Consider the following 57,671-nt stretch of genomic DNA (forward strand, 5'->3'; position numbering starts at 1 on the left):
CGTTTATTGCGAATTATTCAGGTCAATTTATTTGAAAGGAAACTTTTAAGGTCACTCTTTGTGCCTGATAAAAAATGGCGAAAACAAGAAGAACCCCAATTGAGGTTCTTCTTGTGATATTTGTGGGACAGCAGTGGGCTTCCCCCTCTTTGGTAAAGAGGGGGTTAGGGGGAGATTCAAATCGTCATCGAAAAAATCCGATTTTCCGGAACACGGCGTTTTAAACGCAAATCAAAAGCCATACAGATATTACGCACAAAAGGCTTGCCCTGTTCAGTCACGGTAATGCCCTGCTCATCAATCTGTAACAGCTGATCCTGCTGCATTTCTGCAAGTTGCAGCAAGACCTCGGGCAATTCAGGAAATTGCATCTCTTTCGATGCCCAGGATGTCGTAAAAGTACACATCAAATTCAAGATATGCTTGCGGATAATCAAATCTTCGGCACTCAGCACATGGCCTTTGACCACTGGAATTTCATCCAGCTCCAGACGTGCATAATAATCTTCCAGTTTCTTTTCATTTTGCGCAAAGCTGTACCAGCTGTCGCTAATGGAAGAAATTCCCAGGCCAATCATCACTTGGGTTTTGGATGCGGTATAGCCCATAAAGTTGCGATGTAAAGCCCCCTGTTTAAAGGACTGGTACATGCCGTCTTTTTCTAGGGCAAAATGATCCATACCAATTTCATGATAACCATGCGCCAGCAGTTGTTTTTTGCCTTCTTCATAGCACTGGCGTTTCAATTCATCTTTCGGTACATCGGCATCTTTAAAACCACGCTGGCCATTGCCCTTAATCCACGGCACATGAGCGTAGCTATAAAATGCCAAACGGTCTGGCATTAAACTCTTGGTTTGATCAATGGTATTCAGCACATCTTCCAGGTTTTGAAAAGGCAAACCAAAAACCAGATCATGGGAAATGGAGGTATAACCGATTTCACGTGCCCACTCCGTGACACGCTGTACATGTTCAAAAGGCTGAATCCGGTGGATGGCTTTTTGTACCGTTTCATTGTAGTCCTGCACACCATAGCTGACCCGACGAAACCCCAGATCATACAAGGCTTGCAGATGTTCACTGGTGGTATTGTTGGGATGCCCTTCAAAGCTGAATTCATACTCGGCAGCCACCTCTGCCTTTGCCAGAATGCCCCGAATTAACTGTTGTAAATGCTCAACCGAAAAGAAGGTCGGTGTGCCGCCGCCCAAATGAATTTCTTTAATTTTCGGCGTTGTTACCAGCAACTGGCAATACAAGTCCCACTCCTTGAGCACGGCCTGAATATAAGGCTGTTCCATCTCATGCTTTTTCGTGACACGTTTATGGCAACCACAGAAGGTACACAGGCTTTCACAGAAAGGCAGATGGATATACAGACTGATGCCTTCAGTTGAGTTGGATTCATCAAAGGAACGCTTTAAGCTCTGTTTCCACTGCTCAAGTGAAAATGGCTCGGTTTCCCAGTACGGCACCGTTGGATAACTGGTATAACGGGGTCCCGGCACATTATATTTTTGAATTAAAGAACGCGTCATCGCTGCTATCCATTCTCTACTGCAACAGCCGGTTATACCTATAACCGAACCTATATTTTGCATACATATTCAACTCATTTTGCTGGGCTTGTTCATAGAATTCAACCTAGCGATCTAGTCGGAATATTTTTCAGCGACCACTTTGCATCAAAGTCTGCATAAAATGGAGGGTATCTGTTTCAATAAAAAAGCGTGCTGCATAAAAATCCTTACTCTTTTATACAATTTATGCTTTGATGTATCTCAGTTTTCTTTTCCGCTATGAGGGCTTTGATGCAGCATCCTACATCTGCCGATATTCAACGCGTTCGCGAATTCCTGCTTGACCTGCAAAGCCGTATTTGCTCGGCACTTGAACAACAAGGTGGCGGCACAGCTCAATTTGAAATTGATGACTGGCAGTGCCCTGAAGGCGGTGGCGGCCGTTCACGTGTGTTGCAAAACGGCAGCGTGATTGAAAAAGGCGGGGTCATGTTCTCGCACATCAACATTTCCAGACTTCCCGCTTCTGCCACAGAGCGCCATCCGCAAATTGCCGGTGCCAAAGCCCAGGCCATGGGCGTGTCTTTAGTGATTCATCCCAAAAACCCCAATGTGCCGACTTCACATGCCAACGTACGCCTATTCGTGGCCGAAAAAGAAGGCCAGGATCCGGTATGGTGGTTTGGTGGCGGTTTCGACCTGACACCATTTTATCCCAATGATGAAGATGTTTTGGCGTGGCATCAAAAAGCCCATGAGCTATGTGCACCATTTGGTGATACGGTGTATGCCGAACATAAAAAATGGTGTGATGATTATTTCTATTTAAAGCATCGTGATGAACAGCGCGGGATTGGCGGCTTATTTTTTGATGATTTGAACCAGTGGGATTTTGAAACCTGCTTTCAGTATATGCAGGCGGTCGGCAATGGTTATCTGCAAGCGATTGTTCCGGTCTTTCAACGCAACCAGGATAAACCTTATAGCGAAGCCCAGCGTGACTTCCAGCTTTACCGTCGTGGCCGCTATGTAGAATATAACCTGGTCTATGACCGTGGCACTTTATTCGGTCTGCAAACTGGCGGCCGGATTGAATCGATTCTAGTCAGTATGCCGCCATTGGCCGCCTGGTCGTATCGTCCCGAGTGGGAGGAAAATTCGCCTGAAAAACGCCTGACCGACTATTATCTCAAACCGCATGACTGGTTGACTGAACTTAAGAAATAAAAAAGTTTTGATCCCTTTTTTCCGCGCAGAAAAAGGGATTTTTCCACTGAAATACATTTTAAAACCAAATCACCACTTCAATATTTAAATAATTAAAATCAATACATTAAAATAATCAAGATATTTAACCAGTGCATTAATACAAGAAAACGGACATATTTCCTTACAGCACTAGACACGAGTGTGTCACAAAAATCGTTTAGACTGATTGACTACATTCATGACCTATACAGATTTAATCAGCATGGATAAATACAAAAAAGCATGCTGGAGGGAGAAAATGATGCTCAACACAATCTTAAATCATAAGGTGATTTTATTTTGGTCGATTGTAACCATGATCATCTGTTCAATCACCATTACCCTGCTTTCACACAATACCCTTGCGGACAGCCTGTCAATCAGCTTTACCGTATTTGCAGGTCTGGCTTTATTTTTTACTGCAGCCATGTGGCTTGAAGACCAGGTCCACGACATCTGCAATCCTTGATGCCAGATAAACGGCTCTCCTCTTCCAGTTAGATTTGAAAAAGCCGGGGCCAAACGATTTCAGCTTCTGCTGCTCTTTTTTAACTTTCCCCGTGGTGCTGGCTTTAGCCAGGGCACAAAATCACGTATATTGAATGCCATTTCCGCACACGGACCTTGTGAAATGAGCAAACAATTCGCAGTGGTTGGCAATCCAATCGAACAATCACGCTCTCCAGAACTGCATCATGCCTTTGCAGAAAAAACCGGTATTGATCTCGTCTATAGCAAACGCCTTGCTCCACTGGATGGTTTTGAAGCCAATATCCAGGCGTTCTTTGCTCAGGACGGTATGGGCCTGAACGTGACGGTGCCTTTCAAAGAGCAGGCTTTCGCAGCCTGTGCAGTATTAACCGAACGTGCCAAAATTGCTAAGGCAGTCAACACCCTCTGGATGCAAGATGGCAAGCTGCATGGCGACAATACTGATGGCCAGGGTCTGGTCAATGCCATCAAGGCCCTAGACTGGAAACTGGAAGATACTGAGCTGTTGATTATTGGTGCAGGCGGTGCAACCCGTGGGGTCGTCTATCCCCTGGTACAGGCAGGTGCGAAAAAGATCGTCATCGCCAACCGGACTTTAGCCCGTGCAGAACAACTGGTGGCCGATTTGAAACCCGCTGTGCCGCAAGCCACCCTTGAAGCCATTTCATTAAATGATCTGGCAGGCGACTTCGACATTGTCATTAATGCAACTTCGGCAAGCTTGACCGGCGATGCCCTGGTTTTACCTGAAGCTTTACAGTTTAAGCATGCCTATGAAATGGCTTATGGCAAGCCGTCCAGCTTCTTAGATCAGGCCAAAGCTCGCGGTGTTCCGACTTCCGAAGGTTATGGCATGCTGGTGGGACAGGCAATCGAATCTTTTTCGATCTGGAACGGGGTCAAGCCTGAACTCAAAGATTTTCTTTAAATGGTAGGAATCAAATAATTGAAAAGAAGTAAATCACTGCTTCTTTTCAGTTTTTGTCGGTATAAATAGCTCACCATTGGATTTTATGACATCTGTCCTGATTTAAAGACCTTCCTTCTAAGAAAAAGAGGAAATCCGTTGCCTTTATGTCAAAAATTACAATAACATGTTTATTTAATTATATTTTTACATAAATAATCGAAAGTCGCATATCCTAAAAAATGTACAAAAGCATATAATTATTTAGACTTGAAGCTGAATCATAATATTTTAAATTAGCCTTTCTGACATTTTTCTCAGGCTGCATCATCAATGTATTTTAATCAACAATGTGAATAATCAAATTATCGATTCGGATAATCCAATACTATTTCTAAATTAGGATTAACACTATGCCAGCGTATAAAGCCCCTTTGCACGATATTCGTTTCTTAATGAACGAAGTGCTTGATTACCCAACACATTATAAAACTCTCTCAAATGGTGAAGCAGCAGATGCTGACACTGTAGACATGATTCTTGAAGGTGCGGCAGATTTCTGTGAAAACGTACTTTCTCCACTTAACCAATCCGGTGATGAAGAAGGCTGCCACTTTGAAAATGGTGAAGTCAAAACACCAAAAGGTTTTAAAGAAGCATATGACCAATTTGTGCAAGGCGGCTGGCAAGGTCTTTCTTTCCCTGAAGAATTTGGCGGTCAAAACCTGCCGCAATCTTTAAACCTGATCAAATCAGAAATGATGGGTACTGCGAACTGGTCATTCCAGATGTACCCAGGTCTGAGTATCGGCTGTATGAACACGATTCTTCAGTTTGGTACTGAAGAACAGAAAAATACCTATATGCCAAACCTGGTCACCGGTGAATGGTCAGGCACGATGTGTCTTACCGAACCACAATGCGGTACAGACTTGGGCCAGGTGAAAACCAAGGCGGAACCAAATGCAGATGGCACGTATGCCATTTCGGGTACGAAAATCTTTATCTCTGCCGGTGAACACGATTTAACAGAAAACATCATTCACATCGTTCTCGCACGCCTTCCAGATGCGCCTGCAGGAACCAAAGGTATTTCGCTATTCATCGTGCCAAAATTCTTGGTCAATGCAGACGGTAGCGTGGGTGAGCGCAACCCTGTAACTTGTGGTTCAATCGAACACAAAATGGGGATCCGCGCTTCAGCGACTGCGGTATTAAACTTTGACAATGCAACGGGTTACCTGATTGGCGAGCCGCACAAGGGCCTGCATGCCATGTTCACCTTCATGAACACGGCACGTATCGGTACTGCAATCCAAGGTATTGCGCATGCTGAACTGTCATTCCAGGGCGCCCTTCCTTATGCCAAAGAACGTATGTCCATGCGTGCCCTTTCAGGTAAAAAAGATCCAGAAAAAGTGGCGGATGCGATCATTCATCATGCTGACGTTCGCCGTATGCTCTTGACTCAAAAAGCGATTGCTGAAGGCGGTCGTGCAATGATTTATTATGCCGCGCAAATTGCCGACAAAATGGCAGATGCGTTAATGCATGGCGATACTGCAGCCTATGAAGCGCATGATGACCATCTGGGTTTCTACACACCTATACTGAAAGGTTTCCTGACTGAAATGGGTTATGAAGCTGCCAACCACGGCATGCAAGTCTATGGCGGCCATGGCTACATCAAGGAATGGGGCATGGAACAGATTGTTCGTGACTCGCGTATCTCGACCCTTTACGAAGGGACTACAGGCGTTCAGGCACTTGACCTGATTGGCCGTAAAGTCCTGTTAACCTCTAGAGGTAAAGTGATTCGTGACTACACGGCTGAAATCCTGAAGTTCTGCGGTCAGCATGCACGCAACAAATACATGCGCCGTTTTGCCTGGGACCTGACCAAGCTATGTGCGCAATGGAACGCACTCACGGTTCGTATCATGCTTGCGGCACGTAAAGACCGTGACATCGTGTCATCTGCTTCCGTCGATTTCCTGATGTTCTCGGGTTATGTCATGATGGCTTACTTCTGGGCGCAGCAAGCCGCTGTAGCTTCGGCAAAACTGGCTTCCGGTGAAGGTCAGGAAGTACCTGAGTTCTACAAAGCGAAAATCAAAACGGCGGATTTCTACTTCGAACGCCTGCTTCCACGCAGTCAAGGTCATGCCGAAGCAATGGTCAACCCATCCAAGACCATGACTTCACTTGCACCTGAACACTTTAGCTTTGACTATTAAGCGGTAAAGTTTAAGTCCAAATCAAAGAGCACTACGGTGCTCTTTTTTATGCGCTACAATAATTCAAATGCAGACCGGATTTTCAAAAGCATATAATAATCAAAAAGCATCCGGTGGCTTGTTAGATGAAAAAATTATTTTCAATACTGACCCGCTTTTATCAGCCCTACAGTGTCACTGTGCCTTTAAATACCCATCATCTTGAACAAAAAATGGATTCTCCGCATTTTGCCAGCCTGGGGGATGCTGCCGAACCCATTACACTGCTGAGAACCGGATTGGGAAATCAGCATATTATCCAAGGTCTAGCCATCGATCACAGGCAAAATATGTTGTATACCACGCATGTCGAAGGCCATCCTGAACAGGGCGTGATTAATCGATTCAAATTTCACAGCTCGAATTTATGGTCGGCACAGGATGCGCAAAAACCTTCACGGCTTATCGGTCATCAGGGGATTTCTGTCGATCCACAAACTAGCTTTATGTTTGCTTCTGCTGGTTCAGCCATCCCGAACAAAGGTTGGTATATCCTGAAATTTCAATACATGCCTCATGCAGAACCTATAAATACTCAAGTCATTCAGGTGTTCGATAAAAGATACAGCAAGATCACCAATACCATGCCAACCTTCACTCCCGACGGAAAATATCTGCTGGTACGCGGCAATAACCATAAAAGAAATGTCATCCGGATTTTTAAGTCAGATCTTATTCGCCAGAAAAAATTAACCGATCTTTGTTTCTTGTATGAAGATGAATGGCCGATTGACTCAGGCTTCACTCAGGATCGCTGTGCATTTCAAGGCCTGAGCACCGATGGAACCTATATCTACCTGCTCAGCGACAATAAGAACAAAGGTCCTAAACGAATCTATGTGTATGACTTCACGGGAAAACTCATCCAAAAAATGGATCAGGTGACACTCGGCCATTTTGAAGCTTCATCCAGTCATGCTATCCGGTATTGGGAACCAGAAGGCCTAACGGTAGATAGCCGCAACCATCAACTCTATATTCTCTACACCATTGGCAATAGCGGCCAATTTTTGGGCCGTATTTACCGGATAAAGATTAACACCTAAAACATAAAATTTATCAAAATTAAATATTTATAAGTATTTTTTCACTTGTGAAAATTAATCATGATGAACGGTTATCTTCCATTAATCCGCTAAACTCGGATCATACCCATTAATTTAACTTTAAATTTTCTCATCGTTTTTTATGTTAGTTATGTAAAAAGATAAAGCTCTTGTGAACCTGTTTAATCAATAAGCCCTCACCTAAACACCATGATTTAATACTAATCGCCCCTTGTCTTTGCTTAAATCAATCACCGCTTTATATATTTATCTCACAAAACTACTGAAATTTTACATTGCTTTTCAGGTTATGGACCTATCTTAGTAAAGCAAATTTTAAATCATAAACTTTAAAGGTTGCCGACATGAAAGCAATTACCATGAAGAAGATGATTCACTGTATTGCAGTGAGTAGTGCATTGAGTTTTGCTGCATCTCAAAGTATGGCCATGGAACATCAATCGACCAATGAGGGCAAAGAGCATTCTAAAATGTCGCACGATGCTCATGAACGTTTAACGGACAGTCAAGTGATCAAGGTGGTCAGCACCGCAAATAACGGTGAGATCATGCAGTCAAAAACTGCCTTGCCCAAGCTAAAAATGGATCAAACCCGCAAGTATGCCCAGTTGATGATTAATGCACATTCATCAAATGAGAAAAAAGGCCAAGCCCTAGCAACTCGTCTAAAGTTAACGCCACAAGCGAGCAATATCAGCACCTCATTGCAAAATGACAGCGATAAGATTGTGAATAAGCTGGGTCAATCATCCGCAGTTGATAAAGACTATATGATGAGCCAGGTTAAAGTACATCGTAAAGTTCTGATGATTATTGACAAGCAATTGCTACCCAATGCTAAAAATTCCGAATTAAAAAATATGCTTACGCAAACCCGGACTGCAGTGGCCAAGCATTTGCAAATGGCTGAACAAATCGTTGCCAAGATGAAATAGCATAAAATCAATATATGATTGAACCATGCATTCTTAACCAGCCTGGCATCAATAAGCCAGGCTGGTGAATTCTTTTTTCGTCTCACACTTTTTTTAAAAATAACTTCATCGGATTCAAGTTTGAATATTTTTGAATATTAGATCTATTTCATAAGTCAAAAATGTTCAATATTAGATTTTTTAAATCAGCACGGCCTCATTTGATTGATTTAATTTTCTTACCTTCTCGTAGGCAATCTCTCTACTTTTGAAAGGTCAAAAGTAGACAAAAACCTTTTGTTTCCCATACACGACATCCTTGTCGTGATGGGAAACATGTGGCATCCATGCCACACTCATGACTCTAATATCGACTAAAAAATCTATTTTCAATTTCAACTTTACGAACAACTTTTAGTTTCTAAGATGATTTATGAAAGAAGTTTATTAAAGAAATTCTTCCAGCACCGAATTTAAAAACACATGTCCCTGCTCGGTACAAGACAAACGGCTTTGATCTTCGACCATCAACTTCCGTGAACGTAATGACGCTAAAAGCTCATCCAAACTCGCCAGGTCTAAACCTGTACGTTCAGCATACAGCTGGGCAGCCACGCCATCATTTAACCGCAGCGCATTCATCATAAATTCAAACGGCATGTCTGCATCTTCAATCTTTTTAAACTGAAGATGCTCAGCCGGAACTTTGGCCAAATAATCTTTCGGCAAACGGGTTTTCTGGAAACGGTACACGCCATCCGGCCGGGTCACTTTAGCGTGTGCACCTGCCCCAATGGCCAGATAATCGCCAAATTGCCAGTAATTTAAATTATGTGCCGACGGTTTTTCTTTGCGCCACGCCGAGACTTCATAATTCACAAAACCGTTGGCTTTTAAATAGGCTTCACCCTGTTCCTGAATATCTTCCAGCACATCATCCACCGGTAAAACCGGTTGCGTGCGGAAAAATACGGTATTGGGTTCAATGGTCAGCTGATACCATGAAATATGGGTTGCGCCATTTTCTACCGCCAGTTTTAAATCATGCAAAGCCTGTTCCAAGGTCTGTTCCGGCAGACCATGCATCAAGTCGACATTGATACGTTCAAAGCCGGCTTCTCGGGCCAAATGAATGGCATGAATCGCATCATCATTACTATGGATACGCCCCAATTTTTTCAGCTGATCGGTATTAAAACTCTGCACACCAATGGAAAGGCGGTTAATCCCTGCTTTTAAATAACCTGAAAAAGGATCATGTTCGACTGTTCCCGGGTTGGCTTCCAGGGTAATTTCACAGTCATCTTCAAAAGGAATCAGCGCTTTAAGCTGTGCAAATAACCACTCATAACCCTTGGCAGAAATCAGTGACGGCGTGCCTCCACCAATAAACACGCTATGAATCTGACGGCCCTGGGCAAATTTGACCTGGGTTTTAAAGTCTTCGACCAAAGCCTGTAAATATTGCTGCTCCAAATCTAAGGACAGTTTTCCATCCGGTAGGGCATGCGAGTTAAAGTCACAATATGGACACTTACGCACACACCACGGCATATGAATGTATAAAGATAAAGGAACCAGTGCAGGATTTAGGTCAGCCAAGGATCAAGCTCGAAACGGATAAGGGAAGATGCATATTTTAACATGACTGCATCAGGACACTGTTAAAATCTCACTAGGAATATCAGTACACTAGAAAAAACTATTGAAGAATTAAATTGTTAGAATGATGAAAATATCCGCTCAGTTATTGTTGTTCATCCCGCTGACACTGGGGATTGGTATCGCGCTCACCATCCAAACCGCTATTAATAGCCAGTTAAGAGAATATTTAAATTCGCCTTTACAAGCTGCCCTTTTATCTTTTCTGGTTGGTACAATACTGCTGGCCATATTGGTGTTTTTTCAGCCGGCAGAAAAACCCGGTTTTGCTACTTTTGTGCAACTGCCGTGGTATTTATGGTTGGGTGGATTTCTGGGCGTGTATGCCATTAGCCTCAGTATTTATGCCGCGCCCAGACTCGGTTTTTTGACCCTGTCCGGTTTGATTATTTTTGGTCAACTGGTCACTTCAATGGTTCTGGATCATTTTGGTTTACTGGGTACAGAAAAAACACCGGTTAACTGGCAACGTCTGTTAGGTGGCGTAGTGATTTTTATTGGTGTGCTTCTCACTTTACAACGCTAACACCTCATTATTCTAAGCACATGATGAGTAATTTTTGTGTCTCATGTATCGTCGGTTACAACAACCCGTTATGAATTAAAACAGCTCTTTCATTTGATGATTCCGATTTTGGTCACTCAATTTTCCCAGGCCGGTCTGGGACTGATTGATACCATTATGGCCGGACGTCTGTCTCCGGTGGACCTTGCCGCGATTGCTGTCGGGGTCGGCTTGTGGATTCCGGTCATGCTGCTGTTTAGCGGGATCATGATTGCCACCACGCCTTTGGTTGCGGAAGCCAACGGGGCACGTACGCCTGAAAAAATTGCTAGCATTGCACGGCAATCGCTGTGGATTGCATTGCTTCTGGGTATCATCGCTGCGCTGATTTTACAGATCATGCCGTTTTTGTTGCCTATTTTAGGCGTGCCTGAAGTCTTGCTGCCCAAAGCCAGTCTGTTCCTGCATGCCATTGGCCTGGGCATGCCTGCTGTGACCATGTATGCAGCGCTGCGTGGCTATTCGGAAGCGCTGGGGCATCCACGCCCCGTGACCGCCATTAGCCTGATTGCATTAATTGTTCTGGTGCCGCTGAACTTTATTTTCATGTATGGCTGGGGACCGATTCCGGAGTTAGGTTCGGCAGGTTGTGGTTTTGCCACGGCGATTTTGCAATGGCTGATGTTTATTGCACTCGCAAGCTATGTATTGAAAGCTTCAGCCTACAAAAAAACACAGCCCTTTGCCGCATTTGAAAAAATTAATCCCTACTGGATCAAGCGCATTTTAAAACTCGGTTTTCCGATTGGCTTGGCCATTTTTTTTGAAGTGAGCCTGTTCAGCACGGCTGCGATTGTACTTAGCCCTTTGGGCGAAACCCTGGTGGCCGCACACCAGATTGCCATGTCCGTGACCTCGCAATTATTTATGATCCCGATGTCCCTGGCCATTGCGCTGACCATTCGTGTAGGTACGTATTATGGGGAGAAAAACTGGCAGGCGATGTATAAAGTTCAATATCTGGGTTTGGCCACCGGCACTGTTTTTGCCATCGTCACCATGGCCCTAATCTGGTTTTTTCGGCCAGAAATTGTGGCTATTTACACCTCGGATTATGAGGTCACTCAGGTCGCGCTGTCTCTGCTGCTGTTTGCCATGGCCTATCAGCTGATGGATGCCTGGCAGGTCAGTGCAGCGGGTTGCCTGCGCGGCATGCAGGACACCAAAGGTCCGATGTGGATCACCATGATTGCCTATTGGGTCATCGCCTTTCCGGTCGGGGTTTATCTGGCGCGTTTTACCGACATGCAGGCCGCAGGTGTCTGGGTTGGCTTGATTGTCGGTTTGACTGTGGCTTGCATCTTGTTATTGACCCGTTTATATAGAATCAATCATCGGCTTAGAAGCCATTAACAGCGTCTAGACTCATTCCTTTTCCCATGAAAAGGAATGAGATCAATACAAAATAAATAGAAAAACAATGATAAAAATTTCAATAATTTATCCACTTAAAAATGTTCTTGTTTTGAATGATCCCACTTTAAAAATGCCGCTTTTTAACAATTTAAAGTAGGCAATATCCAGTTTAACGCCTATGATCATTAAAACCCATCTCTGATGATCCTGAGGAATTTCGAATGGCAAAAACGGCTAGGACCCCCGGTCGTCGCTTTATGAAACTTGCCAGTATGACGGCGAGTATTGCAACTAAAACCGTGTCAAACTCGATTAAAAATTTTAATGCCGATGAAGAACAAAAAAATGCCGCGCGCACTAAACTTTTTCAGGATATAGGTTTACAGATTGCTGATACCCTGGGCGAAATGAAAGGTGCGGTCATGAAAGTGGGGCAAATTGCTTCCCAATATAAAGACATCTTCCCGCCTGAAGTGGCCCGTGCTATCAGCAAATTACAGCGCCAGGCCCCAGCGATGCCTTTTGCTGAAATTAAAGCACAAGTTGAAAAAGAACTGGGCAAACCGCTCAATCAAATCTTTAAACACTTCGATGAACAGCCTTTTGCTGCGGCTTCTATTGGGCAGGTACATAAAGCCACCCTGCCGAATGGTCAGCAGGTCGTGGTCAAAGTGCAATATCCGGGCGTGGACGAAGCCTGTGAAAGTGACCTGAAACAGGTTCGCCTGGCCTTGCGTTTGATGGGTGTATTGAAAATTGACCGTAAATTGCAGGACCGCTTATTTAAGGAAATTCAGGAAAGTCTGGATAACGAGCTGAATTACCAGATTGAAGCACAAAATCTGGAAGTGGCACGTACTTTCCATGAAACTTTAGACAGCAAGATTATTATCCCGCAGGTTTATAAACACTATTCTTCGCGTCATATTCTGACTTTAAGCCTGGAACAGGGCGAAAGCATCGAAACGGCCAGCACCTGGTCTCAAGACATCCGTAATGAACTGGGTCGCCGCCTGTTCCGTGCCATTGGTCAGGAAATTTTTTATCTGAAACGTTTCCACTGTGACCCGCATCCGGGCAACTTTGCTTTCCGTGAAGATGGTACGGTGATTATTTACGATTATGGCGGTGTTAAAACCCTGTCTACTGAAATTGTTTCCAATTTCAAAACTCTGATTAATGCTGCCCGTGAAGGTAATATTGCCGAAATGGAACAGAAACTGGATGACCTGCACTCCCTCACCATGCAAGGCAAATTTCCTGAAGACCTCTATCGCCAGTGGCTGGAAGTGTTGATGCGTCCGCTGATCACCCATTACGATTTTGCCGAAAACTCGGCCCATCATGATGGTGTCGAGCTGCTCAAACCGTCATTAAAATATTGGGATGTGTTTAAGCCTTCCCCGGATACCTTGATGGTCAACCGCACGGTTTCCGGACATTACTGGAATTTAATCCATTTAAAAGTTCATGATAACCTGAATGATTTATTCGAAGAGCTGGTGCCACCTCGCGTCTAATTACCAATAATAAACCCGGTTAACCAATCGTTACCGGGTTTTATTTGACCTTACAATTGTTATGTTATAACATTTCTTTAAATTTAAAATATACGATGGAGAAATGTATGCGCCCAGGTATTCACCCAGACTATCAACAAGTCCTGTTCCACGACACCAATGCGGATGTTTATTTTGTGATTGGCAGTACCTTAAAGCCGACACAGACCCGTGAGTATGAAGGCCAGACTTATCCTTATGTCACTCTGGATATTTCTAGCGCCTCTCATCCGTTTTATACCGGTGAACAACGTCAAACCAGCAATGAAGGTCGTGTGGCAAGTTTCAACAAACGTTTCGCACGTTTCAAACGCTCACATTAACTTCATATTGTTTTAAGATTTCAACGCTAATCTTAAGACTTGAAAAGCCCAAGCACTCTCCTCCAGCTTGGGCTTCTTTTTTATATTTATTCTCACTATTCAATTTATCTGCTGTGTAGCAGCCACTGAAACAGGTAAAAACCGAGCGTCAAAACCAGAATTCCCATCATCACGCTGGAAATCATATAACCCAAAGCCAGTGTGGTTTGACCATGTTTTAATAACTGGAAGGTTTCCAGACCAAAACTGGAAAAAGTGGTAAAACCGCCTAAAATGCCGACCATCAGAAACAGGCGTGCTTCATTTTGCAAAACGGGAAATTTCTGGCTATAAGCAAAGAAAATACCGGCAAACAGGCAACCGCAGATATTCACCCACCAGGTGGTCCATGGAAATCCGCTCGTGGGTTTAAATAGCAATATCCCTGCTCCATAGCGCAAACTTGCGCCCACCGCTCCCCCTAAAGCCACCAGTAGCCAATTCATATCCGTTCCATTTTTATCAAATCAAAGATCAGGACTGTGTAAATTCTGGGTCCACTATACTCTACAAATGAACTGAAATAGTAATGAAATGCTGCCCTAAAAATTGTTATAGTCGCGATGTTTTTAAACTGTTTTCTATGAATTGAGGAAATTATGGCTCAGGATTTATTGGCACAGCTTCAGGCAGGTGAAATCAAATTTGCAGACGTGATTGCATATATTGATGCCCGTTATCAGCATACCCCGACAGCATTTCAAAACGGCAAACAGGCCAATGCTGCAAACGAAAACCAAGGCAGTGCCAAAGTATTTTCTTTTGCCCAACTTAATGGTCTAGATCAGGCACAAACGCTCAGTTTGTTTGCTGAACATTATGCAGCGGTATTAGCGACCCCTGAAGCCACAGACCACCAGAACATTCGCCAGTTTATGCAAAATGGCTGGGATGGCATTCAGTTTGACGGTCAGGCATTAACAGCGAAATAAGTTATTTATATATATTTTAGAATATAAAAGGCCCGCTTTAATCAAGCGGGCCTTTTACTCCTCCCTTAGAAAAAGGGAGGTCGGGAGGGATTTAGAAAATCAATAAATATCCCTTTTCATAAAAGTAATCTAAAAAAATTAAATCAGGAAATTCTGACCCGACAACGCCACTCATCAACCGGATTCTGTTCCCATGATCGGCCATGTTTCACGTGAATCCATTCTTCACCGGGTTGCAGTGCAGTAAATATAAACTGTTTTTGTCCACTCATACCCACCATTGGCGGTTGGCTTTCCCCTTGATCTTGCCGATAAATTTCTTCGACTTTTAAGATGTTCTGCGGCTCGGCCACTTGCCAGATATAACCTGTAGTCGGATTCTCGGGCAACGTTAATTCCAGGGTTTGCCCCACACTCATTTCCAGCAAAGCTGGACATTGCTGCTTTAAGGAATAGACATGAGTTTTGCCATCAACCGTTGGACTCAAGCTACTACACCCCACCAAGGTAAACCCCAGTATTAGCCCAAAACTTAGTGCTAAAGCTTTCATCAATTTACTCTTAACCCTCTTCTTAGGGAAACGAATTAACCTTTAACCCGTTCAATCCATTCGATTGAACTGACACGAAATAGCTCACACGCGCCATCACCCGTATCGGTTGGGGTTAAAGATGAAGTCCAGACCAGATTTTTGTCTTTAATTTCCACCAGCTCGCCTTTCAGCCGCACCAAATCACCGCGTTTGACATGTTTAATCTGTTTGGCAATTTGAGGGTTGGCAGGAATGATGTGCATATTCGACACCATCTGCATGGCCTGCTCGGCAGGAACGGGTAAGCGGTCAATCTTCCAGTTTAAATAGCGGTCATATTGATTGACCGAGATATGCCGTGCAATTTCAGGTTCGGCAAACAGCCCCCAACTTACCGCATAGTCAATCGGCGAAAACTTGGCCTGTTCATCACTGGTATAGGTTTTCGAGCCTAAAATACGGAAATCCCCTTTAAAGGTTTGCAGCGTTCTGATGGACTGTTGTTTAGATACCGGAGCCAGACCTTTGGCAATATTATAGTCAACTGAGGCACTGGCACTCACTTGCAACATGCTCGCTGCAAATAAAGTACTGAATAATATTGACCTGATCATCTTTATGCCCCTAACAAATTTATTGATTTCTAAATTAATTTTAATTCAGTCACCTTAAATAACTATATGGACTTGGTAACAATATAGATATGTTCAGTCACTTTTTTGTCTTATTCCCTGAACAGAAGATTGGTTAAACTAAAATGATATAAAGTAAGAAAAATTAAGTGACAATGATTTATAAATTTTACCAGCAACACATTTTTCCGCATTTGCTCAATCAGGTAATGCAAACACCCAGCCTCATGGATCAGCGTCGCGAACTGCTACTCCCCATTGCAGGCGAAGTGCTGGAAATTGGCTTTGGTACCGGGGTGAATCTGCCTTTTTATCAAAATGTCGATACGCTCTACGCACTGGAACCGAATGCCGATATTTATCAGCTGGCGATTAAACGCGTGCACGAAAGTGCCATTCATGTGCAGCACGTTCAGGCCAGTGCAGAAAAGCTGCCTTTTGCCGACAATAGTATCGATCATATCGTCAGTACCTGGACACTTTGCAGTATTGAACATCTGGATCAGGCCTTGGCAGAATTGCATCGCGTGCTGAAGCCTGGCGGAACCTTGCATCTGGTCGAACATGTACTGTCTGACCGTCCGGCACTGCAACATCTGCAAAACCTGCTGACGCCCGTTCAAAAACGCCTTGCCGATGGCTGCCATCTGAACCGCAATATTGAACAGGACTTGCTGGATGCACATTTCAGCTTTACAGAAAAACATTATCTGGATGCAGCCGGTATTCCTAAAATTGCACAGCGCATGTTGTTTGCACGCGCTCAAAAACAATAGACTTCTTTCATCAATCATTATGAATGACTGCAAGTTTTTCAAATTGAATATTGTTTGACTTATCAAAGATCACTAATGATATTGAATTCAAACTCGTGCAATCATCACGGTGTTAATCATCAAAATCAATGCGCACCGTTTCAAAACGTACCCGCCCTTCGCGTATGGCCTGGGCAATCGCCTGTTGACCTTTAGTCAGGCGTGCACCGCCGCTTTTAATATCAATCAGTACCACTTCGATATCATCGGGACTTCCTTCGCCATCACGCAGGTCGGTATAACCATCAAACACTACATAATCGACCGGATCGCCCAGAAATTTGGCATCACTGGGTAAATACTGAAACTGGGGCATAATCGGTGCCAGCTGCTCTGCCATCTTGCCTTTTAATACTGCACGGCTGGTATTGACACTGCGTTTTTGCGCATGCGCCAAAGCCTGCTGATGCTCCAGCTCCAGTTCCGCAATGTACTGTTCATACTCTGCTTTAATGCGTCCATTTCGGGTATTGCTTAAAATCATGGTGGTGAGCACCACACCTATACACGCCCCAATCAGCATTGCCATCCAAATGGACATTATTATTCCTTAATTTCAAAAATTACCGCTACTTATACCTTAAGACTTTTGTCCCGAGTCATATTCACTGCATCAAACAATGATATGCTAGGACTGAGCAGAATAAAATCATCAGGGTTATGAAAACTATCTTAATTGCCAATCAAAAAGGTGGATGCGGTAAAACCGTTACTGCAATTAATCTGGCTGCCGCTTTGGCACAAAAGGGGTATAAAGTCGCACTTGCCGATGCCGATAATCAAAAATCAGCCTTGCAATGGTTAAAACAACGACCGCCAGAGGCGGCTCCTATTCAAAGTCTGGACTGGCGTCAGGAAAAATCGATTGGTGAGGTGCCTAAAAATATCGAATATCTGATTGTGGATGCACCTGGGGCCCTGTCTGGCGAGCATGCCGAACAGCTGATCAGTGAAGCCCATGCCATTATTACGCCATTACAGCCTTCTTTCTTTGATATAGAAAGTACCCGCCGTTTTCTGAAGCATTTAAAAGAGATTAAGCGTATCCGCAAAGGCAAGGTGCAAATTTTACTGTTGGCCAACCGGATGAAAGCAAACAGTGCCAGCTCCAAAGATATCCAGGATTTCTTCCAAAAAATTGAACAGCAGCCGGTGGCCTGGATTTCCGAAAGGGCGGCCTATGCTCAGCTTGCCATGCATGGACTGAGTGTTTTTGATAAAACGCAAAAAAACTATTTGTCCATGCAAGCGCAATGGCAACCGCTGTTAAATGCCATTATTGATGATCCCAGTGCCTGGTTTTAATTGCATTGAATGGCGCAGTCCAAGCTTTGGCATGGAAATGTTCAATAAATATTCATCACAACTTACCCAGCTCTCGTTTTCGGGAGCTTTTTTTTCGGTTAAGATGATCTCCGAACTTAGGAAGTAGTCAGTGAATTCAGTGCAACATTACGCGCCCACATTACAAAAGGTTTTATTATTTGGACTGTTTTTTGTCCTGATGTATTTGAGTTTTCATGTGCTCAAATATTTTATTGTACCTGTGGTTTGGGCGGCAATTATTGCCTATGTCACCTGGCCGCTGTATCAGTCGGTATTGCGCATGTGTGGACAGCGTCCTACGCTGAGCGCCACAGTAATGATTCTTTCTGTCGTTTTAGTCCTGGGTTTACCGATTATTTTTGCGATCTTCATGTTGCAGCATGAAGGCCGAAACCTGTATTACGAATTACAGAAACAGGTGTTTTCCGGTCACCTGAACGTTCCTGACTTTATCCGGCAGTTACCTTTTATTGGCAAAGAAATTTCACGTACGTTAAGAGAGATTAATCAGGACCCGAACAGCATTATCCAGTCCGTCTCGATCTGGATTCAGGGTCATTTAAATTACGGGAAAGCGGTACTGAACGAAGTCAGCAAAAATCTGATCAAGCTCTGCTTTGCCGTGATGTCGTTATTTTTCTTTTACCGTGATGGTCACACCATTTTACATCAGGTCAGCAAAGCCCTGGAAATGGTGATTGGTCCGCGTATCCATCATTATATTGCCACCATTTCCGATACTACCCGTGCCGTGGTCTATGGCGTTGGATTGACTGCCATTGCCCAGTCGATACTGGCGGGCATCAGCTATTTTGTGGCCGATGTACCTAACCCGATGGTACTGACCATTATTACCTTCCTGCTGGCACTGATTCCTTTTGGACCTCCAGTTGCCTATACCTCTGTTTCACTGTGGTTATTTTCTCAGGGGCACACCATTGAAGCAATCGGGGTAATGGTATGGGGCGTATGTGTGGTCAGTACCGCAGATAACGTGATTCGTCCACTGGTAATTTCAGGGGCTACCCAGATTCCGTTCTTGCTGATTATGTTTGGTGTGCTGGGTGGGCTGGCCAGCTTCGGTATGGTGGGATTATTTGTCGGTCCGGTCATACTGGCGGTATTACTGGCGATCTGGCGGGAATGGCTGCATGAAACCAATGAAACTGAAGGCTTAATGATGCCTAAGGCCACCCTTGCCCATGATATTGATGATGAAACCCATCACCCTGATTAAGCTGACAAGTCCAGGTTAAGAAACTTATACATTCCACTACTTAAATCACGTGGTCTTGCATCCACGACTTTGTTTCAATGGTGCCAATTATAAAAAAGTCAGGATGCTTCCACTCATGAAAATACCATTTAAACCCCTTACAATTGCCACCCTGGGGGCAATATTTTTGGCTGGTTGCGCCAGCCCCCAGCCTATAGATGAACATAAAGCGCAACATGTCACGGTCAATGCCGTCACTGCGCAAGGCATAGGCAATAAAATCGGGACAGTAGAATTACTCGATAGCCCTTCTGGTCTGGTCATCAATACCGATTTAAGTGATCTGCCACCCGGCCCTCACGGCTTCCATATTCATGAAAAAGGTTTGTGTGGCCCGGCAGAAAAAGATGGCAAAATGGGCGCTGCCCTTGCCGCTGGCGGTCATTTCAACCCCAACCAGGCGCCACATCACGGTACACCACTCACCGGACATCTGGGAGATTTACCCCTCATTACCGTGGATGCTTCAGGAAAATCTCAGGAAAAACTGGTGGCCCCACGTTTAAAACTGGCCGATGTTCAAGGCCTGGCGATTATGGTGCATGCGGGTGGCGACAACTATGCCGATGAGCCCAAACCTTTAGGCGGTGGCGGAGACCGGATTGCCTGTGGTGTGATTCAATAATGTGTCCATAAAACCATAAAATAAAAAAGCAGGCAGAGTGCCTGCTTTTTTATGATGACCTCACAATCGGAGATCGTACCGAGTCACAGGGTGAATAACTTCACAGCTCTACGGATAAAGCAGGCTATATTCACACTAATCGAGCTTTAGAAAAAGCCTGAACTGGCTGAAAGACCGGTTTCAGTACGTGATTATAAGCATTTGATAAGTTCTTAAAATATATCGAGCTTTTATTCACCATTGCGGCAATATTCGGTACACTCAGGGTTCATTCTCATAGATTTAAGCATGACCATGAATATTCAAACTTTACGTGTTGTCGGTCTTTTAGAAGGACTTTCCTTTCTCCTGCTTTTGTTTATCGCCATGCCAATGAAATATATGCTGGATAATCCAATTCTGGTGAAATATGTCGGTATGGGACACGGCGTACTGTTTATCCTGTTTTTAATTGTTTTGTTTATTGTGTGCGAAAAACAGAAATGGTCGCTTCAGATGTTTATTCTGGGGTTGATTGCATCCATTTTACCGTTTGGCACTTTTGTTTTCGATCGCAAGTTAAAGGCTGTTGCGCAGCCGATTGCCGAGTCCAAGCTATAGTTTCTGATTAAAAGACTATTTTCTTTTTCAGAGAATAATAAGGATATACCCTCATCCCCTAGGGGAAGAAAATGCTGATTTCAAATCAGTATATTCCCCTCCTTTCAGGAGGGGTTAAGAGAGGTAAAATTATGCTTAGCCTCTCACCTTGCGGAATATATTCCTCATCTCCTATTAAGAAGAGAGAACAAATAGGGCGGCTAAAACTGTCCCTGCTTCACCCGTTCCTTTAAAATCTGCTTGAGCATCGCTCGCGGAAAACTGAACCACAGTGCAATTAAAACAAAACACGCCACGCTATATGCCAAATAGTGGTAGTGTTCATACATCACCCGAACCAGTTCAATAATGATAAAGAAGCTGAACATCAACAGCATCGAAACGGCTGCTGCCACTGTACCTTTGGATACTTCCGATGACATCAGCGCAAAACGGTACAGCACCGAAAAACTGATCCCTTCACCAAAGCTGATGAGCGTCATGCCTGCAATGAGGCACCAGATCAGATAATCCCGCAAAATCACCCCACCCAGTAAAATTACGGTGCCGAGCAGCATAATCGGCAAGCCCATCAGCACCGATCTGCCCAAAGCCAGTTTGTCGATAATTTTAATCAGCACCACATTTCCGACAATCAATCCACCCAATACCGGAAACTGTGCCAAGCCGTATTGCATGCTGCTAAAACCTAATTCTTCCACCAGCATGACCGGTGACAGTGCAATCCAGAGCATCAATGGCATACTGACCATCGGCAAGGCCAAGGTCATGGTCAGAAAACGTCTATTTTTATAGACTTGTTTAAAGTCATCCCATATATAACCGAATGGCTGTTTTGGTATGCTGACTTTGTTCTCGGGCATTTTGGCTTTCAGTCCAAACCAGCTTAAAAAGGCTAATGACGCGATGCCGATAAAGCCCCAATGCCAGGACACATGGTCAATCAGGAATGCACCAATCACGGGACCGAGTAAGGGGGCAAGCAGGGAAATATTGGCCATCAGTGCCATGACTTTAATCGCGTCACGTTCTTCAAAAGTTTCCTGAATGGAAGCATAACCGACGGCAGAAATGACGGTTAAACCTATGCCTTGTAAAAAGCGCAGTGCCAAAAAGCTTTCAATATTTTTCGTCAGTAAAATCAGCAAGCAGCACAGTACAAAGAACAGTACGCCTGCAAGCAGCACTTTTTTACGTCCTAAACGGTCGGACAATGGGCCGAGCAACCAGGCCACACATGCCCCACCCAGCAGGTAAAACGACATGGAGGATGGTGCCCACGAACTGCTTACGCCAAAGTCTTTGGTAATGGCGAGCATGGCCGGCTGCACCAGGTCGTTGCCGATATAGACGGAAAATTCAAACAGCACCAATGCCAATGGAAACATCAGCGTGGCACGGTTTAAGGTTGCGGTTTGAACGTTTTGCATTGTTTTTCTACATGTATTTTAGGCTTGTAGGGCTACGCACTATTTTTAGGGAGAGAAGCGTCAGCCCAATGCCAAGCATTGAGTGTTTAAATTAAAGTTTGGGAAATGCACTTGCTTATAAGTGACTTACAACACCGTATTCACGAGGTGTTTAAATAAAAAATTCGTGAGAATAGTTGATCTCAAACAAGTACACCTACTTGGTTGAGTAGGTGTAGTTTAGCAGAGACCATTGTCTAAGTCTGTGAGCTTCTTAAAATCATTTATGTAGATTAATTACTATGAGTTTTGCCACGCTTAAAAATTAATAATACAATCGTATTACCCAATTAGGAATGGAAAAATATAGAGGCAATTGACGCAAAGTTGCCAAGAGCGGAACGTGAACTTTCGGTGCACATAAAAACAAGGGTTTTCATAAAAAGACCTTATATTGTTTTAAATTGCCGCTAATTATTAGATCAAAATAAAAATATTTAAATTTATTAAAATCCAATCCAGAGAGCTTTATATCAACATCTTCATTATCAATCAGCTTCTGTATACCTGGAATACTTTGTATTTGTTCTTCAATAATCTTTTCAATTTTATATTTCAGTTGAATAAAATATGCATGACCTTTCATAATATTTTTGCCTCCCCAAATTTCTTCAGGCATATAGCAAGTGCCATCAATATCTAAAAAATATGTATATCCATTCTTTCTTAACGCTAAAATTTCTTCATCTTTAAGATTCTCCCCTATCAAACCGCTCACTACTCTATGCTGAATTAAATCAGGTCTTTCCCGATGCAGAATTTCCAAATTATTTTTTAAATGCCACTCTCCATGATTTGCTATTTTAATAAAAAAAATTTCTTCTTCATTCAAGTAAGCAAAGACAACTTCCTCTGTACCCTGCATCATTCTTTTATGCCTTAAATCTTCCTCGACTCCTAAATGTAAATGATGAATACCAAAATCACAGAACATTAAATCAATAGCATTTCCGTTAAATAATTTCCTACTTTGATGCTGAAATAATCCACCAGTGCCTGATTCACACTTTTTAGATAAAAGTTGGAAACCTTCTTCATACTTAGGCGGTAATTTAAATTTTTTAGAAAAACTAATTTTTCTTGGAATATCTGCTATTAACAAATGATTTAAATTCATCAATTGAAGAAAACTACTATTTTTTTTATCAACTTTATAATCTAATGAAATTAAAAGGTCTGTTGCTAAACTATTTATATCCCTATATATAATTTTTTCTAGATTCATTTATAAATCTCATAACAAAAAAGCCCATCAATCGATACGCTTTTTATGCAGCATTACAGCTTACTTTTCAACCATAAATCAAAGATTTATTAAGGGCATTTCGCTTTCTGAAAAGACTTGGTATTTTTCCCACGCAAACATTGATACGACTTCTCTGTATCCACCTTCTTCCAGTCCCCATCTACCAGTTTAAAACTATATACCGTACGCATTGAACGAACCGAGTCATCCATTAAACCCGTTTCCGTGACTTTTACCTGCGCAGCAGTTGGGGACTCTACACTGTTAAAAAACTGACGAATCTCCACCGTTGCCGAACCCTTACGCAAATCAGGTCGTTCTTTTAACACTTGCTGCAAAGGCGTATCAGACGAACCAATATTCACTTTAGAAGCCAATTTTTTAGTCGTTGCACAACCCGTCGTGATTAAGCCCAAACAAATTATAGAGGTCGATAATAAACGTAACATTGGGAAATCTCCCCCATAAAAAAAAGACATCACATCTATGATGCCACGTCTTTTTTTCGTACTCGATAACAGTTATGTAGTCATCGGCGCATAGAACTTACAGGTTAAATATTAAAGATCGAACAGTTTACCCGGGTTCATAATGCCGTTTGGATCGAATACCTGTTTCAAAGCTTTCATATAGCCAATTTCTTCTTCAGAACGGGTGTAGTTGAGGTAAGGCTTTTTGGTCATACCGACACCGTGTTCCGCAGAAATCGAACCGTCATATTTTTTCACGGTATCGAATACATATTTGTTCACTACCTGACATTTGGCAAAGAATTCATCTTTAGACAGGTTCTCTGGTTTCAAGATGTTCAAGTGCAAGTTACCGTCACCAATATGACCGAACCAGCAGATTTCAAAGTCAGGGTAATTATCCGCAACAATCGCATCAATTTCTTTAATGAATGCCGGAACATGCGTAATAAGTACGGAAATGTCATTTTTGTATGGTGTGAATGGTGCGATTGATTCAGAAATATCTTCACGCAAACGCCATAAGCTGTGTACCTGTTCCAGGCTCTGGCTCATTACGCCGTCCAGCACCCAACCCTGTTCCATGCAATGCTCAAAGATTTCCATCGCCTTGTCCATGATTGGCTCAAATGGCGCTTCAAATTCAAGCAGTACATAAAATGGACATTCCGTTTCAAACGGACGTTGTACATGACCATGATCCAGCACTTTTTGCATCGCAAGTTCACCAAAGAACTCAAATGCCGTTAAATCAATTTTTGCCTGGAATGCGTGAAGAACTGGCATCACGGCTTCAAAGTCAGGTACACCCAGGACCATCACTTGCAGGTCTTGCGGTTGACGCTCCAGCTTGATTTCAGCTTCAGTTACTAAACCTAAAGTACCTTCACCACCAATGAACAAATGTTGTAATGCATAACCGGTCGCGTTCTTGATCATGCCCTTATTCAGACGCAGGATATCACCCTTACCGGTCACAACGGTCAGACCCAGCACCCAGTTACGGGTCATGCCGTATTTGATCACTTTAATACCACCGGCATTGGTGCCGATGTTACCGCCAATTTGTGATGAACCTGAAGACGCGAAATCCACCGGATAATACATGCCCTGTTCTTCGGCATAGTTTTGTAACTGTTCAGTCACCACACCCGCTTGTACACGCACCATACGGTCTGCCGGGAAGAATTCCAGAATCTGGTTCATCTTGTCCATGCTAACCACAATTTCACCGTTGGCTGCTACTGCACCGGCCGATAAACCGGTACGGCCGCCCGATGGTGTGATGGCAATATTGTGTTCATTGGCAAATTTAACAATCGCCTGCACCTGTTCCGTACTTGATGGAAAAACAATGACTGATGGGTTTGGATCGAAATGCTTGGTGTAGTCTTTGCCCCAGGCATCGAGACTAGCAGCATCAGTTTTAATGCGGTTTTCACCCACAATGGCTGTCAATTGGGTTAATAACTCAGGTGTTAAAGCGACTGGAGCATTCATCGTTTGCAGACCTAGCAAGAAATATACAAGTGGTGGACGGTCTATAGAGCATTCTTTGCAAAGAGATTTACAAAAAAATCATGTCTTAGACTGGGTGTGAGCATAAAATCAACAATATAACTGTGATCGATTTCACTACTCGACATTATAAGACATTTTTTACTAAAACCTGGTGAAAATAAGCATTTTGACAATCTAGGCTTAAAAATTACAGCTTTAGTTAGACCAAAATCTGTAGTTCCTGGCATATGTATGGCAAAAATACCTATAGTCTCCGTCATAAAGGAAATGTATATAGACCCTTCTCGTATGTTATCATATCGCGACTAAATTTGGCCTTTGTAGCGGAGCCGTAATGAGCCAACATCTTTCACTGCCTAAAGATAAAATTCGTTTCTTGTTGTTAGAAGGCGTTCATCAAAACGCAATCGACACTTTAAATGCTGCTGGATACACCAACATCGATTACCGTAAAACTGCGCTTGAGGGTGAAGCGTTGAAAGAAGCGGTAAAAGATGCTCACTTCATTGGTATTCGTTCACGTACTCAACTGACTGAAGAAGTATTCGAAGCAGCCAACAAGCTGATCGCTGTTGGCTGTTTTTGTATCGGTACCAACCAGGTGAACCTGGATGCAGCAATGCGTCGCGGTATTCCAGTATTTAACGCACCATATTCAAATACCCGTTCAGTAGCTGAACTGGTACTTGCTGAAGCTATTTTATTGCTTCGTGGCGTACCTGCTAAATCTGCTTCTACTCACCGTGGTGGCTGGAACAAGTCTGCAGTAGGTTCGTATGAAACTCGTGGTAAAACTTTAGGTATTGTCGGTTACGGCTCAATCGGTTCTCAACTTTCAGTGCTTGCTGAAAGCATGGGTATGAATGTCATTTATTATGATGCAGTAACCAAACTTCCTATGGGTAACGCACGCCAGGTCGGTACGATGGGCGAGTTGCTTGCAAATGCTGACGTGGTATCTCTACACGTTCCAGATGTTCCATCTACGCGTAACTTCATGGGCAAAGAACAGTTTGCTCAAATGAAAGAAGGTTCAATCTTCATCAATGCTGCACGTGGTACATGTGTAATCATTGAAGACCTTGCGGATGCCATCAAGTCTGGTCACATTGCAGGTGCTGCAGTTGACGTATTCCCTAAAGAGCCTAAAGCCAACGGTGAAGAATTCGTTTCTCCACTTCGTGGCCTGGACAACGTGATCTTGACACCTCACGTGGGCGGTTCAACCATGGAAGCGCAAGCCAACATCGGTCTTGAAGTTGCAGAGAAATTCGTTGCTTATTCAGATAAAGGCATGACCTTGTCTGCGGTGAACTTCCCTGAAATCGCGTTGCCATTGACTGAAGGTAAACACCGTTTACTGCACATTCACAAAAACATTCCAGGCGTGCTGTCTAAAATCAACAACCTGTTTGCTGAACACGGCATCAACATCTCTGGTCAGTCTTTAATGACTAAAGGTGATGTCGGTTACCTGGTGATGGACGTTGATGCAACTGCGTCTAAAGAAGCACTCGATACGCTTCACGAAGTTGAAGGTACAATCCGCGTTCGCGTATTGTTCTAATTCAGTTTTATTTAAAAAACCACAGCATTCATGCTGTGGTTTTTTATTTTTCCAGATTTTAAAAATCTGGCGTTTTGTCTATCCCATGCTGTTCGAACAATCAGATCAAATTAAGTGTCAGCTAATTTTCAAAATTGCCCCTGCTGTACAGACCGTACTGATCATGCTCATTACCCTGATCAGCAAGCCAGGAACCAGACTGCAAACCCATTAAAAAATGGATTATTCAAATTCAAATTCAAATTCATAAAACCATCCTGCATCTACCGATTATTTTAAATTTAAAGTTCTGAATTTAAAATTATGAATTTAAATTTTCCTCCAGTAAAAACTCAAAAAATCAGCATGAACCGCTATACTGTGCGCACCCATAACATGGTTAATTAATTTGACCATCCAACTGCGTGTCTCATGCCAAATTCTCAACTTATTGCCGTAGTGTTCATGGTTCTGTCCATGATCTCCTATCAAATTAGTGCATCTTTCGCCAAACAGCTGTTCATGGTGCTCGATCCCCTGACCGTGACGATTTTGCGCTTGTGTTTTGCCGCGGTGATTGTCTGCATCATGTTTCGTTCATGGCACATCTTAAAGCGGCTGTCTTTTTTAAAATGGCGTGACCTACTCTGCTATAGCGCAGCACTTGGGTTCATGAATATCCTGTTCTACATGTCCTTGGGCAAGCTGCCTCAAGGCATTGCGGTGGGTCTGGAATTCATCGGTCCTTTAGGACTGGCTTTGCTGTCGATTAAGCAGCGCAGTGATTATCTGTGGGTCGGACTGGCCATTTTAGGCATTGGCTTGATGGTGCCTTGGGGACAGGCTCAAAGTGAACAATTTTCGCTGATCGGTGCTGCATGTGCCTTGGCGGCGGGGCTGTGCTGGGCTTTTTATATTTATTTTGGTCAAAAGGTGGTGCAGCAGAATATTGGTATGCATGCCTTAACCATTGCCATCAGTTTGTCTGCTCTCAGCCTGTTACCGATTGGCTTATACAACAATGCTGCTGCATTGGTGGAAACCCAGTACTGGGGCAAAGCCTTGGCAATCGCAATACTAGCCACCGCCATTCCTTATGCCCTCGACCTGCAAGCGTTGAAGCATTTAAGCAAACTGAGCTATGGCACCTTATCCAGCCTTTCTCCTGCTCTGGCTGCACTCACGGGACTGCTTTTGCTTGGAGAAAAAATAGGATGGCTACAGTGGATTGCCCTGCTGTGTGTCATGCTGGCATCGGTGGGCGTGACATTTAGAGCCAGTAAAACACCAAATCCTCAAAGCTCATAATCAGAAAACCTGGTAAAAAAGACGGCTCCACGCCATCTTTCTGTTTATATCGCTTTAAGTCAGACTGTCTTTATCTGCCTTTTTATACTTTTTATATTCAGCCAAGTATTTCTTGGCTAGGCTTATCTTTTGCTGGTCCTCCAGAATTTTACCCGCCTGCTGGAAAAAACCATGCTCTTCCTCTTTTAAATGATGATGCACTTTTTCAGAAAGTTTCTTGGCTATCGCCAACCAACCATGATTGCTAAAATCCGTTTCGGTCAATTGCTCAAGTAATTCATCAATTTCATGGTGTTCCGCCAAGGCATGACGGGTAATACTCAGGCCAGAATCGGTCATCATTAAAGGAATATATAAATAACGATCCTCCGCAACTGCATGAGCAAACAGTTCATTTTTAAGCAGTTCAAACAGCTCACGACGTTCTTCACTATTCCCCGAAGTCTGGATTAATTTTTCAGAAAGTTCTCTCTGGATTTCATGGCTTGCACGTAAAGCTTCGAAAATATTCATCTACACCACCCTTTTATTTGCTACAGCCGCTACACATTCAAAAGACTGCTTATCATTATTTTGAAGACATTCTGCTCATAATCTTAAAAGCGAATGACGCACATGTGGGTGACGAGATGAAGCAATTTGTATAAAAAATTTTAATATCGGGAATGATTTACGGAAAAAAGGTCTGATATCCCAAACGAACGATCAGGATGCTGACCAAAATTAAAAACAGAATACGGATAAAACCGCTGCCGTATTTCAAGGCAGCCCGCACACCGACTATTGAACCGACTACATTGGCGGCAGCCATCATCAGCCCCAAGCCAAACAGGACATGACCCGTAGGGGCAAAAAAGCTCAGTGCAGCAAGATTGGTGGTTAAATTGGCCACCTTGGACAATGCCGAAGCATGCAAAAAGTCCGCTTGAAGATAACGGATAAAAAAGAAGATAAAGAAACTGCCGGTGCCCGGACCAAAAATACCGTCATAAAAACCAATCGCGAGGCTGCCTACAGCAGCCAGCAGCAAGATTTTCGGTGTCAGTTCCTGCCGTACATGTACTTGCCCAAACTGCTTTTTCATAAAGGTATAGATGGCAATCACAATCAGCATCACCAGCACAAAAGGACGCAGCACTTCTTTGGGAATCATGCTGACACAGGCCGCCCCGGCAAAGGAGCTGACAAAAGCACAGCTGGCTATAACCGCCAGCAGCTTCCAGCGCAGCTTGACCTGACGCACAAATGAATAGGCCGCCGATGCAGTACCGCAAATCGAGGACAGTTTGTTGGTGCCAAACACCGTCGCTGGCGACAGTTGCGGCATGGCATTCATAATGGCCGGAATTTGAATCAACCCGCCACCTCCTACTGCTGCATCAATCGCACCGGCAAAAAATGCAAAAAACAGAAGGCCTAAGACAATTTCAATTTCCATACATTTATTTCAACAATTATTCGAGATTTAACACGCGTTTCGGAACCAGGCGCTTACGGTCGGTAATTTCAGCCAGACCTAAACATTTTTCGCCATCAAACACTAGCACCTGCGCTTCAGCGGCATGTTCAATATTGCTTTCCATGCCACGGCTAAAATATTCTGCACGTCCTTCAGGCGCCTGAACTTTAGGAAAATGATCGACCGGTGCATAGGCAGGCAACAACAAAGCCTCTCGCTGCTGTTCAGTCAGACTCTCCAGATACTCGATCGTATATTCAGGAATCAGGTCAAAATGACCGGTTTTAATCCGGTGCAGATAAGTCAGATGACCATATGTACCCAAGGCTTGGGCAATATCTTCGCCCAATACACGAATGTAGGTGCCTTTAGAACAGGTCACATCAAGGGTAATACTATTTTCAGTAAAAGAAAGTAATTCGATGGCATAAATATGAATCGGACGGGCTTCCCGTTCAATTTCTATCCCTTTACGCGCCAATTCATACAGCGGACGGCCTTCTTTTTTCAGCGCCGAATACATGGGTGGCACTTGCTGAATATCGCCAACAAATTTTTCCAGAACCTGCTTTATTTTGTCTTCCGTCAATGCAGGCACAGCCTGTTCCAGCAGCACCTCACCTTCGACATCACCGGTGGTGGTGCTGTGCCCCAAATGAATCGTGGTCTGGTAACGCTTGGTCGAATCGAGTAAATAATGGGAAAATTTGGTGGCCTCACCCAAACAGATGGGCAGTAAGCCTGAAGCCAGTGGATCCAGCGCGCCGGTATGTCCGGCCTTTTCTGCCCGATAGAGCCAGCGCACTTTTTGCAAGGCCGCATTTGAACTGATACCTAGAGGCTTATTCAGTAAAAATACGCCGCTGATATGACGGCGCTGAATTTTAGGTGAAGTCTTTTTCATAGTGAAAATCAATCAAGTTCAAACGGCTGCTATGTTAGCAACCGCTTGTCATTTTTTACAACTTTTCTACGTTTTATTCAGTTTTTTATGGCAAATTGAGTTCAATTTTAGAACCTTAATAAACAGAAAAAGAAGGTTGCATAGGAAATGCATAAACATCATAAATTATGGATTATTTTGGTGGTAATTTTGGTATGTCTAGGCGTGCTGTTATTTTGGCTCGCCCCGTCCCAGTCCACCGCAGAACAAACTGATGCCATTCAAAACCTTAATGCACCACCTCCTACCTTAACCTCATCAATGCCTGCCCCCACAGACCAAAGTCGGGCTTTCGTCAGTCCTAGCCAGCAAGACACCGAAGTGAACTGTCAGTTACGTCTGGACAATGCCAATCGCTTGATTGTGAATGAACAGACCCGCAACTGTTTTGAATATTTCATTACTCAATATGGCGAAAAAGATCTCAAGCAAATCAAACATGATTTCAAAGCCTATATCCAGCAAAACTATAAAGAACCCGCTTTAGGGCAAATTATTGATTTGTGGAACCGCTATATCAATTACCGGGAAAAACTGGGCGAGTTGCAGCCCCCCAATATCGACAAGGAAGATCCTAAATATTACCAAAGCATTTTTGCCCATATGAAAAATCTGCGTAAACAGCTTTTCTCTGACTACGAAATTGAAGGCTTATTTGGTACTGAAGATACCTATCATGAATACACGCTCAATCGCATGACCGTTCTGGCAGACAAGAGCTTAACCGAAGCACAAAAAGCACAAAAATTAAAAGATCTTTTCAACCAGTTACCTGAAGACTGGAAAGAAAATCTCGAACAGCTCAATAAACTGGAAGACCTGCGTAAACTCACCGCGGATATTAAAGCGCGTGGCGGTTCAGCTGAAGATATTCATCAGATGCGTATGAATCTGGTCGGTCCTGAGGCGACGCAACGTTTAGAAACCCTAGATAAGCAACGCAATGACTGGAAAGACAAGATCAATCAGTATCTGGCTGAACGGGACAGCATCATGAAAAGCGGCATGAGTGACGAGGCCAAGCAGCAAGCCGTACAAAAATTACGGACTCAGCACTTTAATAAACCCCAAGAACAACTACGAGTAGGGACTTTTGAAACCATCCATGATCAGGGAGGAAAATTACCATATACCGAATAATCTTAATGTCGTCTGATAAGGAGATGAGATGGATCAACTTATGGATGTACTGATATGAATAAAAACAAAAGTATTAAAAGGAAAAGTTGATGAAAACTTTAAAAAGTAAAAAAGCGCTAACGCTTGCTGTAATGATGACCCTCACTTGCGGTCTTACAGCTGAAACACAGGCAGCAAAAGGAATTTTGCAGATTCAAGAAACGGTCAAATCCGACTATGCCAAGACCCGGTATCCCATTGTCATGACCCATGGCTGGTTGGGCTGGTCACGCATCGGCGATGACAGTTTCAATATTGATTACTGGTATCAGATTTTGCCTGATATGGCGCGTAATGGTTCGACTGTTTTTGCCGCACAGCTCTCCCCGGCCAATACCACCGAGTTCCGTGGTGAACAGCTGATTGCTCAAGTCGAAGAAGTGCTCGCAATTACGGGAAAGGATAAAGTGAACCTGATTGGTCACAGTCATGGCGGCCCAACCGTACAGTATGTCGCAGCCGTAGAACCGCAATATGTGGCATCAGTCACGGGCGTGGGCGGAACCTATCGCGGTTCTAAAGTCGCCGATGATATTCAGAGCAATAGCATTAGCCGCACTGCCTTCAATATTCTGGGACAATACATCATTGGACCACTGATGACCTGGGCTCAAGCCAATCCGGACATTCCCGTGAACTTTGATGCTTCAATGAAGTCTCTGACTGAAGTGGAATCGGCAAACTTTAATAAACGCTTCCCCACTGCTGCTTTAGCTTCTGACTGTAACCAGAGCGGTGCCAAAGTAGATAAAGGCATTTATTACTATTCTTGGGGTGGAACTGCACAAACCACCAACCTGCTGGACATTGATAGCATCTTGATGCAGCTTGGTCCGCTGTCTTATGGCAACAAAGACAATGATGGTATGGTGGCCCGTTGCAGTTCTCATATCGGTCTAGTCATTCGTGACAACTACAACCTGAACCATACCGATCTAGCCAATATGATGTTTGGTTTAAAAGGAATGTTCGCCCCTGATCCAGTTACCCTGTTCAGACAACATGCCAACCGTTTAAAGTTACAAGGTTTATAATAACCAGCACATCCGGGATATTTTCCCTGATGTGCGTCTGGTTTAAAAATATTTTGTTACATCTATATATTTCACTGATCGATAACTTATCGTTATTTCATCCTGCCTTATTCAATAATTAATATGACAATCTAAATTGTCTAAAAATAAAAGCATCAAGAAAATATAAAAAATGAGGATTTTTTATGAAATATGGATTATTGCTCGCCGGTCTAATCACCAGCACACTATTGGGTACGGCTCAGGCATCCAACACCTCACAGGTGACAGCGAAAGCGGTCTCAACCTATGCAAAAACCAAATACCCGATTGTCTTTAGTCATGGTATGGCAGGTTTCATTACCGTAGGTACAGACCAGTTTGGTCTTGATTACTGGTATCAGATTTTGCCCGACTTGGCACGAAACGGTGCCAATGTCTGGGCCACCCGCGTATCGCCATTTAATTCATCTGAAATTCGTGGCGAGCAACTGGTACAGCAAGTCGAAGAGATTCTGGCATTAACCGGGGCAGAAAAAGTCAATCTGATTGGTCACTCGCATGGTGGCCCAACCATTCGCTATGTGGGAGGAGCATTGCCAGACAAGGTTGCCTCCATGACAGGTGTAGGTGCGCCACATAAAGGCTCGCCTGTGGCAGACCTGATTTTATCTGCTGAAGGCACAGCGATCGAAGGCCCCTTGGTAGGTGTCATCAATTTTGTTTCCAAAGCCATTACCTGGGCACAAGGGCTTGACCCGCAAAGCTTCCCGCATGATTCACTTGCAGGCGGAACAAGCTTAACCCTTGCAGGCTCTGCACAGTTTAATGCCAAGTTCCCTATCGGCATGCCAAGCACAGCTTGTGGCGAAGGCAAGCTATTCGACCAGGGCATTTATAACTATTCCTTTACCGGTGTCGGGACAGTGACCAATTTGCTGGACCCTGATGGTGCTTTAAAAGTCACCAGTTTGCTGATTGATGGCGGCAAAGAAAATGATGGCCTGGTGTCGCGTTGCAGTGCCAAGTTTGGTAAAACCATCCGCGATAACTATAACTGGAACCATTTAGATGAAGTCAATCAGGTCCTTGGTTTGAAATCTTTATTTGCACCCGATCCGGTAGATGTCTACCGCCAGCATGCCAACCGTTTGAAACAGCAAGGCTTGTAACCACTGAAATGTCAGACATAAAAAAATGCGCCAACAGGCGCATTTTTTTTACTCGTATAAAACTTAAAATTAAGCTTTAGTTTTACGAGCTGGCAATTTTTCACGAATACGTGCAGCTTTACCAGACAATTCGCGTAGGTAGTAAAGTTTAGCACGACGAACGTCACCACGACGTTTCACTTCGATACCAGCAACGATTGGTGAGTGAGTTTGGAATACACGCTCAACACCAACACCGCTAGAAATTTTACGTACTGTGAATGCAGAGTTCAAGCCACGGTTTTTCTTAGCAATAACAACGCCTTCAAACGCTTGTAGACGTTCACGGTCGCCTTCTTTTACTTTTACTTGGACAACTACTGTGTCACCTGGTGCAAAAGCTGGGATGTCTTGTTTAAGCTGAGCATTTTCAACAGCTTGTACTAAAGGATGCTTACCGCTCATGGGGTATCTCCAATAATGTGTGGCTCAGAAGGGTCTGAATTCCACTGGATATAGAGGCTAAAGCGCATATACCCGATTATATTTCTTTTTATGCTTGACCGCTTCAATGCATAAAAAGCCTATTAACGAATACGATTAAGTATTCAAATCTCGTAGCCATTTTTTTTGCTGGCTGGTCAGCTCAACTTTTTCCACAAGCTCTGGCCTGCGTTCCAAGGTGCGTTGATAGCGCTGCAAAAACCGCCATTTTTCAATATTGGCATGATGCCCGGATTTAAGTACTTCAGGCACCTCCAAACCTTCAAAATGGTCTGGCTTGGTATATTGTGGGCAATCTAAAAGACCATCCACAAATGAGTCTTGCACGTGAGATTGTTCATCTGACATGGCACCCGGAAGTCTCCGGATAATACTGTCCAATAAAACCATCGCAGGCAGTTCACCACCCGACAAGACGTAATCTCCAATTGACCATTCCTGATCAACATAATGCTGGATCAAACGTTCATCGACCCCTTCATAACGTCCACACAGTACAATCAATCCGTCATATTGAACAAAATCTTGTACCGCAGCTTCGTTTAAGGTTTTACCTTGCGGTGACATATACACCACAGGCACGCTCACCGCTCCTGCTTCTTGCGCAAGCTCTTTGGCATGGTTGATTGCTTTTGACAGAGGTTCTGCCATCATCACCATACCGGGACCACCACCAAATGGACGTTCATCCACTCTTTTGTAGTTACCCTCAGCATAATCACGTGGATTAATACAAGTGACTTGTACTATTTCACGTTTTGCCGCACGCCCGCTAATACCATAGGCTGTAATCGCTTCAAACATTTCAGGAAAAAGTGTAATGACTGCAAAAAACATCGCAGACTCCCGTATTTCCGAAAAATTGTTAGTAGTCTACGCCCCAATTAACGTAGATACGACCAGCTTCAATATCAACGCGCTGTACCACATCTTTATGCCATGGAATCATACGCTCTTCAGCATCAACGCTGTCTGGTGTTGCGTGAACCACCATCACATCATTGGCACCGGTCTCAAACAGTTCATGGATTTTACCGAGATTGACTTCCTGGTCTTCTTCATTCAGACCCAACACGGTTAAGCCTTTTAAATCTGACCAGTAATACTCGTCCACACCTGCTTTCGGAAGCTGCGCTTTTGAAATCCAGACATTTGCGCCAACCAGTTCATCCGCTGCAGTACGATCACTCACACCTTTTAGCGAAACAACCAGGCCTTTGCCATGCGGTTTCCAACGTTTTACATCTACTGTTTGCCAACCTGCTTTGGTCTCAATGTACCAAGGCAGATAGTCAAAGATGTTGCTCATAGGTTCTGTATTGGAATAGACCCAGAGCCACCCATTTAATCCATAAGCTGAACGTAACTGTCCAATCTGAATACGATCTTCGGGAACATTCTGTGTTGGTGTCATGGGCAAACTACTACCTAATTTATATAAAAATTATGCAGCAGCTGCAGCTTTCTTAGCTTGAGCAGCTAAAGAAGCAACACGTTCAGAAGGTTGAGCACCTTGTGCTACCCAGTGAGCAAAACGGTCAGCATCTAAACGAAGTTTTTCTGCTTTACCTTGAGCTGTAGGGTTGAAAAAACCGATACGTTCGATGAAACGACCGTCACGCGCATTGCGGCTATCAGTTACAATAATTTGATAGAACGGACGTTTTTTAGCACCACCGCGTGCAAGACGAATAACTACCATGATACAACCTTATAGTTTTTACGGATTATCCCTGTACCGACCATCGATACATTTCAAACCCCTTTCATAGAGGGCGATATTTTACGTTATATTTGCGCTGAAAGAAAGATCAAATTTCAGGTTATCCACAGTTTGAATTTATCTTAGCGACCGTCCCAGTTTGAGGTGGCTGAAGGTGTACATGCTGTCGTAGTTTTAGTCCAACACTTCCACCCATGACTATTAAGAATTACACTTCCATTACCTACCTGAACAGTGCCGGATATAGGCTCTGCAGTTAATGTATAGGTTTGACCACTCGGAACAAGCGTAACTCTATAAACAGGATTAGATATTGGATAATCTTTGCTGGTTGTGCCGTTATCTAGGGTTGCACTCGTGTAATTATGATTGATCACATAATAACTTTGTAAGCGCTGTGCAATATTCATCATTTCACTTTGTACATCAGCACGGTTAGTACGAATTTTATATTGAGTATAAGAAGGGTAAGTAATCGCTGCCAAAACAGCAATTATTGCCACAACAATCATTAACTCGATTAGGGTAAATCCTTTATTTTTATTCATTACCATCCCTCACTATACCCGCCACAGCCCGTATAACTTGTAACAACGTCTTTCACTTTTGTCATACAGCGCACCCCAGCACTATTCAACAATAAATCATAGTTTCGTGGCTGTTTTGGTTCGCCTGAACTATCTTTAGCCCGCTGTAACGACATCACCCAACTCAGCCCATTCACACTGGCTGAAGCCGCAGTTTCATTACCATCTGAATCTTTGGCAAAAGTCAAAGGTTTATATCCTGTTCCATTATTGGCTAGCGTTAGGGTATATTTCGCTGTAGAAGCAGTGGAACCAATTGGTAACAATAATTGTCCTGTTGCAGCGTCATAATAACTTGCTGTGGTCGGATTTCCATCAGCATCAGCTCCTGTATAACTATACAAATAACTGGCATCAAAACCTTTGTAACTAAAGTTTTTTGCTTTAAACCGCTCCAGCTCAGCAGCAATGCGTAATGCTTCCTGCCGTGCAATTGCCAGGTCCTGTCGTTCCATATATTGTTGATATGAAGGAAATGCAATTGCTGCAAAAATTGCAACAATCACGACCACAATCATCAGCTCAATCAGAGTAAATGCACGTATTTTATTCATGATTCCCCCTATCGACTTTCATACCAACGCAACTGTCTAAGTTTCGCTGTGGTCGTAAATTCTTGACATTCAGGTAAGTTTGGTGTGGTTGTACAATTTAGAGTTGCAGGACGTCTTACAATCAGACCTGTATTATTAGCATTCCTAAACCCCTGCCCTAAACCTGTGCCTAAAATACCCGCTCCCAATTTAACCCTATTTGGAACGCCACTTGTTGTAGTAGCAAAAGAACACTTTCCTGTCGGCAAGCAGAATTGATAGACATAGGAATCTCCTTTTACACCTGCACCACAAGAACCACCAATACCCGTTCCATCACGATGATACACATTGACATACAGCATACCATCCAAGGCATACAGCTCATTCATGCCTTTATAGACACCAGCTGTAGAAGAATAGGTATATTTCCAGCCATTATTCCCTGTGATAGCGACACCCGTGGTGATATTTGTATTTAAAGAAGCAAGTGTTACATTTTGTGTAGTCAATGTCGGCACCGGTGAGGTAGCGTACAAATTCGTTTTTGCCACATCTTTGTCGTATACGACAAAAACTCCATCTGCGGCACTCACCGTTGAACCTGCCTGGTTATTTGTGCCTGAGGCTGCTGCTGTTCCTACCAAGGGTGAACTACGATTACCTGAACTAAAAGCAACTGCTGCTACATAACCATTATCTTCATGAATAGAAACGCTCGGCATTTCATAGAACCGAGGACTTGTACCTCCACTCGCATGTTCATTAAACAACCGCACCACACGCGTAGCAAAATTAGCTTTTTTAGCACTTGCATCCACACCAGTTGCTGCATTATTTAAATCAACACGGAAAGCCTGCCCACCCAAGTCACCAAAATAAAGATTATCGACCAGACCATCATTATCACGGTCAATGGCATTAATCTGACTCACCACACTATATTTCATGTTTATCGTAGATGCGCTGGCATCAGTAAATGCTTCTGCTCCTTTAGCTGCCGTAGCATTAGCACTACTCCACCAAAGTAAACTACCTGTGTCAGCATCAAACATATAAACACCCGCACCACTACCAGTCGTGGTATTTTGATCATAGGCTGCACTTTCATAACCAGTGTCATATCCGCCACCAACAAACATTACCAGCTTCTTAACACCACCAAATTTAACATAAGCAAGTGTTGGCTTAGACCAGCTTTGGCCCATATAACTTAGTGCATTATCCGTATTTGGTGTTGTAGTTCCATTTGCATCTGTGGTTACAGCAGCAGCAGGATTAATATGAAATTTCAAACTTGGATTATCCAAATCACTTAAATTCAGTGCATAGTAACTACGTCCCCCCATACGCAGACCGCCATATACCCACTGCAGACCTTTAAGTGCCAGATCTGTGTTAGTCCCCCCATCACTGGTACGATCAGAACTTTTTACAGTTAATGTTCCATCTGCTTTTGACACATATTGGGTATATGCTGTCCATGGTGCATCTATACCATAAAATAAATTTGATGAACCTTGTGTACTACTGGTCTCAGATAAGAATGCTACTTTCTGGTTTTGCATCATTTCATGGGGTGCAAAAGCAAATTTCTCTATACCTGTATCAGCATCAACTACATGCAGTAGCCCCTGTGTACTACCAAAGAGTAGATAGTCATCTCGATCTGTTGTATCTAATACTCCTGCAGAACTAACAGTTATTTTACCCCGTTGCGTAAGTAGAATTGGGGTGGAGTGCATCACAGCACCGACCTGACGAAGTTCCGGTTTTGCGGTAAGACTATCTAAAGTAATATCTGTTTCAGTTGCACCCACATTATAACCCAGCAAATTGAGCCAATAATTCTTGTCTGGGTCATTCGCAAATAGAGCTGTTGTACCCGTACCGAATAAACTTTCCACATTAACTTTTTTCAGTGAATTAAGTTCACTAGCCATAAATGGGGCAGCAGTGCCGGTAATTTGACGATTAGTGTAAATCGTACGGTTAGCGTTTTTTTCATTCTCAGCATTTGTACTTAAACCTAAAGGTAACTTTCCTTTCATACCTCCTGACCAAATTCCATCAGCTGCTGAATTTAATGCACCAGTATCAGTGATTAAGCGTACTGTTTTGCTGGAATTATAAAGTTCACCATTATAGATATGGTATTTATTAAGATTTCCCGCCCATAACTGGGTAGTTTCTTGAGGCTTTGGAATAAATGAAGCGTAATAACCATACGGCTGAATACGCAATGGATTTAAGGAGTCTTGCGGTAAAGTAGGAGAACCTGTGGCAACTGGGTCGAATTCAGGTTTTACTTCATCAACAAAATTTAAAATACTTTGAGCAACTTCCCCAGGCTCTGAAGCCGAATACCATCCACCACGCCCGTAAACTCCCCATAATGCGGTATTGGCAATATCAGCACGACTCGCTCCACCAGTTGTTTCACCATAAGTATTACTAATACTTAAAAAACGATTTAATATATTGGCTACATCAGTATTGGTAGAAGTTAAAGGTCCACTTTTAGTTTTTTCCGCTCCAGTATACGCATCTAACCCACTATAGAATTTACCAAAACCCACTACGGCTGTTTTAATTTTGGGGCGATTAGTAGCGCCATTTAATAAAGTGTTGGCAAACTTTGCAATGCAACGCCAAACCTTTTGATTGTCCGGACTAGCAGTTTTTTCCTTAAATTCATAGGTCGAATTTTCACTATCCACATTCGTATCCCATGAAGAAGGACAACTGAAACCACTCACTGTAGCTGACATTTCTGTTTCGGGATCTGCAACACTAGTTGTGCTAGGACCGCCATCAGTTAAAACATAAACACCATTACCATTGCACGAAGATGTATCTGTTCCGATGGTATTTAGTAAAGACCTCGCTCCAATCGCATATGCCCTGCCTGTTGGCGTATAGTCAGGAGCATCCATATTTATAATCTTTTGCAATATACATGAACGTTGTGTTGTATCAGATGCCGTGCCACATTCCGTTTCAAAAGTGGTTCTCGCAGTTCCTGTTAAACTACTAGAAGTAGTGTCCAAACGGCGAGCTGAAACTAAAACTGTTCCAGTTTTAGAGGCAGTTCCTGAAGTTCCTCCAGTAAACCGCGTTAGACCTATAACAATGTCATTTCCTAATTGCGGAACACCATTTAACCCTTGTAATACGGTAAATAAACCATCTTTGAGTTTAGTAATACGGTCATAGAATCTTTTGTTTTGTGTTGTCGTTTGTTCTGGCGTGTAATAAGCAGTACATCCTGTGCCACAAGATTCATTTGTGGTAGGAGCACCACTTGGTATTGATGAAACAACCGTACTACAAGTATCCGATGTAGTGGCATTAATTGGGCAACTTCTGATTTCAGAATTACAAGTGGTCACATTAGTAGTAGAACCACTAATTGATGTTCCTGCCGTACAACTTGCAGTATTTGTAGTTACTGCAGAACTCGTGGTACTTGTTGTAGTGATATTTACAACTTCTGAACGATAGCGATAGGCTCTATTAGAGGTAGAACTACAATTGCTTGTACCCCCATTACGTAAATAATAATAAGTTGTTGTCGTTTGTTTAGAAATATTACCAGTTACCACAGGGGTAGAAGTAGCTGTTTCAGAACAAAAGGTTCCCGATACTGGCCCAGTACGTATCGTTGTGTTATTACAAGCAGTCCGAGAAGTAGTGGTACCACTCTCCGTACTCGCACACTGCTTATACACCGGAAAATCAGATACTGTTGTTGGTGTAGTGGTAGTAGATGTTACTGTTTGAGATGTCACTTGGGTTTTATAAATATAAGTCTTGGGGGAGGTTACCTCTGTGATATTAGCCGTACAGTAATAACGAGAATAAGATGGTGTTGTGGTGGAGGCTTCTGTATTATTAGTTGGCACTGTTATCGCACTATCTGCCACAGGAGCATCACATGCAAATTTAAAAGTATTTGTAGCTCTCATACTGGCCGAAGTATCCAGTACAAACATAATACGTGTTTGACCACCTGTCGAACTACTATAGATATCAATGTCACTGGCTTGTGTCGCAACACTTTGACAAATAGCCAAAGTCATCATCATCGACACCGTGGCTGAAAGTCCTTTTTTTTGATTTATTTTTTTCATCTTTAAATTCTCTTTCTTTACGATACCAACTTCGGCTGACCGCCAACAGTATAGTCCGAATGCTGCATGTTATAGGGAATACCTAAACCCTCAAAACACGCCCCCACGGCCGAAGCCCGCTGCTTAAAACAGTCCTCTATTTGCGTAGTAGTCGCACCTGCAAAACTTGGTAAGACTGAAATGACAGTCGCCCCGATATTATGCGTGATTACCGGCACATTACTTTGTCCAAGACTTGTTCCTTTGGGCGCACCACCAAATGGTGTAGAGGTTGTTGCATTTTTGGTTAAATACACTTGTGACAGCACTGCAGAACGCCCCATTGCGAATTGATTGGCTTTACAAAAGCCATCAACACCAATCTTGGTCGTTGACCCATCCGCTGCAATCGCGCTAGCTTTAGATAATTTAAAAAAAGAATTTTCCGATGCGCGATAACAAAATACCAATTCATCATTAGCATTTGCTGAAGAGTTGAAATAAGCAAACATCCCATCGAGTGCCAACTGCCTTGCCACTTGATCGGGGTTCTCGATATTAAATAAAGCAGAGTCAGAATTCCCCATCAATAAAGCATTCACCTGACTATTTGTCGCAATTTTCAATCCTAAAATTCCCGATTTCACAGCAATTGTGCCCAGTAATGTTACAAGCACCAAAATAATCAAAACTGTAATAAGCGTTGCACCTTGTTGTTGTTTCATTGCGATGCCCCCAATGTATTCCGAATTGCGACAACTTGATTAACCGCTTGACGTAAATATCGCTTATTAACTGCAGCATCACCTGCTAGCGTGACATTATCCTTACCAGCAACATCAAATGTCGTTTGAGTATTTAAACTTGCATCAGCACCAATCGTCCCTGTCGAACGAGATAAAATTCCTACCTCCATTGAAGTCACTTGCAGATAAGTTTTTGCACAAGTATCTTCAACAATTGGGGTCGCACATGCATCACGAATATCATCCATTTCATCGATGTACTCATTGATGGTCATATAACGAAATTGACCAGAAGGATTTTTCACACCTAAACGTATTTTAAATGCATCTACACGTTGCATCATTTGTTGTGCATTATTGGAACCATGCACACCTAAACCGGCAATTGCAGTTGGTGCACTCTTAGGATATGAGCCCGCATCACAATATAAGGAGTAAGCTGTTGGTTCACCTGTAATTTGTTGTGGACTAGCAGCCAAATAATAACGCTGCACAATTACCAGATTTGAAGCAGGTGCAACAGCAGTTCCGACTGTTGCTCCCTCACAGTTAATAATGCTTTCAGTTTCAGGGGTATATTGAATAGTTATACGGTCACTTTTACCTGTAGTATTATCAGTATCTCTGTCTTGCAAACTGACCAATTCAGTTTCTAAATTCGTGATCGTCTGTAATGCAAGAGGCAGATTTTCCTTTTTAAAAATAATCCCTGAACCATTCACAAAATTATTTATTTTTTGTGCAGATACAGTATTCAAATTGGTATGACGTAAGTCATGTGCGACCAAAGACAAACCGAAATTAGCATTTTGTTGTAATTCGCTCATTCCTGACTGTAACCCCAAAGAACGCGAACTACTTAAAAATGCAGCCAGACCCGACGCAACAATAAGCAAGCCTAAAGTTAAAGCAATCATTAATTCAATCAGAGTAAAGCCCGAGGTATAGTGCTTATGAGCCATAGTTATATACCTCCATAATGATACATTTGGCATTTGGGACATAAGCAGTGCCATTGGTACAGTTTGGACTGCCCGTACCATTTGTTGCCGTTGTACCCTCCCAGGCAACATAGATGCATTTGCGAACTAGAGTAGAACCCTGGCAATTTAGGACATTGATACTCATGCCCAAATTAGTTGCTCTTGTTTTCACCTGTCTAAAATCGTAGTTCGCCATTTTTGTAGCATCACAAAAGCTTGTCGCACAGTTATCTGTTTCACTGTTGTCAACATAACCGGCCAACCCACCCCGATTCACGCGCATTCTTTCTGCCAGATCCCTAGCAATATTAGAAGCTTGTACATTCATTCCAGCCTCTGCACTCGCTCCCATAGCCCTTATTTGCAATGCTACAAAACCCAACACAGCAATGCTTAAAAGCACCAGTGCAACCAGCACCTCTACGAGCCCAACCCCTTTTTGAGTATTTTTCATTTGTAATTATTCCTTATTCTCAGGTTGGGCAACTTGTTGCCATTTTGTTATAAACGACCGTTCCACCTTTTTGCACATAAACGTAAGCTTTCAAAGCTGCATCGCTATTATGTTTAAATACAAAACACTGGCCATTGGTTGTTATTTTGGATTGCCCTAAACGATTGAAAGTAACGCTGGCATCACCACTTTCTTTCGTCACATGATTGGGCACCCATTTTTTATAGAATGTTGAAACACTGTTATCTACAGCCAAAACCCGCTCACCCTGTTTAAAAATTGCTTCAGACCTTGTTTCTGCTAATAAATCTACAAAATCACGTGTATCTCTTATTAGTTGGTTTTTTCGAATCGTCTGAGTAAAAGAAGGAACAGCCATTGTTGAAATAATCGCCAACACAGCTATCGTGATCATAAGTTCAATTAAGGTGAATCCTTTATTTTTATTCATACTTTCCCCAAGGCAACAAAACTTTACCCTAGTAAAAATAATATCGGACCAACTTACAAAACTGACACAAATAAAGATAAAAGGCATAAAAAAACAGATAACTGTCATTTCACAGTTATCTGTTCATTTTTTTAAAAATTTCAGAATGTTAAATCATTCACGCTTTATGCTTGAGTTACAGGAATACGTAACTCTTTCGGCAAACTAAACGTAATATTCTCTTCACGTCCTGCCAGCTCTTCCGGTGCTTTCGCGCCCCAATCCTGTAAACGCTGAATCACCTGCTTGATTAAAATTTCGGGTGCCGATGCACCGGCAGTTACCCCAATTTTGGTATTTTCATCAAACCAGGCCTGATCAAGCTGATCTGCATTATCCACCAAATAGGCATGTTTCCCCATACGTTCCGCCAGCTCGCGCAGACGGTTTGAGTTTGAAGAATTAGGAGATCCTACGACCAAAACCACATCACATTGAGTGGCCAGGTCACGTACCGCATCTTGACGGTTTTGCGTGGCATAACAGATATCATCCTTACGCGGCCCCTGAATTTCAGGAAATTTTGTACGTAAAGCATCAATCACTTTCGCGGTATCATCAATGGAGAGCGTCGTTTGGGTCACAAATGCCACTTTCTCGGGATGACGGATTTTTAATGCCGCCACATCCTCTTCATCTTCCACCAGATAGATTTCGCCACCATTTTTCTTGTCATATTGCCCCATGGTGCCTTCCACTTCCGGGTGTCCTTCATGTCCAATCAAAATGGCTTCCGTGCCTTCACGCGCATATTTGGTCACTTCTATATGCACTTTGGTAACTAGTGGACAGGTGGCATCAAAGACTTTCAAACCACGACGCTCCGCCTCAATTTGTACCGCTTTTGACACACCATGTGCACTAAAGATCACGATATTGTCATCGGGAACTTCATCCAGTTCATCGACAAAGATAGCACCACGCTGACGTAAATCATCCACCACAAACTTGTTGTGCACCACTTCATGACGCACATAAATAGGCGGATTAAAGCATTCCAGTGCCCGATTGACGATCGCAATTGCTCGGTCGACACCTGCACAAAAACCACGTGGATTGGCCAATACAATTTCCATAAGATCCTCAATGTTCACCCGAAGTTGAGCGGAATAATTTGAAATAAATGCCAACAAAAAGACGCTTGGCTATTTTGTTTGCGGGTCGTCTACTCTAAAATAGAGAAGATATTTTATCATATCAGGAAAAATATCATGTCGGGTCTCTTGTTTGTCGTTTCTGCTGCATCCGGAACAGGCAAAACATCCCTCGTTAAAGCCCTTCTCGACCGTGTGACCAATCTGCACGTTTCTGTCTCTCATACTACTCGTGACCAACGTCCCGGTGAGCTTGACGGTGTACATTATCATTTTTCAAAAAAAGAAGATTTTCTTGCCTTGGTTGAGCAAGGCGGTTTTATTGAATATGCAGAAGTGTTTGGCAATTATTACGGTACGGCTCAAGCGACTGTAAAACAGCAGCTTGCCAAAGGGCATGATGTTTTACTTGAAATCGACTGGCAAGGTGCAGATCAAGTCCGCAAACTTTTTCCCGAATCGAAACAAATTTTTATTTTACCGCCAAGCCAGTTCGATTTGCGCCAGCGCCTATCCAACCGTGGCACAGACTCTGTTGAAGTGATTGAGCGCCGCCTGGGCTGTGCAGTTGAAGATATGCAGCAGTATACAAACTTTGACTATGTCATTATTAATGATGACTTTAATAAGGCACTGCATGATCTGGAATGTGTGATTATTGCCAATCGTTTAGTGATTGCACAGCAGGCAGCCCGTCATCAGGAATTGATTGAAAAATTAATTACTCCTGTTGAACCGTGATTAAAACTTGAGTCTGCAGGCAAAGCATTTTATACTGCCCAGTCTGTTCAAATTTAATATTCAAACGAGAATTCTTATGGCACGCGTAACCGTTGAAGATTGTTTAGACCATGTAGACAACCGCTTTGAGCTTGTACTAGTGGCAAGCAAACGCGCGCGTCAATTGGCACGTCAAGGCATTGAACCAACTGTAGAATGGGATAACGATAAACCGACCGTAGTTGCTTTACGTGAAATTGCGGTAGGTCATGTATCTAAAGATATTTTGAAACAACGTGATCAAGACTATCAAACTTCTAGCCTTGACCTTGCACTTTCTGCAAACAATTTGAATTTAGATGGCTTTTCTTTCCAATAAGAAAAAATATCTTAAAAAAGCCTAGTTTTAACTAGGCTTTTTTTATTGCACAACTTTAATATTGGATGAATAACCGTTATAACATAAAATTAAAGATACGTTATTTAGGATGTATCTTTTTGCTGTTTTTTAAATGAAAAAATTGACAAGTCATGCAATATGCTTTTCATTAAAGCTCTAGCGATTTAAATTGTAGAAACTGAAGTAATAAAGGTGTTATATGCCAGGCCCACAGGTCAGCCAAGCCAAACAACAGCTCAAAATTATTATCGACGCTTACTTAAGTGCAAGTGATGTCGAGCGCGTGCTTGTGGCCTGCGATTATGCCGATATTGCCCATGACGGCATCACCCGTAAAAGTGGTGAACCCTATATCCTGCATCCGATTGCGGTCAGCAGTATTCTTGCGCATATGCGTCTGGATGCCGAAACCCTGATGGCCGCCCTGCTGCATGACGTGATTGAAGATACCGATTTCAACAAAGAAGACATTACGGAAAAATTTGGCCGCACGGTGGCCGAGCTGGTCGATGGCGTGACCAAACTCAGTCATTCTAGCGACAAAGAATATAATAAAGCCGCCTCCTTCCGTAAAATTTTGCAAGCTACCCTGCAAGACCCGCGTGTCATTATTATTAAGCTGGCTGACCGTTATCACAACATGACCACTTTAGGTTCGTTGCGCCCAGATAAACGGGCACGTATTGCCCAGGAAACCTTTGATATTTTTGTGCCGATGGCGCGTATCGTCGGCATGAATGAGATGGCCGACAACCTGGAACATCTGTGCTATCAAAATCTTGACCTGGATATGTTTAACAATGTTCAGGATGCCCTACTACAAACCAAGCCGAAACGCTGTGAATATCAAAGCATCTGGGAAAAAAACCTGACGGAACTGCTGCAACAGCACCACATTAGCGGCCGTATTAAAAAGAAAAATAACAATATTGAATTGCTGCGTCACTTCGTCAAAAACGATATTGATCTGCAAGAGCTCACCCACAGCCATGCTTTTGAGATTATTCTGCAAAGTATTGCCGACTGTGACCGTCTGGCAGAAATCCTGCGCGAAAATTTCCAGATTCTACATTATGAAGATCATATCCGCCGTCCATTGCCAGGTGGCAACCAGTCTTTAATGATGCGCTTAAAAGGTGAGAAAACCACGCTCTCTTTGACTATTCAGACCGAGCTGATGCGTAAGGCTGCCCGTTTCGGTGTGGTCCTGGGTGAAAATGCACCGCAAGCCTGCCGCTCAGCCATTCAGGCGTCTATGCAGAACCTGAATGTACTGGTGGATGGTGAATGTGCCAAAACCACCTTTAGTGATCTGTTGGATTATCTGCATCAGGAAAAAATCTGGGTGTATACCCCGCATGGCCATTTGCACGAACTTCCACAAGGGGCTACAGCCGTCGATTTTGCTTATTCAGCCAGCCTGTTTTTAGGCAACCATGCTGTCGGAGCAAAAATAAACGGCGAAACCCGCCCCCTTTCCACACCACTAATCAGTGGACAAGTGATCGAGATTATTACTGATGTCCTGGCAACTCCAAATCCGGACTGGCTCAGCTTCATCAACACCCAAAAAGCGCGTCGTGCCATCCAGAATATTTTGCGCGATCAGGATATTGAAGAACAGCAACTGGTCGGCCAGCAAGCCCTGAACCGTGCACTGAAACTGTTTAATCGCTGCATCAAAGATTTAACCGAAGCAGACTGGATCGATATATTGCAATGGCGACATATCGAATCTAAGGAACACTTATTTGAACAGATTGCGGTGGGTGACCTGTTACCGCAATTAGTGGCCAACCACCTGTTTGCACAAGGACAGAGCCTGGATAACCAGTCTTCTACCCGTCTTATTCAAGGCACTGAAGGCGTAGATGTCAAATACGCTCATTGTTGCAATCCTGTGCTTGGTGATCCAATTCAGGGACATCTCTCACGTCGTGGCTTGATTGTGCATCGTGCGCGTTGTCATAACCTGTTGCATGAACAGCATCTGCATCCAGAAAATATTATGCCTTTGCACTGGACATCTGAAGATTTCGATGACATCAGTTTCACCGCCTATTTAAGCATTGATATGCTGATGAATGATGAACAGATTTCTGACCTGATTTATCAGTGCCGGAAGGAAAAAACCGGTGTAGAAATGGTTCATGCCCATGAAGGCAAAACCTATGTGCATATTGTGGTGCATAACCGCAAGCAAATTGCGCAGATTATTCGTGATTTACGCATGCACTTTGGTTTTCCACGCATTACCCGTTTAGCCCAGCCCATTAACATTGCTGAAGCATCCAAAGCCAGTTAGTTCAAACATAAGTCACTCTTATTGAATAATTTAGGCTATGATGCATAGAGATGATAAAAGGAGAAATCGATGTCCCGCCAAGTAATCCATACTGAAAATGCACCTGCAGCCATTGGTACATATTCTCAAGCGATTTTAGTTGAAAATACCCTGTACCTTTCAGGTCAAATTGGTTTAGATCCTTACAGTATGGAGTTGGTTGAAGGCATTGAAGCACAAATTCGCCGTGTATTTGATAACTTGAAAGCCGTCTGTGAAGCAGCCGGTGGCTCATTGGCAGATATCGCCAAACTGAATATCTTCCTGACCGATCTTTCCCACTTCCAGCTGGTCAACCAGATTATGGGTGAATATTTTGCCCAGCCTTACCCTGCACGCGCAGCATTAGGTGTCGCCAGCTTGCCTAAAGGGGCTTTGGTTGAAATGGATGGTATTGTAATTATTAATCAATAATTTATAAAACCCATTAAATACCCAAGTCTCAAAACTCATTTCCAGATGATCAATTCATCTTGAACGGAAATCCGAGCAGCACTCGGATTTCCGCTCAGGTGTTATTTTTTTATTCAAAAACTCAATCATAATAAATGATATTTCAAATGAATTTCATTGACAAACGATAATAATTATCAATAATATCACTTATCCCATTTCACTTTTATGTGGCCAGTTCAAATGTACGTATGCTTATGTCGTGGTATTACCGATCAAGATATTAAAGATGCCGTTGCAAATGGTGCGGAAAGCTATCGTGAAATTCGTGACCTGCTTGATTTAGGTACCTGTTGTGGCCGTTGCGCCCCTGAAGCACGCGCCATCATTAGCGAAGAACTTTCAGAAATTGCAGCCCGCATCTCTGTGGCAGCTTAAAACCCGATTATTCTAATGAGAAACTGAATGATCAAAAGATCATTTTCTCCTCTCCCGCTTATGACTCTAGGCGGGTTTTTTATACACGCCCGTGTAGCATAACGCCTATTATCGTTCTTGATTGCGATTTTCATTTGCTGTTCAATAAACTACTCGCCATTGTTTTGCTTGTTGTTTAAGATATTTGCAATAATCATTTTTTTGATTGCCTGACCCCTTGTGAAGGCAAAAAATTGTTGATGGAGAACTTACAATGAAAGGCAATCGTGACGTCATTAATCAGTTAAATCAGGTGCTTTATCACCAGTTGACTGCCATTAACCAGTATTTCCTGCACTCACGCATGTTTAACGATTGGGGAATTGAGAAGCTGGGTTCGGCAGAATACAAAGAATCGATTCAGCAAATGAAAGATGCGGATAAAATTATTGAACGCATCCTATTTCTTGAAGGCCTGCCTAACTTACAAAATTTAGGCAAGTTATACATCGGTCAGCATACTGTTGAAGTACTGAATTGCGATGTACGTAAAGTCAACGAAAATATCGAAGCCCTGCAAAAAGCGGTCAGCTTGGCCGAGCAGGAAATGGATTATGTCACCCGTGATCTTGTTCAGGAAATTCTAGAAGAAGAAGAGGAATATCTGGATTGGGCCACCACCCAGCTTGATCTGGTCGAGAAAGTCGGTATCGAAAACTACATTCAAAGCCAAATTTAAGTTTAAAAACAGCCAGTCGATTGACTGGCTGTTTTATTTATCAGATTCGCTTTTTTTAAATTTTACTTTTTGGCGACAGGCTGGGCCAATGACGCATAGTCCCAATCGACTTTACGTAATTTTTTCAACAACTCGAGCTGATGTCTGGCTTCCTGTTCATAGCCATTAAAAGCCAGTATTTTGGCATACTTGAGCAGATCATAGGAGGTCGGATAATTGAGCACCATCTCCCTAATTTCTTCAAGCTGTTGTGTACTCACCTTGCTATAGGGATTCATACGAATCCAGTCTATACGCCGGTTAAATTCTTCCAACAAGTAAACCTGATCTTGATTGGTAATTTTTTGCGGTACTTTTTCATAACGTAGCGTTTGATTGAGTTTAGGAACCATCACCGAATGATCCCGCACGATCAGAATCAGCAGCAAGAAAAATAAACCGTAAGCAACCCGCATATAATTGGGTGAAAGGGTCAGGATTTTGGTATCGGCCTGTTGTGACTGAACCAGACCAATAATAAAACCGACCGGGAGCAGGAAATAGGCATAGTACTGCGGGAATTCCAGCATGGCGTGAATCAATACTGCACCCACCATTAAAATTCCGATCACAGATTCTACAGAATTGACGCGCTTATTTAGCTGATAACCCCAATAGCCAAAATAAGCCAGAAACGGCAAGCCTATAATTACCCCATTCCACAAAATAAAATCGAGAATAAAATTATGCGCGCTACGAATCCACACCGGTCCCTGGAAATGATCACTGACCAGGGTATATGCAACACTGGTTTGATTCCAGCCATAACCAAACCATGGACGGTCAGCAATGGCATGCAGCATTTGCTGCCAAATGGCTAAACGCGACATATCCCCTGTAGCGCGTCTTGACACATCGACAGCTTTAATCTGTATATCCAATAATTGGGTTAAATAGCTCCCCATGACAGGTAATATCAGGACTAATCCTATAAAGACACCTAACCATGCCGCCAGGAAATACCATTTAATATGAATATAGCCTTTAAATTGCTGATAAGCCAAATAAACCAGAATAAAGACACAAGCCACCCATGAAGTTCTGGATTGGCTTAATGCCACGCTCACTAACATAATGAATGCCGCTGGAACCAGCCATTTGGTCTGGACTTTTTTGGTTTCATATAAATATAAACAGGCCAAAAGTGACATGAGCAAAAAAGTGGCCATATTGTTTGGCTGGGCAAAATTGGCATATGGACGAACAGCACGTTGCATATTCACCATCCCGGGGATATAGGCATCGAGCGTTAACCATTGGCAGATCGCAATGACACCCGTCGCTGTTCCGGCCATGAGAAATACATAGCTGAGTCCGGTAAAAATGTTTGCCCGGCCTGCTTTCTCGCTCGACAAGTTATAGCCAAGCACCATACTCAGCCAGAAGCCAAGCACAAATAAGCTACATATCAAGGCTTTATCAAAGAAAAAGAGCTCACCCGCCCCATACTGAACCAGCGGGATAGCCGCGAGAAATAATAGCGGTAGGCTGATCACTGGCAATTTAATTTTGTCTTTTAAATAAATGGCAGCCAATGTAAATAGGGATAAAAAAGCAAACAGTTCACCCGTGTAGGTAACCCAAGGGCGGTAATGGATAGGCAGAAGCCAAGCCAGTGAGATAAAGACACTGGCTAAGAGAAGAAGGAGGAATTTCATGATTAAATCAGTGAAAATAGAATGTCGTTATAATAACTTAGATTCTTAGATGAAGTGCAAGAGAGATTAATTTGGCTGAGCTGAACGAGGCAGTAAATATAATACTTTCTATTTCTTATAAATTTTTATCATGTAGAATATCCTAAGTAGGATTAAAGTTTTAGATAGTTTAAAAATTGCAGACAAAATATCTGAAATTTAGTGCATTGTTCAACTCTCTAGGCTTTTCTTTATGACTCAAAAAAAAACAATATTAGTTTTAGCATCAACTTATCCACGTTGGCAGGGAGATCACGAACCTGGATTCATACATGAATTATGTAAAAGACTAACATCACAATTTAATGTTATTGCACTTGTACCTGATGCTATACATGCCGATCCAAATGGATTACTTGATGGTGTTCATATAGTCCGCTATAAATATGCCCCTAAAAAATTACAGTCCTTGGTCAATAATGGCGGCATCGTTAATAATTTAAAAGCATTTTGGTGGAAATGGCTACTCGTTCCCAGTTTTCTAATCGGGCAATATCTTGCAGTCAAAAAAATTTTGAGTACACAAAAGATTGATATTATTCATGCACATTGGTTGATTCCACAAGGTTGGATTGCAAGCCGATTTTGCAAAAAATTCAATCTCCCTTATCTGGTGACTTCACATGGGGGGGATTTATTTGGTTTACAAGGTAATGTTTTAATGAAGGTAAAAAAGAAAGTTGCAGAGGATGCAACTGCAATGACTGTTGTCAGTCAGGCAATGAAAGAATACTTAGAGCAAATTTCAATACAACCTAAAATACTTAAAGTCATTCCGATGGGGGTTGATTTACAAAATCGCTTCACGCCTAAATCTGATATACAACGCCATAAAAATGAACTACTTTTTGTCGGGCGGCTCGTACCTAAAAAAGGGCTTAATTATTTAATAGATGCTTTATCTATTTTGGTAAGAACCTGTCCAGAATTATCCTTAAAGATTGTGGGTTTTGGACCTGAAGAAGAAAATTTGAGAGAACAGGTACAACAGTTAAAGCTTGAAAATAATGTCAAATTTTTAGGTGCATTGTCACAAGACAAGCTTCCTGATCAATATAGGCAAGCTACCCTTTTTGTGGCTCCTTTTGTACGAGCAGACAATGGTGATCAGGAGGGATTACCGGTTGCATTGATGGAAGCTATTGGCTGCGGATGCCCCGCTGTGGTCGGTCATGTAGCAGGAATTGAAGATTTATTAGGCGAAGACATCAAACACATTGCGGTTAATCCACAGAATAAACAAGAATTAATCGCGGCAATTTCCACGGCTTTAGATGAACCAACCCTTGCTGCTGAGCGTGCAGTACGTATTCGAAAAAATGCGTTAGCACTTATAGAGTGGGACAGCGTAGCTAGTGCTTATGCAAAAATTTTGGCAACAAGCACACAATAATTTTTTGAGATGAAAGCTTAATGTTGCAATTTTAGTGAAGTGATGAGGGGTTCAATATCTTTGATAATGGTTTCCCAATCTTTAATCGCAATTCGTGTGTGCCGTGGCGTGTTCAATTGTTGGGCGAGTTTTAAAGCCAAATCCTCTGCATCACCTGCTTCAAATAATGTTTGAGGCACATCTTTAAATAAATAGTTCATCTCACCAATATTAGCCACCACAACAGGTAAATGGCAAGCCAGCATTTCATAAGCTTTTTGGGGAAAACAATAACGACCAAAAGGGGTATCCAATATTGAAATAATACCGACATCTAAAGCCTGAAAAAGGGTGGCCACTTGATAATGTGGTAATGCTCCCAGATAATGAACTCTATCCCCTACAGGCGGTGAATATTCCTTTTCATAAGGTCCTGCAATAACCAAGTCCACATTTGGCAATTCTGATTTAATCTTTTCCCAAGCTTCATAGATTACCTGAACACCCTTGTCTCTATATAAACCACCCGCTGTTCCAATATATAGCCTATCTATGGGTAAACCGAGTTGTTTTCGTGCTGTTACTTTATCTCTAGCAACAAAAATTTCAGTATCGATGGTACTTGGCATGGACAACACGATGCCTTTGGCACGATATTCTTGAGAAACTAAATCTGCTAATGGCTGACTTGTAGTAGTAATTAAGTGAGCTTTACAGACGGCTTTTCGCAATAAGCTTTTCATCCCAGGTATGCGTGCTTGTCCAAAACCTTCAAAGTTATCATAAAGATCTGCAACAAAAGGGACATTCAATTTTCTAGAACACCAAGCCCCCCACACAATATGGGGAATATCAGAGGCCGCAATAATGATGTCTGGCTGATACTGTTTTAATTGTTGTAAAAGAACAAAAGGATAAGCTACTAACCCAGCTTTTTTAAATCCTTTATAACTTTTTGAATGCCAAATCAAAGATTTTAATTCATTTGACTCATCCCAGTTACCTTCATCATGTGATTGATAACTTAAACAAAAACATTCTACCTGATGTCCTAATAACGCCAATTGATTAGGAATCTCGTATAAACGTGCATATTTATCCAAAATAACATCTTTAGACATATACTGTCGTTTGCATAAGAACGCTATTTTCAATTTATTTTCCTAATATTTTATCAACGGCATTTAAGGCTGCACCAACGACTTGATCCATATTGTAATAACGATATTCAGCAAGACGCCCTACAAATGTAACATTTTCCTCTACATTCGCTAAAGCTTGATACTGCTTAAATAATTTTTCATTTTCATCACGTGGAATTGGATAATAGGGATCACCAACTGCTGTGGGATATTCTCTGACAATAGAAGTTGATGAATGTTTTTGACCTGTAAGATGCTTAAACTCAGTAATGCGGGTAAAGTCAAAATCATTTGGATAATTGATTGTGCCTACACTCTGATATTGTTCAACATTCTTCAAATGTTCACGTTCAAAACGTAATGAACGATATGGTAAATGTCCGAATTTATAATCATAAAATGCATCAATTGGACCTGTATAGACAATATGATCAAATTGATTTTCTGTAGTGAGTACATCTTTAAATTCAGTCGATGTTTTGATTTGAATATTTGGATGATTCAATAAGTTTTCAAACATGGCTGTATAGCCATGTAAAGGCATCGCTTGATATGTATCGGTAAAATAACGATCATCCGAATTTGTGCGCGTTGGAATACGTGCAGCAACACCCGCTTTTAATTGTGATGGATCTAAGCCCCACTGTTTTTTTGTGTAGTTTAAAAAGAATTTTTCATACAAGTCACGTCCGACTGAATTCAGTACCACGTCTTCACTTGTTTGAACTTTTTCTTTAGGCTCACGTACTTTTTCAAAGAATTCAGCTGCTTGTTCTTCTGTTAAATCTAGATCATATAACTGATTTAATGTATCTCTATTGATAGGAAAAGGATATTGTTTGCCATTCACCACACCACGTACACGGTGTTCATAGTAATGCCATTCTGTATATTTGGATAGATAGTTAAATATACGTTCACTATTGGTATGGAAAATATGTGGCCCATATTGATGAATCAGAATACCGTGTTCATCTTTTACATCATAAGCATTGCCGGCAATATGATCACGACGATCTACAACTAAAGCTTTATGTCCTGCCTCAACTAATTCTCTTGCACAAATAGAACCAGCAAACCCTGCCCCAACAACTAAAATATTCATTATACTTTCATCTTTCTCAGCAAGTTAAATATCAATCCATGTACAAAACCAATAATAACAATAATATAATTGGAGTAAAACCCAAAATTTAAATACAGATAATAATATATCTTATGCTTGTTTTTTATAAATAATTCTTTATTAAAAGAACCTAAACCATATTCATTATTTTTAACTTCATTCCATGCTATTTTAGCAGCTTTATAATTTTTATGTTTAATTAAATATGAAAAATATACTCTCAAAAAGAAAATATACATAATATAACTATATTCACTACCCTCTTTAGCTTTCTTTAAAAAATTAAGTACTAAATACTTTAAACTATGTATATTTTGATTAATAACTTTTTGATTATAACTACTTGTTATACTATCTTCTCTCTTTCTATAACCATATAAATACTTATCCAAGATAAAACATTTTTTAGATTCTTCTATAATATATGGAATTGTAAAAGCATCTTCAAAATTAATATTTTTGGGAAAAGGATTTTTCAATAGATTATTTTTTTTATATATATGCAACCATGCATACCAAGAACTATCATTAAGCATTTTTATCATAAAGTCACGATCAATAACTGAAACTCCTTTAAATATTATGGTACTAGCTACCTTTACCATTTTCTCAGGATCGTAAAAAAAACAATATTTAAATTTAATTAAATCAATATTATAATTACTTTTTAATACCATCAATACTTCACTAAAATACCCATCTAGCAAAATATCATCGGAATCGAGAAATGCAACATATTCTGAACTTGAAGCAAAAACACCTTTATTTCTTGCCACACTTAACCCTTGATTTTTTTGAAATATAATTTTTATATTATATTTATCCAGATCATCAATTTTTTCTAAAAAATTTTCTAAAATATTATATGAATTATCAGTACTACCATCATTTACAAAAATCACCTCCACAGAATCATCCTTTGGCAACTGAATAAATATACTCTTTAAACAAGAATATAAGTAATTTTCAACATTATAAATTGGTACAATTAATGAGAAATAAACCAAAATAACACCTTTAAAAAATTATTAATAATATTTAGCATTTAATATTTTTTTTAATTTATATCCAAGCATATATTTTATAAAAGGAAATTTAGCAGGATGACTATAGTGGGTAACACTTCCATACCTAAAAATAAAGATTAGCATTGAAAAGCCAATATAGCTATTAAACCAACTAATAAGTGATTTTTTTGCATCTTCTATAAATTTTTTTTGTGTACTTTCTAATTTAGAAAATAATTCTAACATTCTTATATCTGATTCTATATTTTTAGCCTTACTACCTTTTTGTTTATTTCTAATATGAAATGTAGTGGATGTATTATGCTGTCTCCAATCCACTAAAACCTCATTCAAATATTTTATATACCCATGCTCAGCTGCTAAAAATGAGATGACCCAATCAATATATGGGAATTCAACTAATTGATTGTTAAAATTCAACAACTCTTTTTTAAATAACATCGTATGACCACAAATTGATGTACAAAACAACAATTGTCTTACATCACTCCCAAAAATCATATTAACTTTATCTGAATGAGTTACACCCAAGCTAATATTTTTTTCATCAATATATCTATTGTTACAATAAATAAGAGTAGAATCTCCAATTTCTTCAACTAATCGAGAAGTTTTATTTGAATACCAAATATCATCCTGATCACAAGGAGATATTAGCTCTCCTTTGCAGGCCATAAAAACACGAATAAAGTTTCTAACATATCCTAGATTAGTTTCACATGGTAGCAACCGAATACGACTATCTCGCTCAGCATAGCTAAGCAAGATAGTCCACGTTCCATCACTGGAACAGTCGTCGGAAATAACAATCTCTAGATTCGGATAATCCTGTGCTAGCAAAGAGTCCATTTGTTGTGCAAGAAATTTTTCACCATTGTAAGTAGCTAATGCGATGGAAACTAAAGGTTCTTTCATTACCACTCCTGATTAATATAAATAATTAATCATATTTTACTAGGATGATTGTTAAGGAATAAATTAGCCATAATTCTTAAAGATACAATATAAAAATTAACATTAAAAAAAATAAAATAAAGTTTAAGTTTTATAAAA

The 57,671-nt window shown here is 42.0% G+C and carries 59 protein-coding genes (1 of these 59 running past the window's edge); 28 read left to right on the forward strand and 31 right to left on the reverse strand.

Annotated features, from left to right (window positions below; all coding sequences use genetic code 11):
• Positions 1–176 precede the first annotated feature (176 nt).
• Complete coding sequence (gene hemN, locus BLP85_RS11010) at positions 177–1,541, reverse strand: oxygen-independent coproporphyrinogen III oxidase (RefSeq protein ID WP_092820135.1); 1,365 nt, start codon at positions 1,539–1,541, stop codon at positions 177–179.
• A 273-nt stretch (positions 1,542–1,814) separates the two neighbouring features.
• Here hemN and hemF point away from each other — a divergent pair, with 273 nt between their 5' ends.
• From hemF to BLP85_RS11040, 6 genes are all read left to right on the forward strand, one after another.
• Positions 1,815–2,750, forward strand: coding sequence for an oxygen-dependent coproporphyrinogen oxidase (gene hemF, locus BLP85_RS11015; protein ID WP_092820136.1), 936 nt, complete (start codon positions 1,815–1,817; stop codon positions 2,748–2,750).
• A gap of 283 nt (positions 2,751–3,033) precedes the next feature.
• Positions 3,034–3,240 (forward strand): hypothetical protein, encoded by a 207-nt coding sequence (locus BLP85_RS11020; protein ID WP_092820250.1) that lies wholly within the window; start codon positions 3,034–3,036, stop codon positions 3,238–3,240.
• A gap of 162 nt (positions 3,241–3,402) precedes the next feature.
• The gene (aroE, locus tag BLP85_RS11025) at positions 3,403–4,191 is read left to right on the forward strand and encodes a shikimate dehydrogenase (RefSeq protein WP_092820137.1); all 789 of its coding nucleotides are present in this window, start codon (positions 3,403–3,405) and stop codon (positions 4,189–4,191) included.
• A gap of 392 nt (positions 4,192–4,583) precedes the next feature.
• Entirely contained in the window at positions 4,584–6,407 is a 1,824-nt protein-coding gene (locus tag BLP85_RS11030) for an acyl-CoA dehydrogenase C-terminal domain-containing protein (protein WP_092820138.1), read from the forward strand.
• 125 nt (positions 6,408–6,532) lie between these two features.
• Positions 6,533–7,492 (forward strand): phage baseplate protein, encoded by a 960-nt coding sequence (locus tag BLP85_RS11035; protein ID WP_092820139.1) that lies wholly within the window; start codon positions 6,533–6,535, stop codon positions 7,490–7,492.
• Between the two features lie 365 nt (positions 7,493–7,857).
• The gene (locus BLP85_RS11040) at positions 7,858–8,448 is read left to right on the forward strand and encodes a DUF4142 domain-containing protein (protein WP_092820140.1); all 591 of its coding nucleotides are present in this window, start codon (positions 7,858–7,860) and stop codon (positions 8,446–8,448) included.
• 426 nt (positions 8,449–8,874) lie between these two features.
• On the opposite strand, the gene hemW is transcribed toward BLP85_RS11040, so the two are convergent.
• Complete coding sequence (hemW, locus tag BLP85_RS11045; protein WP_092820141.1) at positions 8,875–10,029, reverse strand: radical SAM family heme chaperone HemW; 1,155 nt, start codon at positions 10,027–10,029, stop codon at positions 8,875–8,877.
• Between the two features lie 124 nt (positions 10,030–10,153).
• Here hemW and BLP85_RS11050 point away from each other — a divergent pair, with 124 nt between their 5' ends.
• From BLP85_RS11050 to BLP85_RS11065, 4 genes are all read left to right on the forward strand, one after another.
• A complete protein-coding gene (locus BLP85_RS11050) occupies positions 10,154–10,615 on the forward strand; it encodes a DMT family transporter (RefSeq protein WP_092820142.1) in 462 nt (153 codons plus the stop codon).
• Between the two features lie 36 nt (positions 10,616–10,651).
• Positions 10,652–12,007 (forward strand): MATE family efflux transporter, encoded by a 1,356-nt coding sequence (locus BLP85_RS11055; protein WP_092820143.1) that lies wholly within the window; start codon positions 10,652–10,654, stop codon positions 12,005–12,007.
• A gap of 224 nt (positions 12,008–12,231) precedes the next feature.
• Positions 12,232–13,530, forward strand: a complete 1,299-nt coding sequence (locus tag BLP85_RS11060; protein WP_092820144.1) for an ABC1 kinase family protein — start codon at positions 12,232–12,234, stop codon at positions 13,528–13,530.
• 107 nt (positions 13,531–13,637) lie between these two features.
• Positions 13,638–13,892, forward strand: a complete 255-nt coding sequence (locus BLP85_RS11065) for a type B 50S ribosomal protein L31 (protein ID WP_092820145.1) — start codon at positions 13,638–13,640, stop codon at positions 13,890–13,892.
• A gap of 104 nt (positions 13,893–13,996) precedes the next feature.
• Here the strand turns inward: BLP85_RS11065 and crcB are convergent, their stop codons facing one another.
• Entirely contained in the window at positions 13,997–14,377 is a 381-nt protein-coding gene (gene crcB / locus BLP85_RS11070) for a fluoride efflux transporter CrcB (RefSeq protein ID WP_092820146.1), read from the reverse strand.
• A gap of 153 nt (positions 14,378–14,530) precedes the next feature.
• Between crcB and BLP85_RS11075 the strand changes: the two genes are divergently transcribed.
• Positions 14,531–14,863, forward strand: a complete 333-nt coding sequence (locus BLP85_RS11075) for a HopJ type III effector protein (RefSeq protein WP_092820147.1) — start codon at positions 14,531–14,533, stop codon at positions 14,861–14,863.
• A gap of 143 nt (positions 14,864–15,006) precedes the next feature.
• Here the strand turns inward: BLP85_RS11075 and BLP85_RS11080 are convergent, their stop codons facing one another.
• Together BLP85_RS11080 and BLP85_RS11085 are read right to left on the reverse strand one after the other, a co-directional pair.
• On the reverse strand, positions 15,007–15,414 hold the full coding sequence (locus BLP85_RS11080; RefSeq protein ID WP_092820148.1) for a protease inhibitor I42 family protein: 408 nt from the start codon (positions 15,412–15,414) through the stop codon (positions 15,007–15,009).
• Between the two features lie 35 nt (positions 15,415–15,449).
• Positions 15,450–16,010: a hypothetical protein gene (locus BLP85_RS11085; protein WP_092820149.1), complete on the reverse strand. Its 561-nt coding sequence runs from the start codon at positions 16,008–16,010 to the stop codon at positions 15,450–15,452.
• A gap of 173 nt (positions 16,011–16,183) precedes the next feature.
• On the opposite strand from BLP85_RS11085, the gene BLP85_RS11090 reads away from it, so the two are divergent.
• The gene (locus BLP85_RS11090; RefSeq protein WP_092820150.1) at positions 16,184–16,804 is read left to right on the forward strand and encodes a class I SAM-dependent methyltransferase; all 621 of its coding nucleotides are present in this window, start codon (positions 16,184–16,186) and stop codon (positions 16,802–16,804) included.
• 112 nt (positions 16,805–16,916) lie between these two features.
• Here BLP85_RS11090 and BLP85_RS11095 read toward each other — a convergent pair whose 3' ends face one another.
• Positions 16,917–17,384 (reverse strand): Holliday junction resolvase-like protein, encoded by a 468-nt coding sequence (locus BLP85_RS11095; protein WP_092820151.1) that lies wholly within the window; start codon positions 17,382–17,384, stop codon positions 16,917–16,919.
• A 119-nt stretch (positions 17,385–17,503) separates the two neighbouring features.
• Here BLP85_RS11095 and BLP85_RS11100 point away from each other — a divergent pair, with 119 nt between their 5' ends.
• The 4 genes from BLP85_RS11100 (at position 17,504) to BLP85_RS11115 (ending at position 20,670) form a co-directional block, all read left to right on the forward strand.
• A complete protein-coding gene (locus BLP85_RS11100) occupies positions 17,504–18,148 on the forward strand; it encodes a ParA family protein (RefSeq protein WP_092820152.1) in 645 nt (214 codons plus the stop codon).
• A gap of 130 nt (positions 18,149–18,278) precedes the next feature.
• Positions 18,279–19,406, forward strand: a complete 1,128-nt coding sequence (locus BLP85_RS11105) for an AI-2E family transporter (protein ID WP_092820153.1) — start codon at positions 18,279–18,281, stop codon at positions 19,404–19,406.
• A gap of 115 nt (positions 19,407–19,521) precedes the next feature.
• Complete coding sequence (sodC, locus tag BLP85_RS11110; RefSeq protein ID WP_228143294.1) at positions 19,522–20,070, forward strand: superoxide dismutase family protein; 549 nt, start codon at positions 19,522–19,524, stop codon at positions 20,068–20,070.
• Between the two features lie 294 nt (positions 20,071–20,364).
• Entirely contained in the window at positions 20,365–20,670 is a 306-nt protein-coding gene (locus BLP85_RS11115) for a DUF3817 domain-containing protein (protein ID WP_092820251.1), read from the forward strand.
• Between the two features lie 200 nt (positions 20,671–20,870).
• On the opposite strand, the gene craA is transcribed toward BLP85_RS11115, so the two are convergent.
• From craA to BLP85_RS11135, 4 genes are all read right to left on the reverse strand, one after another.
• Complete coding sequence (gene craA, locus BLP85_RS11120) at positions 20,871–22,100, reverse strand: chloramphenicol efflux MFS transporter CraA (RefSeq protein WP_092820155.1); 1,230 nt, start codon at positions 22,098–22,100, stop codon at positions 20,871–20,873.
• Positions 22,101–22,515: 415 nt separating this feature from the next.
• Positions 22,516–23,364: a hypothetical protein gene (locus tag BLP85_RS11125; protein ID WP_092820156.1), complete on the reverse strand. Its 849-nt coding sequence runs from the start codon at positions 23,362–23,364 to the stop codon at positions 22,516–22,518.
• A gap of 89 nt (positions 23,365–23,453) precedes the next feature.
• The gene (locus BLP85_RS11130) at positions 23,454–23,834 is read right to left on the reverse strand and encodes a hypothetical protein (protein ID WP_092820157.1); all 381 of its coding nucleotides are present in this window, start codon (positions 23,832–23,834) and stop codon (positions 23,454–23,456) included.
• Positions 23,835–23,945: 111 nt separating this feature from the next.
• Positions 23,946–25,355 carry an FAD-binding oxidoreductase gene (locus BLP85_RS11135; RefSeq protein WP_092820158.1) on the reverse strand — a complete coding sequence of 470 codons (1,410 nt, stop codon included), beginning with the start codon at positions 25,353–25,355 and terminating at the stop codon, positions 23,946–23,948.
• Positions 25,356–25,710: 355 nt separating this feature from the next.
• Here BLP85_RS11135 and serA point away from each other — a divergent pair, with 355 nt between their 5' ends.
• The gene (gene serA / locus BLP85_RS11145) at positions 25,711–26,943 is read left to right on the forward strand and encodes a phosphoglycerate dehydrogenase (protein ID WP_092820160.1); all 1,233 of its coding nucleotides are present in this window, start codon (positions 25,711–25,713) and stop codon (positions 26,941–26,943) included.
• Between the two features lie 411 nt (positions 26,944–27,354).
• The gene (locus BLP85_RS11150; RefSeq protein WP_092820161.1) at positions 27,355–28,230 is read left to right on the forward strand and encodes an EamA family transporter; all 876 of its coding nucleotides are present in this window, start codon (positions 27,355–27,357) and stop codon (positions 28,228–28,230) included.
• Positions 28,231–28,284: 54 nt separating this feature from the next.
• On the opposite strand, the gene BLP85_RS11155 is transcribed toward BLP85_RS11150, so the two are convergent.
• The 3 genes from BLP85_RS11155 to truB form a co-directional block, all read right to left on the reverse strand.
• Complete coding sequence (locus BLP85_RS11155; protein WP_092820162.1) at positions 28,285–28,743, reverse strand: hemerythrin domain-containing protein; 459 nt, start codon at positions 28,741–28,743, stop codon at positions 28,285–28,287.
• Positions 28,744–28,900: 157 nt separating this feature from the next.
• Complete coding sequence (locus tag BLP85_RS11160; RefSeq protein ID WP_092820163.1) at positions 28,901–29,668, reverse strand: sulfite exporter TauE/SafE family protein; 768 nt, start codon at positions 29,666–29,668, stop codon at positions 28,901–28,903.
• Between the two features lie 16 nt (positions 29,669–29,684).
• Positions 29,685–30,593: a tRNA pseudouridine(55) synthase TruB gene (gene truB / locus BLP85_RS11165; RefSeq protein WP_092820164.1), complete on the reverse strand. Its 909-nt coding sequence runs from the start codon at positions 30,591–30,593 to the stop codon at positions 29,685–29,687.
• A 147-nt stretch (positions 30,594–30,740) separates the two neighbouring features.
• Here truB and BLP85_RS11170 point away from each other — a divergent pair, with 147 nt between their 5' ends.
• The 3 genes from BLP85_RS11170 (at position 30,741) to BLP85_RS11180 (ending at position 33,996) form a co-directional block, all read left to right on the forward strand.
• A complete protein-coding gene (locus BLP85_RS11170) occupies positions 30,741–31,772 on the forward strand; it encodes a lipase secretion chaperone (protein ID WP_092820165.1) in 1,032 nt (343 codons plus the stop codon).
• Positions 31,773–31,861: 89 nt separating this feature from the next.
• Positions 31,862–32,845 (forward strand): esterase/lipase family protein, encoded by a 984-nt coding sequence (locus BLP85_RS11175; RefSeq protein ID WP_092820166.1) that lies wholly within the window; start codon positions 31,862–31,864, stop codon positions 32,843–32,845.
• A 185-nt stretch (positions 32,846–33,030) separates the two neighbouring features.
• The gene (locus BLP85_RS11180) at positions 33,031–33,996 is read left to right on the forward strand and encodes a lipase family alpha/beta hydrolase (RefSeq protein WP_092820167.1); all 966 of its coding nucleotides are present in this window, start codon (positions 33,031–33,033) and stop codon (positions 33,994–33,996) included.
• 69 nt (positions 33,997–34,065) lie between these two features.
• On the opposite strand, the gene rplS is transcribed toward BLP85_RS11180, so the two are convergent.
• The 12 genes from rplS to ispH form a co-directional block, all read right to left on the reverse strand.
• Positions 34,066–34,440 carry a 50S ribosomal protein L19 gene (gene rplS, locus BLP85_RS11185; protein WP_086197174.1) on the reverse strand — a complete coding sequence of 125 codons (375 nt, stop codon included), beginning with the start codon at positions 34,438–34,440 and terminating at the stop codon, positions 34,066–34,068.
• Between the two features lie 135 nt (positions 34,441–34,575).
• The gene (trmD, locus tag BLP85_RS11190) at positions 34,576–35,316 is read right to left on the reverse strand and encodes a tRNA (guanosine(37)-N1)-methyltransferase TrmD (protein WP_092820168.1); all 741 of its coding nucleotides are present in this window, start codon (positions 35,314–35,316) and stop codon (positions 34,576–34,578) included.
• A gap of 28 nt (positions 35,317–35,344) precedes the next feature.
• A complete protein-coding gene (gene rimM, locus BLP85_RS11195) occupies positions 35,345–35,893 on the reverse strand; it encodes a ribosome maturation factor RimM (protein ID WP_092820169.1) in 549 nt (182 codons plus the stop codon).
• Between the two features lie 30 nt (positions 35,894–35,923).
• The gene (rpsP, locus tag BLP85_RS11200; RefSeq protein WP_092820170.1) at positions 35,924–36,181 is read right to left on the reverse strand and encodes a 30S ribosomal protein S16; all 258 of its coding nucleotides are present in this window, start codon (positions 36,179–36,181) and stop codon (positions 35,924–35,926) included.
• A gap of 143 nt (positions 36,182–36,324) precedes the next feature.
• Positions 36,325–36,750, reverse strand: coding sequence for a type IV pilin protein (locus BLP85_RS11205; protein WP_092820171.1), 426 nt, complete (start codon positions 36,748–36,750; stop codon positions 36,325–36,327).
• The gene (locus tag BLP85_RS11210; protein WP_092820172.1) at positions 36,750–37,343 is read right to left on the reverse strand and encodes a type IV pilin protein; all 594 of its coding nucleotides are present in this window, start codon (positions 37,341–37,343) and stop codon (positions 36,750–36,752) included. The genes BLP85_RS11205 and BLP85_RS11210 overlap by 1 nt, the downstream gene beginning before the upstream one ends.
• Positions 37,344–37,351: 8 nt before the next feature.
• The gene (locus BLP85_RS11215) at positions 37,352–41,455 is read right to left on the reverse strand and encodes a PilC/PilY family type IV pilus protein (protein ID WP_228143295.1); all 4,104 of its coding nucleotides are present in this window, start codon (positions 41,453–41,455) and stop codon (positions 37,352–37,354) included.
• A 17-nt stretch (positions 41,456–41,472) separates the two neighbouring features.
• Entirely contained in the window at positions 41,473–42,159 is a 687-nt protein-coding gene (locus BLP85_RS11225; RefSeq protein ID WP_092820174.1) for a pilus assembly protein PilX, read from the reverse strand.
• Complete coding sequence (locus tag BLP85_RS11230; RefSeq protein WP_092820175.1) at positions 42,156–43,142, reverse strand: PilW family protein; 987 nt, start codon at positions 43,140–43,142, stop codon at positions 42,156–42,158. Before BLP85_RS11230 ends, BLP85_RS11225 begins: the two co-directional genes overlap by 4 nt.
• Positions 43,132–43,617, reverse strand: coding sequence for a type IV pilus modification protein PilV (pilV, locus tag BLP85_RS11235; protein ID WP_092820176.1), 486 nt, complete (start codon positions 43,615–43,617; stop codon positions 43,132–43,134). Before pilV ends, BLP85_RS11230 begins: the two co-directional genes overlap by 11 nt.
• 19 nt (positions 43,618–43,636) lie before the next feature.
• Positions 43,637–44,068 (reverse strand): pilus assembly FimT family protein, encoded by a 432-nt coding sequence (locus BLP85_RS11240; protein ID WP_092820177.1) that lies wholly within the window; start codon positions 44,066–44,068, stop codon positions 43,637–43,639.
• A 164-nt stretch (positions 44,069–44,232) separates the two neighbouring features.
• Complete coding sequence (gene ispH / locus BLP85_RS11245; RefSeq protein WP_092820178.1) at positions 44,233–45,183, reverse strand: 4-hydroxy-3-methylbut-2-enyl diphosphate reductase; 951 nt, start codon at positions 45,181–45,183, stop codon at positions 44,233–44,235.
• A 135-nt stretch (positions 45,184–45,318) separates the two neighbouring features.
• On the opposite strand from ispH, the gene gmk reads away from it, so the two are divergent.
• The 6 genes from gmk (at position 45,319) to bfr (ending at position 50,214) form a co-directional block, all read left to right on the forward strand.
• Entirely contained in the window at positions 45,319–45,942 is a 624-nt protein-coding gene (gene gmk, locus BLP85_RS11250) for a guanylate kinase (protein ID WP_092820179.1), read from the forward strand.
• A gap of 76 nt (positions 45,943–46,018) precedes the next feature.
• Positions 46,019–46,300 (forward strand): DNA-directed RNA polymerase subunit omega, encoded by a 282-nt coding sequence (gene rpoZ, locus BLP85_RS11255; protein WP_004896248.1) that lies wholly within the window; start codon positions 46,019–46,021, stop codon positions 46,298–46,300.
• A 220-nt stretch (positions 46,301–46,520) separates the two neighbouring features.
• A complete protein-coding gene (locus BLP85_RS11260) occupies positions 46,521–48,626 on the forward strand; it encodes a RelA/SpoT family protein (protein WP_092820180.1) in 2,106 nt (701 codons plus the stop codon).
• A gap of 69 nt (positions 48,627–48,695) precedes the next feature.
• Complete coding sequence (locus tag BLP85_RS11265) at positions 48,696–49,079, forward strand: RidA family protein (RefSeq protein ID WP_092820181.1); 384 nt, start codon at positions 48,696–48,698, stop codon at positions 49,077–49,079.
• 222 nt (positions 49,080–49,301) lie between these two features.
• Positions 49,302–49,496 (forward strand): bacterioferritin-associated ferredoxin, encoded by a 195-nt coding sequence (locus tag BLP85_RS11270; protein ID WP_086174534.1) that lies wholly within the window; start codon positions 49,302–49,304, stop codon positions 49,494–49,496.
• Between the two features lie 253 nt (positions 49,497–49,749).
• Positions 49,750–50,214, forward strand: coding sequence for a heteropolymeric bacterioferritin subunit Bfr (gene bfr, locus BLP85_RS11275; protein WP_092820182.1), 465 nt, complete (start codon positions 49,750–49,752; stop codon positions 50,212–50,214).
• Positions 50,215–50,276: 62 nt separating this feature from the next.
• Here the strand turns inward: bfr and BLP85_RS11280 are convergent, their stop codons facing one another.
• Positions 50,277–51,911: a PglL family O-oligosaccharyltransferase gene (locus tag BLP85_RS11280; RefSeq protein WP_092820183.1), complete on the reverse strand. Its 1,635-nt coding sequence runs from the start codon at positions 51,909–51,911 to the stop codon at positions 50,277–50,279.
• A gap of 232 nt (positions 51,912–52,143) precedes the next feature.
• Here BLP85_RS11280 and BLP85_RS11285 point away from each other — a divergent pair, with 232 nt between their 5' ends.
• Positions 52,144–53,343 (forward strand): glycosyltransferase, encoded by a 1,200-nt coding sequence (locus BLP85_RS11285; RefSeq protein ID WP_092820184.1) that lies wholly within the window; start codon positions 52,144–52,146, stop codon positions 53,341–53,343.
• A 17-nt stretch (positions 53,344–53,360) separates the two neighbouring features.
• On the opposite strand, the gene BLP85_RS11290 is transcribed toward BLP85_RS11285, so the two are convergent.
• The 5 genes in view from BLP85_RS11290 to BLP85_RS11310 are tightly spaced (at most 34 nt apart) and all read right to left on the reverse strand, a layout consistent with a single transcriptional unit that may run on beyond the window.
• Entirely contained in the window at positions 53,361–54,443 is a 1,083-nt protein-coding gene (locus BLP85_RS11290; RefSeq protein ID WP_228143296.1) for a glycosyltransferase family 4 protein, read from the reverse strand.
• Positions 54,444–54,477: 34 nt separating this feature from the next.
• A complete protein-coding gene (glf, locus tag BLP85_RS11295) occupies positions 54,478–55,569 on the reverse strand; it encodes a UDP-galactopyranose mutase (RefSeq protein ID WP_092820186.1) in 1,092 nt (363 codons plus the stop codon).
• On the reverse strand, positions 55,569–56,597 hold the full coding sequence (locus BLP85_RS11300; RefSeq protein ID WP_171259706.1) for a glycosyltransferase family A protein: 1,029 nt from the start codon (positions 56,595–56,597) through the stop codon (positions 55,569–55,571). The genes glf and BLP85_RS11300 overlap by 1 nt, the downstream gene beginning before the upstream one ends.
• Positions 56,598–56,618: 21 nt before the next feature.
• Complete coding sequence (locus BLP85_RS11305) at positions 56,619–57,533, reverse strand: glycosyltransferase (RefSeq protein ID WP_092820188.1); 915 nt, start codon at positions 57,531–57,533, stop codon at positions 56,619–56,621.
• Between the two features lie 29 nt (positions 57,534–57,562).
• Positions 57,563–57,671, reverse strand: the 3' end of a protein-coding gene (locus tag BLP85_RS11310) for a glycosyltransferase family 2 protein (protein ID WP_171259707.1). The gene runs 875 nt beyond the window's last position; 109 of the gene's 984 nt are visible here — the last part of the coding sequence; the start codon falls outside the window, past its right edge — the gene reads right to left on this strand; its stop codon occupies positions 57,563–57,565.

Source organism: Acinetobacter kookii (genome assembly GCF_900096895.1).
GTDB lineage: Bacteria > Pseudomonadota > Gammaproteobacteria > Pseudomonadales > Moraxellaceae > Acinetobacter > Acinetobacter kookii.

Excerpts from the sequence above, each read along its gene's own strand:
- hemN (WP_092820135.1), bottom strand. The coding sequence starts at position 1,541 with ATGACGCGTTCTTTAATTCAAAAATATAATGTGCCGGGACCCCGTTAT.
- hemF (WP_092820136.1), top strand. The coding sequence starts at position 1,815 with ATGCAGCATCCTACATCTGCCGATATTCAACGCGTTCGCGAATTCCTG.
- BLP85_RS11020 (WP_092820250.1), top strand. The coding sequence starts at position 3,034 with ATGCTCAACACAATCTTAAATCATAAGGTGATTTTATTTTGGTCGATT.
- aroE (WP_092820137.1), top strand. The coding sequence starts at position 3,403 with ATGAGCAAACAATTCGCAGTGGTTGGCAATCCAATCGAACAATCACGC.
- BLP85_RS11030 (WP_092820138.1), top strand. The coding sequence starts at position 4,584 with ATGCCAGCGTATAAAGCCCCTTTGCACGATATTCGTTTCTTAATGAAC.
- BLP85_RS11035 (WP_092820139.1), top strand. The coding sequence starts at position 6,533 with ATGAAAAAATTATTTTCAATACTGACCCGCTTTTATCAGCCCTACAGT.
- BLP85_RS11040 (WP_092820140.1), top strand. The coding sequence starts at position 7,858 with ATGAAAGCAATTACCATGAAGAAGATGATTCACTGTATTGCAGTGAGT.
- BLP85_RS11050 (WP_092820142.1), top strand. The coding sequence starts at position 10,154 with ATGATGAAAATATCCGCTCAGTTATTGTTGTTCATCCCGCTGACACTG.
- BLP85_RS11060 (WP_092820144.1), top strand. The coding sequence starts at position 12,232 with ATGGCAAAAACGGCTAGGACCCCCGGTCGTCGCTTTATGAAACTTGCC.
- BLP85_RS11065 (WP_092820145.1), top strand. The coding sequence starts at position 13,638 with ATGCGCCCAGGTATTCACCCAGACTATCAACAAGTCCTGTTCCACGAC.
- crcB (WP_092820146.1), bottom strand. The coding sequence starts at position 14,377 with ATGAATTGGCTACTGGTGGCTTTAGGGGGAGCGGTGGGCGCAAGTTTG.
- BLP85_RS11075 (WP_092820147.1), top strand. The coding sequence starts at position 14,531 with ATGGCTCAGGATTTATTGGCACAGCTTCAGGCAGGTGAAATCAAATTT.
- BLP85_RS11080 (WP_092820148.1), bottom strand. The coding sequence starts at position 15,414 with ATGAAAGCTTTAGCACTAAGTTTTGGGCTAATACTGGGGTTTACCTTG.
- BLP85_RS11085 (WP_092820149.1), bottom strand. The coding sequence starts at position 16,010 with ATGATCAGGTCAATATTATTCAGTACTTTATTTGCAGCGAGCATGTTG.
- BLP85_RS11090 (WP_092820150.1), top strand. The coding sequence starts at position 16,184 with ATGATTTATAAATTTTACCAGCAACACATTTTTCCGCATTTGCTCAAT.
- BLP85_RS11095 (WP_092820151.1), bottom strand. The coding sequence starts at position 17,384 with ATGTCCATTTGGATGGCAATGCTGATTGGGGCGTGTATAGGTGTGGTG.
- BLP85_RS11100 (WP_092820152.1), top strand. The coding sequence starts at position 17,504 with ATGAAAACTATCTTAATTGCCAATCAAAAAGGTGGATGCGGTAAAACC.
- sodC (WP_228143294.1), top strand. The coding sequence starts at position 19,522 with ATGAAAATACCATTTAAACCCCTTACAATTGCCACCCTGGGGGCAATA.
- BLP85_RS11115 (WP_092820251.1), top strand. The coding sequence starts at position 20,365 with ATGAATATTCAAACTTTACGTGTTGTCGGTCTTTTAGAAGGACTTTCC.
- craA (WP_092820155.1), bottom strand. The coding sequence starts at position 22,100 with ATGCAAAACGTTCAAACCGCAACCTTAAACCGTGCCACGCTGATGTTT.
- BLP85_RS11125 (WP_092820156.1), bottom strand. The coding sequence starts at position 23,364 with ATGAATCTAGAAAAAATTATATATAGGGATATAAATAGTTTAGCAACA.
- BLP85_RS11130 (WP_092820157.1), bottom strand. The coding sequence starts at position 23,834 with ATGTTACGTTTATTATCGACCTCTATAATTTGTTTGGGCTTAATCACG.
- BLP85_RS11135 (WP_092820158.1), bottom strand. The coding sequence starts at position 25,355 with ATGAATGCTCCAGTCGCTTTAACACCTGAGTTATTAACCCAATTGACA.
- serA (WP_092820160.1), top strand. The coding sequence starts at position 25,711 with ATGAGCCAACATCTTTCACTGCCTAAAGATAAAATTCGTTTCTTGTTG.
- BLP85_RS11150 (WP_092820161.1), top strand. The coding sequence starts at position 27,355 with ATGCCAAATTCTCAACTTATTGCCGTAGTGTTCATGGTTCTGTCCATG.
- BLP85_RS11155 (WP_092820162.1), bottom strand. The coding sequence starts at position 28,743 with ATGAATATTTTCGAAGCTTTACGTGCAAGCCATGAAATCCAGAGAGAA.
- BLP85_RS11160 (WP_092820163.1), bottom strand. The coding sequence starts at position 29,668 with ATGGAAATTGAAATTGTCTTAGGCCTTCTGTTTTTTGCATTTTTTGCC.
- truB (WP_092820164.1), bottom strand. The coding sequence starts at position 30,593 with ATGAAAAAGACTTCACCTAAAATTCAGCGCCGTCATATCAGCGGCGTA.
- BLP85_RS11170 (WP_092820165.1), top strand. The coding sequence starts at position 30,741 with ATGCATAAACATCATAAATTATGGATTATTTTGGTGGTAATTTTGGTA.
- BLP85_RS11175 (WP_092820166.1), top strand. The coding sequence starts at position 31,862 with ATGAAAACTTTAAAAAGTAAAAAAGCGCTAACGCTTGCTGTAATGATG.
- BLP85_RS11180 (WP_092820167.1), top strand. The coding sequence starts at position 33,031 with ATGAAATATGGATTATTGCTCGCCGGTCTAATCACCAGCACACTATTG.
- rplS (WP_086197174.1), bottom strand. The coding sequence starts at position 34,440 with ATGAGCGGTAAGCATCCTTTAGTACAAGCTGTTGAAAATGCTCAGCTT.
- trmD (WP_092820168.1), bottom strand. The coding sequence starts at position 35,316 with ATGTTTTTTGCAGTCATTACACTTTTTCCTGAAATGTTTGAAGCGATT.
- rimM (WP_092820169.1), bottom strand. The coding sequence starts at position 35,893 with ATGACACCAACACAGAATGTTCCCGAAGATCGTATTCAGATTGGACAG.
- rpsP (WP_092820170.1), bottom strand. The coding sequence starts at position 36,181 with ATGGTAGTTATTCGTCTTGCACGCGGTGGTGCTAAAAAACGTCCGTTC.
- BLP85_RS11205 (WP_092820171.1), bottom strand. The coding sequence starts at position 36,750 with ATGAATAAAAATAAAGGATTTACCCTAATCGAGTTAATGATTGTTGTG.
- BLP85_RS11210 (WP_092820172.1), bottom strand. The coding sequence starts at position 37,343 with ATGAATAAAATACGTGCATTTACTCTGATTGAGCTGATGATTGTGGTC.
- BLP85_RS11215 (WP_228143295.1), bottom strand. The coding sequence starts at position 41,455 with ATGAAAAAAATAAATCAAAAAAAAGGACTTTCAGCCACGGTGTCGATG.
- BLP85_RS11225 (WP_092820174.1), bottom strand. The coding sequence starts at position 42,159 with ATGAAACAACAACAAGGTGCAACGCTTATTACAGTTTTGATTATTTTG.
- BLP85_RS11230 (WP_092820175.1), bottom strand. The coding sequence starts at position 43,142 with ATGGCTCATAAGCACTATACCTCGGGCTTTACTCTGATTGAATTAATG.
- pilV (WP_092820176.1), bottom strand. The coding sequence starts at position 43,617 with ATGAAAAATACTCAAAAAGGGGTTGGGCTCGTAGAGGTGCTGGTTGCA.
- BLP85_RS11240 (WP_092820177.1), bottom strand. The coding sequence starts at position 44,068 with ATGAATAAAAATAAAGGATTCACCTTAATTGAACTTATGATCACGATA.
- ispH (WP_092820178.1), bottom strand. The coding sequence starts at position 45,183 with ATGGAAATTGTATTGGCCAATCCACGTGGTTTTTGTGCAGGTGTCGAC.
- gmk (WP_092820179.1), top strand. The coding sequence starts at position 45,319 with ATGTCGGGTCTCTTGTTTGTCGTTTCTGCTGCATCCGGAACAGGCAAA.
- rpoZ (WP_004896248.1), top strand. The coding sequence starts at position 46,019 with ATGGCACGCGTAACCGTTGAAGATTGTTTAGACCATGTAGACAACCGC.
- BLP85_RS11260 (WP_092820180.1), top strand. The coding sequence starts at position 46,521 with ATGCCAGGCCCACAGGTCAGCCAAGCCAAACAACAGCTCAAAATTATT.
- BLP85_RS11265 (WP_092820181.1), top strand. The coding sequence starts at position 48,696 with ATGTCCCGCCAAGTAATCCATACTGAAAATGCACCTGCAGCCATTGGT.
- BLP85_RS11270 (WP_086174534.1), top strand. The coding sequence starts at position 49,302 with ATGTACGTATGCTTATGTCGTGGTATTACCGATCAAGATATTAAAGAT.
- bfr (WP_092820182.1), top strand. The coding sequence starts at position 49,750 with ATGAAAGGCAATCGTGACGTCATTAATCAGTTAAATCAGGTGCTTTAT.
- BLP85_RS11280 (WP_092820183.1), bottom strand. The coding sequence starts at position 51,911 with ATGAAATTCCTCCTTCTTCTCTTAGCCAGTGTCTTTATCTCACTGGCT.
- BLP85_RS11285 (WP_092820184.1), top strand. The coding sequence starts at position 52,144 with ATGACTCAAAAAAAAACAATATTAGTTTTAGCATCAACTTATCCACGT.
- BLP85_RS11290 (WP_228143296.1), bottom strand. The coding sequence starts at position 54,443 with ATGTCTAAAGATGTTATTTTGGATAAATATGCACGTTTATACGAGATT.
- glf (WP_092820186.1), bottom strand. The coding sequence starts at position 55,569 with ATGAATATTTTAGTTGTTGGGGCAGGGTTTGCTGGTTCTATTTGTGCA.
- BLP85_RS11305 (WP_092820188.1), bottom strand. The coding sequence starts at position 57,533 with ATGAAAGAACCTTTAGTTTCCATCGCATTAGCTACTTACAATGGTGAA.